The organism is Ornithinimicrobium sediminis, from assembly GCF_021272345.1.
GTDB classification, from domain to species: Bacteria; Actinomycetota; Actinomycetes; order Actinomycetales; family Dermatophilaceae; genus Ornithinicoccus; species Ornithinicoccus sediminis_B.
Window position 1 is genome coordinate 452820 of the sequence record NZ_JAJSDQ010000003.1, and the last position, 51195, is coordinate 504014.

Annotated in this window: 47 protein-coding genes (1 of these 47 cut by a window edge); 27 read left to right on the top strand and 20 right to left on the bottom strand. The window is 73.0% G+C overall.

Annotated features, from left to right (window positions below; all coding sequences use genetic code 11):
* The 5 genes from LVO85_RS09935 to LVO85_RS09955 form a co-directional block, all read right to left on the bottom strand.
* On the bottom strand, positions 1-579 hold the 5' portion of the coding sequence (locus LVO85_RS09935) for a CueP family metal-binding protein (RefSeq protein WP_232747319.1). It extends 12 nt beyond the left edge of the window; 579 of the gene's 591 nt are visible here — the first part of the coding sequence; it begins with the start codon at positions 577-579; the stop codon falls past the left edge of the window.
* 437 nt (positions 580-1016) lie between these two features.
* Positions 1017-2273: a threonine ammonia-lyase IlvA gene (gene ilvA, locus LVO85_RS09940; RefSeq protein WP_232747320.1), complete on the bottom strand. Its 1257-nt coding sequence runs from the start codon at positions 2271-2273 to the stop codon at positions 1017-1019.
* A gap of 30 nt (positions 2274-2303) precedes the next feature.
* The gene (locus LVO85_RS09945) at positions 2304-3617 is read right to left on the bottom strand and encodes a hemolysin family protein (protein ID WP_232747376.1); all 1314 of its coding nucleotides are present in this window, start codon (positions 3615-3617) and stop codon (positions 2304-2306) included.
* Positions 3618-3650: 33 nt separating this feature from the next.
* Entirely contained in the window at positions 3651-4673 is a 1023-nt protein-coding gene (locus tag LVO85_RS09950) for an ATP-dependent 6-phosphofructokinase (RefSeq protein ID WP_232747321.1), read from the bottom strand.
* A 68-nt stretch (positions 4674-4741) separates the two neighbouring features.
* Positions 4742-5155 carry a DUF2177 family protein gene (locus LVO85_RS09955; RefSeq protein WP_232747322.1) on the bottom strand — a complete coding sequence of 138 codons (414 nt, stop codon included), beginning with the start codon at positions 5153-5155 and terminating at the stop codon, positions 4742-4744.
* A 197-nt stretch (positions 5156-5352) separates the two neighbouring features.
* Between LVO85_RS09955 and LVO85_RS09960 the strand changes: the two genes are divergently transcribed.
* Positions 5353-6141 carry a formate/nitrite transporter family protein gene (locus tag LVO85_RS09960; protein WP_232747323.1) on the top strand — a complete coding sequence of 263 codons (789 nt, stop codon included), beginning with the start codon at positions 5353-5355 and terminating at the stop codon, positions 6139-6141.
* 9 nt (positions 6142-6150) lie between these two features.
* Here LVO85_RS09960 and LVO85_RS09965 read toward each other — a convergent pair whose 3' ends face one another.
* Complete coding sequence (locus LVO85_RS09965) at positions 6151-6900, bottom strand: crotonase/enoyl-CoA hydratase family protein (RefSeq protein ID WP_232747324.1); 750 nt, start codon at positions 6898-6900, stop codon at positions 6151-6153.
* A 131-nt stretch (positions 6901-7031) separates the two neighbouring features.
* On the opposite strand from LVO85_RS09965, the gene LVO85_RS09970 reads away from it, so the two are divergent.
* Positions 7032-7634, top strand: a complete 603-nt coding sequence (locus LVO85_RS09970) for a biotin transporter BioY (RefSeq protein ID WP_232747325.1) — start codon at positions 7032-7034, stop codon at positions 7632-7634.
* Positions 7635-7637: 3 nt separating this feature from the next.
* Here LVO85_RS09970 and LVO85_RS09975 read toward each other — a convergent pair whose 3' ends face one another.
* Positions 7638-8552, bottom strand: a complete 915-nt coding sequence (locus tag LVO85_RS09975; protein ID WP_232747326.1) for a hypothetical protein — start codon at positions 8550-8552, stop codon at positions 7638-7640.
* Between the two features lie 26 nt (positions 8553-8578).
* Entirely contained in the window at positions 8579-9547 is a 969-nt protein-coding gene (locus LVO85_RS09980; protein ID WP_232747327.1) for a MauE/DoxX family redox-associated membrane protein, read from the bottom strand.
* 34 nt (positions 9548-9581) lie between these two features.
* Here LVO85_RS09980 and LVO85_RS09985 point away from each other — a divergent pair, with 34 nt between their 5' ends.
* Genes LVO85_RS09985 through LVO85_RS09995 form a run of 3 tightly spaced genes read left to right on the top strand, consistent with a single transcriptional unit; the run spans position 9582 to position 12800 of the window.
* Complete coding sequence (locus LVO85_RS09985; protein WP_232747328.1) at positions 9582-10403, top strand: hypothetical protein; 822 nt, start codon at positions 9582-9584, stop codon at positions 10401-10403.
* Complete coding sequence (locus LVO85_RS09990) at positions 10400-10666, top strand: hypothetical protein (protein ID WP_232747329.1); 267 nt, start codon at positions 10400-10402, stop codon at positions 10664-10666. Before LVO85_RS09985 ends, LVO85_RS09990 begins: the two co-directional genes overlap by 4 nt.
* 46 nt (positions 10667-10712) lie before the next feature.
* Positions 10713-12800, top strand: a complete 2088-nt coding sequence (locus LVO85_RS09995; RefSeq protein WP_232747330.1) for an MMPL family transporter — start codon at positions 10713-10715, stop codon at positions 12798-12800.
* Between the two features lie 23 nt (positions 12801-12823).
* On the opposite strand, the gene LVO85_RS10000 is transcribed toward LVO85_RS09995, so the two are convergent.
* Complete coding sequence (locus LVO85_RS10000) at positions 12824-13630, bottom strand: TspO/MBR family protein (RefSeq protein WP_232747331.1); 807 nt, start codon at positions 13628-13630, stop codon at positions 12824-12826.
* Positions 13631-13728: 98 nt separating this feature from the next.
* Here LVO85_RS10000 and LVO85_RS10005 point away from each other — a divergent pair, with 98 nt between their 5' ends.
* Genes LVO85_RS10005 through LVO85_RS10020 form a run of 4 tightly spaced genes read left to right on the top strand, consistent with a single transcriptional unit; the run spans position 13729 to position 18275 of the window.
* Positions 13729-14691, top strand: a complete 963-nt coding sequence (locus LVO85_RS10005; protein ID WP_232747332.1) for an oxygenase MpaB family protein — start codon at positions 13729-13731, stop codon at positions 14689-14691.
* A gap of 13 nt (positions 14692-14704) precedes the next feature.
* Positions 14705-15967 (top strand): NAD(P)/FAD-dependent oxidoreductase, encoded by a 1263-nt coding sequence (locus LVO85_RS10010; RefSeq protein WP_232747333.1) that lies wholly within the window; start codon positions 14705-14707, stop codon positions 15965-15967.
* Positions 15964-16752 carry a phosphatase PAP2 family protein gene (locus tag LVO85_RS17045; protein ID WP_232747334.1) on the top strand — a complete coding sequence of 263 codons (789 nt, stop codon included), beginning with the start codon at positions 15964-15966 and terminating at the stop codon, positions 16750-16752. The genes LVO85_RS10010 and LVO85_RS17045 overlap by 4 nt, the downstream gene beginning before the upstream one ends.
* Positions 16749-18275 carry a fused MFS/spermidine synthase gene (locus tag LVO85_RS10020; RefSeq protein ID WP_232747335.1) on the top strand — a complete coding sequence of 509 codons (1527 nt, stop codon included), beginning with the start codon at positions 16749-16751 and terminating at the stop codon, positions 18273-18275. The genes LVO85_RS17045 and LVO85_RS10020 overlap by 4 nt, the downstream gene beginning before the upstream one ends.
* 2 nt (positions 18276-18277) lie before the next feature.
* Here the strand turns inward: LVO85_RS10020 and LVO85_RS10025 are convergent, their stop codons facing one another.
* From LVO85_RS10025 to LVO85_RS10035, 3 genes are all read right to left on the bottom strand, one after another.
* Positions 18278-19756: a DUF2867 domain-containing protein gene (locus LVO85_RS10025; protein WP_232747336.1), complete on the bottom strand. Its 1479-nt coding sequence runs from the start codon at positions 19754-19756 to the stop codon at positions 18278-18280.
* Between the two features lie 23 nt (positions 19757-19779).
* Positions 19780-20376, bottom strand: coding sequence for a CPBP family intramembrane glutamic endopeptidase (locus LVO85_RS10030; protein WP_332875425.1), 597 nt, complete (start codon positions 20374-20376; stop codon positions 19780-19782).
* A gap of 118 nt (positions 20377-20494) precedes the next feature.
* Complete coding sequence (locus LVO85_RS10035; RefSeq protein ID WP_232747337.1) at positions 20495-21034, bottom strand: Dps family protein; 540 nt, start codon at positions 21032-21034, stop codon at positions 20495-20497.
* 89 nt (positions 21035-21123) lie between these two features.
* On the opposite strand from LVO85_RS10035, the gene LVO85_RS10040 reads away from it, so the two are divergent.
* The 5 genes from LVO85_RS10040 (at position 21124) to LVO85_RS10060 (ending at position 24634) form a co-directional block, all read left to right on the top strand.
* Positions 21124-21618 carry a DUF427 domain-containing protein gene (locus tag LVO85_RS10040; RefSeq protein ID WP_232747338.1) on the top strand — a complete coding sequence of 165 codons (495 nt, stop codon included), beginning with the start codon at positions 21124-21126 and terminating at the stop codon, positions 21616-21618.
* Between the two features lie 162 nt (positions 21619-21780).
* On the top strand, positions 21781-22125 hold the full coding sequence (locus LVO85_RS10045) for a hypothetical protein (protein WP_232747339.1): 345 nt from the start codon (positions 21781-21783) through the stop codon (positions 22123-22125).
* Positions 22126-22155: 30 nt separating this feature from the next.
* The gene (locus LVO85_RS10050; RefSeq protein WP_232747340.1) at positions 22156-23667 is read left to right on the top strand and encodes a cryptochrome/photolyase family protein; all 1512 of its coding nucleotides are present in this window, start codon (positions 22156-22158) and stop codon (positions 23665-23667) included.
* Entirely contained in the window at positions 23664-24131 is a 468-nt protein-coding gene (locus LVO85_RS10055; protein ID WP_232747341.1) for a hypothetical protein, read from the top strand. Before LVO85_RS10050 ends, LVO85_RS10055 begins: the two co-directional genes overlap by 4 nt.
* Before the next feature lie 32 nt (positions 24132-24163).
* A complete protein-coding gene (locus LVO85_RS10060; protein WP_232747342.1) occupies positions 24164-24634 on the top strand; it encodes a hypothetical protein in 471 nt (156 codons plus the stop codon).
* Positions 24635-24685: 51 nt separating this feature from the next.
* On the opposite strand, the gene LVO85_RS10065 is transcribed toward LVO85_RS10060, so the two are convergent.
* Together LVO85_RS10065 and gndA are read right to left on the bottom strand one after the other, a co-directional pair.
* On the bottom strand, positions 24686-25126 hold the full coding sequence (locus LVO85_RS10065; protein ID WP_232747343.1) for an SRPBCC family protein: 441 nt from the start codon (positions 25124-25126) through the stop codon (positions 24686-24688).
* Positions 25127-25255: 129 nt separating this feature from the next.
* On the bottom strand, positions 25256-26695 hold the full coding sequence (gndA, locus tag LVO85_RS10070) for an NADP-dependent phosphogluconate dehydrogenase (protein WP_232747344.1): 1440 nt from the start codon (positions 26693-26695) through the stop codon (positions 25256-25258).
* A 104-nt stretch (positions 26696-26799) separates the two neighbouring features.
* On the opposite strand from gndA, the gene LVO85_RS10075 reads away from it, so the two are divergent.
* Positions 26800-28170 carry a cryptochrome/photolyase family protein gene (locus LVO85_RS10075; RefSeq protein ID WP_232747345.1) on the top strand — a complete coding sequence of 457 codons (1371 nt, stop codon included), beginning with the start codon at positions 26800-26802 and terminating at the stop codon, positions 28168-28170.
* A gap of 122 nt (positions 28171-28292) precedes the next feature.
* On the opposite strand, the gene LVO85_RS10080 is transcribed toward LVO85_RS10075, so the two are convergent.
* Positions 28293-29501, bottom strand: a complete 1209-nt coding sequence (locus tag LVO85_RS10080; RefSeq protein ID WP_232747346.1) for a M20 metallopeptidase family protein — start codon at positions 29499-29501, stop codon at positions 28293-28295.
* A 21-nt stretch (positions 29502-29522) separates the two neighbouring features.
* On the bottom strand, positions 29523-30806 hold the full coding sequence (locus tag LVO85_RS10085; RefSeq protein ID WP_232747347.1) for a low temperature requirement protein A: 1284 nt from the start codon (positions 30804-30806) through the stop codon (positions 29523-29525).
* Positions 30807-30867: 61 nt separating this feature from the next.
* On the opposite strand from LVO85_RS10085, the gene LVO85_RS10090 reads away from it, so the two are divergent.
* The 6 genes from LVO85_RS10090 (at position 30868) to LVO85_RS10115 (ending at position 38705) form a co-directional block, all read left to right on the top strand.
* The gene (locus tag LVO85_RS10090) at positions 30868-32100 is read left to right on the top strand and encodes an MFS transporter (protein ID WP_232747348.1); all 1233 of its coding nucleotides are present in this window, start codon (positions 30868-30870) and stop codon (positions 32098-32100) included.
* A 46-nt stretch (positions 32101-32146) separates the two neighbouring features.
* Complete coding sequence (locus LVO85_RS10095; protein ID WP_232747349.1) at positions 32147-33316, top strand: winged helix DNA-binding domain-containing protein; 1170 nt, start codon at positions 32147-32149, stop codon at positions 33314-33316.
* Positions 33313-34305, top strand: a complete 993-nt coding sequence (locus tag LVO85_RS10100) for a lactonase family protein (RefSeq protein WP_232747350.1) — start codon at positions 33313-33315, stop codon at positions 34303-34305. The genes LVO85_RS10095 and LVO85_RS10100 overlap by 4 nt, the downstream gene beginning before the upstream one ends.
* Before the next feature lie 63 nt (positions 34306-34368).
* Positions 34369-35079 (top strand): VIT1/CCC1 transporter family protein, encoded by a 711-nt coding sequence (locus LVO85_RS10105; RefSeq protein ID WP_232747351.1) that lies wholly within the window; start codon positions 34369-34371, stop codon positions 35077-35079.
* Between the two features lie 102 nt (positions 35080-35181).
* On the top strand, positions 35182-37899 hold the full coding sequence (locus LVO85_RS10110) for an alpha/beta fold hydrolase (RefSeq protein WP_232747352.1): 2718 nt from the start codon (positions 35182-35184) through the stop codon (positions 37897-37899).
* The gene (locus LVO85_RS10115) at positions 37896-38705 is read left to right on the top strand and encodes an ABC transporter permease subunit (RefSeq protein WP_232747353.1); all 810 of its coding nucleotides are present in this window, start codon (positions 37896-37898) and stop codon (positions 38703-38705) included. Before LVO85_RS10110 ends, LVO85_RS10115 begins: the two co-directional genes overlap by 4 nt.
* On the opposite strand, the gene LVO85_RS10120 is transcribed toward LVO85_RS10115, so the two are convergent.
* Positions 38698-39222, bottom strand: coding sequence for a DedA family protein (locus tag LVO85_RS10120; protein WP_232747354.1), 525 nt, complete (start codon positions 39220-39222; stop codon positions 38698-38700). The genes LVO85_RS10115 and LVO85_RS10120 overlap by 8 nt on opposite strands.
* Before the next feature lie 101 nt (positions 39223-39323).
* Between LVO85_RS10120 and LVO85_RS10125 the strand changes: the two genes are divergently transcribed.
* Complete coding sequence (locus LVO85_RS10125) at positions 39324-40709, top strand: glucose-6-phosphate dehydrogenase (RefSeq protein WP_232747378.1); 1386 nt, start codon at positions 39324-39326, stop codon at positions 40707-40709.
* Between the two features lie 165 nt (positions 40710-40874).
* Here LVO85_RS10125 and LVO85_RS10130 read toward each other — a convergent pair whose 3' ends face one another.
* A complete protein-coding gene (locus tag LVO85_RS10130) occupies positions 40875-44069 on the bottom strand; it encodes an efflux RND transporter permease subunit (protein ID WP_232747355.1) in 3195 nt (1064 codons plus the stop codon).
* Between the two features lie 103 nt (positions 44070-44172).
* Between LVO85_RS10130 and LVO85_RS10135 the strand changes: the two genes are divergently transcribed.
* The gene (locus LVO85_RS10135; protein ID WP_232747356.1) at positions 44173-44649 is read left to right on the top strand and encodes a MarR family winged helix-turn-helix transcriptional regulator; all 477 of its coding nucleotides are present in this window, start codon (positions 44173-44175) and stop codon (positions 44647-44649) included.
* Positions 44650-44729: 80 nt separating this feature from the next.
* Entirely contained in the window at positions 44730-46358 is a 1629-nt protein-coding gene (locus LVO85_RS10140; protein WP_232747357.1) for an SLC13 family permease, read from the top strand.
* A gap of 9 nt (positions 46359-46367) precedes the next feature.
* Here LVO85_RS10140 and LVO85_RS10145 read toward each other — a convergent pair whose 3' ends face one another.
* The gene (locus LVO85_RS10145; protein ID WP_232747358.1) at positions 46368-47633 is read right to left on the bottom strand and encodes a multidrug effflux MFS transporter; all 1266 of its coding nucleotides are present in this window, start codon (positions 47631-47633) and stop codon (positions 46368-46370) included.
* A gap of 98 nt (positions 47634-47731) precedes the next feature.
* Entirely contained in the window at positions 47732-48688 is a 957-nt protein-coding gene (locus tag LVO85_RS10150; RefSeq protein ID WP_232747359.1) for an EamA family transporter, read from the bottom strand.
* A gap of 128 nt (positions 48689-48816) precedes the next feature.
* Between LVO85_RS10150 and LVO85_RS10155 the strand changes: the two genes are divergently transcribed.
* From LVO85_RS10155 to LVO85_RS10165, 3 genes are read left to right on the top strand one after another with little or no spacing between them, the layout of a single operon-like run.
* Entirely contained in the window at positions 48817-49356 is a 540-nt protein-coding gene (locus tag LVO85_RS10155) for a CGNR zinc finger domain-containing protein (protein WP_232747360.1), read from the top strand.
* A gap of 1 nt (position 49357) precedes the next feature.
* Positions 49358-50467: a trans-sulfuration enzyme family protein gene (locus tag LVO85_RS10160; RefSeq protein ID WP_232747361.1), complete on the top strand. Its 1110-nt coding sequence runs from the start codon at positions 49358-49360 to the stop codon at positions 50465-50467.
* Between the two features lie 10 nt (positions 50468-50477).
* A complete protein-coding gene (locus LVO85_RS10165) occupies positions 50478-50762 on the top strand; it encodes a YciI family protein (protein ID WP_232747362.1) in 285 nt (94 codons plus the stop codon).
* Positions 50763-51195 lie beyond the last annotated feature (433 nt).

Genomic DNA, 51195 nt, shown 5'->3' on the forward strand with positions numbered 1-51195 from the left:
CTGCAGGGTGGTCATGCAGGTCGGGTCGCCCACGTCGGTCGAGAAGCCGGCGGTGCCGGACCGTCCCTCGTGGTCCACCTCGACCGTCCCCGAGGTCCCCCGGGGCAGCCAGAACCCGGCGAAGCCGTTGGTGTAGGTGGTGACCTCCTCGTCGACCAGCACCTCACCCGAGTCGTCGGTGATGGTGACCTGGATCTGCTCCTCGGCCAGCTCGCCCTGGCAGGTGGCGAGGCTGTGGTTGTAGCAGTCGTGCGTCGAGGAGACGTAGGGCGCGACGGACAGGTAGAAGACGTCGTCCGGTAGGGCCAGCGTCATCTCGGTGTCCTCGTCCATCAGCAGCAGCTGGTCGGCCTGCACAGAGGCACCCAGGGACAGCGGCCGGGGCTGCGGGGAGCGGTCGAGCTCCTCGACGATCTCCTGTGCGCTCAGCCCCTCCAGCCCGTGCTCGGCGAGCAGCTGCTCCTCCGCCGAGGACGAGACCTCGACCGAGGCCGTCGGGTCCTCCTGCGTGCTGCAGGCCCCGGTGGCGAGGGCCAGCCCCAGGGCGGCGGTGAGGACGAGCAGGCGTGGACGAGGCATGAGATCAGCTCCAGCAGGCGCGAGGGTGTGCAGGTGCGGCCGCGGGGCCGCCGTCCCATCCTGCGTGCTGCGCGCCGATCCTGCACGGGACCAAGGTCCCGACACCTTCCCGGCACGCTGTGGCGTGGGTCACCCCCCGGGTGGCTGCTGCTCGGCCTGCGGACGACCTCGACGCCGTCGAGGCCTGCAGGTGTATGCCGACCCCGCCGGCCACCCGTTCTGCCTCTGCTGGGGCCGGCCTTCAGCGCCCCTCCTCGTCGCGCCGGATGCCCAGCGTGGCGAGGAGGTAGCCCGAGACGCTCGCGCGACGCTAGGCGACTGCCCCCGGCCCCGGGGCAGCTGCCCCGGGGCCGGGGGCAGTGTTGCAGCCCCACCGGACCAGGGGCTGAGGCGGCCTGGCGCCGCAGAGCACGGACCGTCCCTGCGGCATACCTCGCTCAGAGGATGAAGCCGAACAGCGGGCTGTCCGGCGGGATCTGCTCGGCCTGCATCGACGACGCGGCCATCCGGTCGAGCAGGGGCTCGAGGTCCTCGCGCGACCCCAGCTCGATGCCCACCAGTGCCGGCCCGGTCTCGCGGTTGTTGCGCTTGACGTACTCGAACAGCGCGATGTCGTCGTCCGGGCCCAGCACCTCGGAGAGGAAGCGTCGCAGGGCTCCCGGCTCCTGCGGGAAGTTGACCAGGAAGTAGTGCTTGCGGCCCTCGTGCACGAGCGCCCGCTCCATCACCTCCGGGTAGCGCAGCACGTCGTTGTTGCCCCCCGACAGGATCGCCACCACACGCTGGCCCGGCTCGATGCCGATCACGTCGAGCACCGACGTCGACAGGGCGCCGGCGGGCTCGGCCACGATGCCCTCGGTCTGGTAGAGGGCGAGCATCTCGACACACACCCGGCCCTCGTCGACACTGACCACCTCCGCTCCCGAGGCGCGGACCAGCGGGTAGGTCGAGTCGCCCACCCGGCGCACGGCCGCCCCGTCGACGAACGGGTCGACCGCCGGCAGCATCACCGGCCCGCCGGCGGCGAGCGCGGCCTGCATGCTGGCTGCACCGGCAGGTTCGACCCCCACGATCCGGACGTGCGGGTGGCGCTCGGCCAGGTAGGTGGAGGCGCCGGCGAGCAGGCCGCCGCCACCCACCGGCACGACGACCACGTCGGGTGCCTCCGCGAGGTCCTCCATGACCTCGCGCACCACGGTGCCCTGGCCGGCGATGGTGGTCGGGTGGTCGAAGGCGGGCACCAGCGTGCACCCCGTCGTCTGCGCATAGTCCGACGCCGCCGACGCCGCCGCGTCATACGTGTCCCCGCCGACGACGATGTCGACGAACTCGCCACCGATGCGCGCCACGCGCTCGCGCTTCTGCCGCGGGGTGGTCCGAGGCAGGTGGATGCGGGCGCGCACCCCGAGCTGGGCGCACGCGAAGGCCACCCCCTGAGCGTGGTTGCCGGCGCTCGCGCAGACGACGCCGGCGTCCTGCTCCGCCGGTGACAGCTGGGCGATGAAGTTGGTCGCACCCCGGCTCTTGTAGGACCGCACCTCCTGCAGGTCCTCGCGCTTGAGCCACACGTGCGCGCCGGTGGCGACCGAGAGTCGCTCGCTGCGGGTCAGCGGGGTGCGCGTGACGCGTCCGTGCAGCCGCTGGGCCGCCGCGTCGACATCATCCGCCGTGACCGGCGAGCGCAGGGAGGTCATACGGACCAGCGTGTCACACCTGACGCGACGTCAAGTGCGCGGCTCCGCCCCGGTGAGCCCGTCGGGCGGACCGTAGCCCAGGGGTCGCACCATGAGGCGTGCGATCCGCCGGTCCTCGACCTCGGCCACGACGAGCTCGTGGTCGCCGACGACGACCCGGTCCCCGACCTCCGCCAGCTGACCGAGGTGGTTGACGACATACCCCGCCGCCGTCTCGTAGGGCCCGTCGTCGAGCTCGACGCCGGTGTGCTCGGCGAACTCCTCGATGGTCATGCCGGCGTCCACGCTCAGGGCACCGTCACCGCGCAGCACGCCGGCCGGCTCCGGCAGGTCGTACTCGTCGCGGATGTCGCCGACGAGCTCCTCCACCAGGTCCTCCAGGGTCACGATCCCGTCGGTGCCGCCGTACTCGTCCACGACCACGGCGATGTGCGCGCCGTCCCGCCGCATCCGGGACAGGGACGGCAGCAGGGCGGCGGTCGAGGGCAGGTGGAGCATGTCGCGGGCGACCTGGCGCACTCGGGCGGTGTCGTCGGCGTCGAGCAGGTCGCGCACGTGCAGGAAGCCCACGACGTCGTCCACGTCGCGCCCCGTCACCGGGTAGCGGGAGTACGGGCGGTCGCGGATGACCTCACGGGCGTGACGCACGGTCAGCTGGGCCGGCATGAACGTGACCTCACCCCTGGGACGCATCACCTCGCGCAGCGACCGGTCGGCGGCCTGGAAGACGTCGGTGAGGATGCGGCGCTCGTCCTCGGCCAGGCCCTCGTGCGCGATGACGAGGTCCCGCAGCTCCTCGTCGCTCATCTGCTCCGACTTCGCGCCCGGGTCACCGCCCAGGAGCCGCACCACGGTGTTGGTCGAGACGGACAGCAGCCACACCACGGGCCGCATGAGGGTGGCGAAACGGTCGAGTGCCGGAGCGACGAGCAGCGCGACCCCGGCGCTGCGCTGCAGCGCGAACCGCTTGGGCACCAGCTCGCCCAGCACCAGCGAGAGGTAGGCGATGCACAGGGTGAGGCCGACCAGGGACAGGGTCGCGGCCAGCTCCTCGGACAGCCCGAGCCCCACGAGGGTCGGCACGAAGTCGGGGGCGAGCGTGGAGGCGCCGTAGGCGGCGGAGAAGAAGCCCGCGACGGTGACGCCGATCTGGACTGCGGCCAGGAACCGGTTGGGGTCCCGGGCGAGCGAGGCCACCCGGGCGCCGCGCCTGCTGCGCTGCTCGAGACGGTTGATCTGGCTCTCCCGCAGCGAGACCAGCGCGATCTCCGTGCCGGCGAAGACCCCGCCGACCAGGACGAAGGCCACCACGAGGGCGATGTTCCACCACGTGTCCTGGTCGATCGTTGCCACCCCTCCCTCTGGCGCGTCGGTGCGTCAGCCGAAGAGGATCGCGGCTTCGTCGTAGGCGTGTCGCGGCACGACCTTGAGCTGGCTGGTGGCCTGGCGCAGGGGCACCGTGCGGATGTCGATGCCGTCGAGGGCGACCATCGTGCCCCAGGTGCGGTTGCTGACGGTGTCCACGGCGTGGGTGCCGAAGCGGGTCGCCAGCACACGGTCGTAGGCCGTGGGCACGCCGCCGCGCTGCAGGTGTCCCAGCACGGTGCACCGTGCCTCGATGCCGGTGCGCTCCTGGATCTCCGCGGTGATCTGGTCGCCGATGCCCCCGAGGCGCGGACGGCCGAAGGCGTCCAGCCCCTTGATCGACACGGCCTCGTCGGTGCCTTCGGGCTTGAAGCCCTCGGCCACGACGACGACCGGCGCACGGCCGCGGTCACGGGCCTGGTTGACCCACTCGGTGATGCGCTCCATGCTCACCGGCACCTCGGGGATGAGGATGGCGTGGGCACCCGCGGCCAGGCCGGCGTGCAGTGCGATCCAGCCGACGTGGCGACCCATCACCTCGACGACCATGCAGCGGTGGTGCGACTCACCGGTCGTGCGCAGACGGTCGATGGACTCGGTCGCGATGGCCACGGAGGTGTCGAAGCCGAAGGTGTAGTCGGTCGCCGACAGGTCGTTGTCGATCGTCTTGGGCACTCCGATGATGTTGATGCCGTCCTGGTGCAGCATGCCCGCCACCGTCAGGGTGCCCTCGCCGCCGATGGCGATGATCGCGTCCATGCCGTGCTTGGACATCACCTCCTTGACCCGCTCGCTGCCGCCGTGCTCGAAGGGGCTCGTGCGCGAGGTGCCGAGGATGGTGCCGCCCTGCTTGGACAGGCCGCGCACGTCCTGGCGGGGCAGCGGCCGGATGTCGTCCATCACGAGCCCGCGCCACCCGTCCCGGATGCCGAGGAAGGTGTGTCCGTAGATCCGGTCGCCCTTCATGACGGCCCCGCGGATCACCGCGTTGAGGCCCGGGCAGTCTCCACCACTGGTCAGGATGCCGATCTTCACAAGGACAGTCTGGCGGTAGGCAGTGCCTCGGTGCCAACCCGCCCCTCCGACCGGCCTTGCACGACCGGTCAGTGCAGGAAGGGGACCGCCCGGCTCACGGCATACGTCGTGACCGCCGTGGTCGCGGTGAGGAACGTGCCCCAGGCCATGTCGATCGGCACGATCGAGGACGGGAAGTCGGCGAGCACGGCCAGGTTGGTCAGGTCCCAGGTGGCGTAGGCCACGAAGCCGAAGACCGCCCCGGCGATGAGCGCCCTGCTCCAGGAGCCCTGCGTGATCGCGGGGTGCGTCACGAAGTACGTGAGGCCGCCGATGTAGATGGCGTAGAAGATCACCGCGGCGGCCACGTTGGGACGCTCCGCGAGGAGGTGGCCGAGCCGCTCGTCGTAGAGCGGCCTGCCGACGTAGCCCAGCCAGACGAAGTCGAGGATGCCGAACACCACCGCAGCGACGGCGTAGTGACCGATCCAGGTCAGGCTCATGGGTCCTCCAGTCCGTCGCGGCCCGGGCGGCCACGTCCGGTCACAGGGTAGGTCGTGAGCAGGCACGCATTGACGCAGTGTCCGAGGAGGTGGTGGGCAGGCGGCGACATCGACCCGATCGATGCCGCGCTGGCCGCGCGAGACGTCCGGCCGGGGCGGGGTCGCATAGCATCGCTGCCCATGCAGGACGTGCGGTGATGTCGGCCATCAACGACCTCGGTGACGACGAGGTCGAGCCCGAGGTCGAGGAGTCCTTCGGCGAGGGGGTGCTGGAGGGGCGCGAGCGTCTGCACCGCTCCACCCGGGTCATGGTCACCACGGGGCTGCTGGGCGGCGTCGAGATCGCGTTCGCGGTGATGGTCTACCTCACCGTCCTGCAGGCGACCGGCAGCCACCTGCTGGGTGCGCTCGGCTTCTCGATCGGCTTCGTCGCGCTCTACCTCGCGCACTCCGAGCTGTTCACCGAGGGCTTCTTCTACCCGATCGTCGCGATCTTCGCCGGCGAGGGCTCGTTGGCGCAGCTGGTCAGGCTGTGGGCGATCACCCTGGTGACCAACCTGGTGGCCGGGTGGGCCCTGATGTGGGTCGTCGTCACTGCACTCCCTGACCTGCACGGCACGCTCACCGAGGAGGCGCTGCACTACGTGGAGGCGTCCTTCGGCTGGGAGTCGGTCGCCCTGGCCCTGCTGGGCGGCGGGGCCATCACCCTGATGACCCGGATGCAGGCCGGAAGCACCACCGAGGTCGGCACGCTGGTCGCCTCGGTGGCCGGGGCGGTGCTGCTGGTGGGGGTGGGCCTGTTCCACTCCGTCCTCGACTCCTTCATCGTCTTCGGGGCCCTGCACGTCGGCGCCGACGGGGTGACGTATGCCGGCTGGCTGCAGTGGTTCTGGCACGTCGCCCTGTTCAACGTGGTGGGCGGCCTGGTCCTGGTCACCCTGCCCCGGCTGCTGCGGGCCAGCACGCTCGTCGACCTCCGGGGCTGAGCCGAGCGCTCAGCTGCGTCGCCTGCCCGCGCCCCGGGCGAGCAGGCGCAGCTGGGCGGCACGCTCGAGGGCGAAGGTGCGGCGCGGGCCACGGTGCCAGGACCGCTCGAACAGCCGTTTGGCCTCGGCGAGTGCCCGCGGGGAGCGGGACCGCACCCGTTCCGTCCAGGCCAGAGCGGCGGCATACGGGTCCTCGACGCACTCCCCGGCGAGGCCGATCCGCACGGCCTCCTCGCCGCTGACGACCCCTGCCTCGAACGTCAGCCGCTTGGCCCGCTCGATGCCGACGAGCTGGGACAGCGCGTGCACCCCGGCCATGTCCGGCACCAGGCCCCAGCGGCCCTCCATCACCGACCACCGCGCGTCGGGCGTGGTGAGGCGCAGGTCGGCTCCGAGGGCGATCTGCAGGCCGCCGCCGTAGCAGTGCCCCTGCACGGCCGCCACCACCGGCACCGGCACGCGACGCCAGCCCCAGCACGCCTCCTGGAAGACGTTGGTGCCCCGCCACGGGGACGGCACGAACGAACGGGCGATGCCCACGCGGTCGGGCAGCACCGCCGCGATGTCCAGCCCGCTGCTGAAGGACGGTCCCGCGCCGTGCAGCACGACGGCCCGCAGCCCGGGTCGGCGGCGCAGCTGCCGCGACGTGTCGGCCAGGGCGTGCAGCATCGGCAGCGTGAGGGCGTTGAGCCGCTCCGCACGCTCCAGGCGCACCACGGCGACGCCGTCGGTGACGGTGCAGGACACGTGCTCGCTCACCTGCGTCACTCTAGGGACCGCGCCGGCCGGACACCTACCCGTCAGTCACGTGTCCGCGGGGTGTCCGGAGGGCTAGGCTGACGCGCAGACCTCGCCCGACGACCCCACCCGACGCCCCAGGAGACTGCCTCGTGAGCACTGCCGTCATCGCCCGCCAGCCCGTGCTGGCCGACCGCTTCTTCAGCCGGAGCCTGACCACGGACATCACCCTGGTGCTGGTGGGCGCGCTCACGGTGGGCATCCTGGCCCAGGTCAGCATCCCGATGTGGCCGGTGTCGGTCACCGGCCAGACCCTCGGGGTGCTGCTCGTCGGCGGCAGCCTCGGCATGCGCCGAGGGGCTGCCTCGATGGCGACCTACCTCGGGCTCGGCGTGGCAGGCGTGCCGTGGTTCTCCGAGCTCACCGGTGGGCCCGCGATGCTGCTGAAGCCCTCGTTCGGCTACATCATCGGCTTCGTCTTCGCTGCAGCGCTCATCGGCTGGCTGGCCGAGCGGCACTGGGACCGCCGTCCGGTGCTGTCGTTCGCCGGGTTCGCGCTGGCCAGCCTGGTGCCCTTCCTGTTCGGCCTGCCCTACCTCGCCGCCGTGCTCGGGATCAGCGACCTGCAGACCGTGCTGACCTACGGCTTCTACCCCTTCATCATCGGTGGCCTGGTGAAGTGGGCCATCGCTGCCGCGGTCTTCCCGCTCGCCTGGAAGGGTGTCCGCGCGCTCGACGAGCGCACGCAGGACTGAGCACTACCCGCCCTCGGGCTCCAGCTCGGCGAGGTCGGCCAGCGCCGTCTCGTAGGCCGCCTCCGCGGACTGCGCGCGGCGCTGCGCCTGGTCGAGCAGCCGGGTGGCCTGGTCCACCGCGGCCCGGGTGCGCGCCACCTCCTGCTCGGCAGCGGCCACTGCACTGCGGACCAGGGCCAGCACCTCAGGGTCGGGCCCGGGCGGGCCGTGCTCCTCGCCGCGCTCTGCGTCGTCGTGCTCCTCCTCGTCCTGCTCCTCCTGCCGGGGCTCGTCGTCCGGCGCCTCCTCGGAGGCCTTCTCATGAGGTGCGTCGTGGGGCTCGTCCCGCGGTGCCTCGTCGTCGGGCTCGCCACCGTGCCCGGCGTCCTCCTCGTCGTCGCGTCCGCCCTCGATGCGGGTGAGCAGCACCCCCGTGCTGGTGCGAGCCACCGCGTCGGAGACGTCGACCTCCCCGAACCCGCTGTAGCCGAGCGACCGGGTCAGGGCTCCCGAGCACACGACCTCCTCGGCCGCGGCGTCGGCGAGGGCCGCGATGACGGTGTCGCGCACCTCGGCCAGGCCGCCGGCCGAACTCAGCCCCGCGACCTCCTCGGCCGCTCGCACGAAACCGGACACCACCGCGTCGCGAGGGCCCCGCAGTGCGGCCAGGCCCGCGGCGTCGAGAGCGGCCTGCGCGCGCCGTAGACGCCCTGCGACGTCCCGCAGCTCGGTGACGACCGGATGGTCGGCGCGCACGACCTGGTTGACGGCGTCGGCCGGGGCGGTCGGCTTGCGCAGGGCGCCGATCTCCCGGGCCGCGTCGCGGTCACCGACCTCCCGTGCCTGCGCGACGAGGGCCCGGCGCCGGGCGACGAAGCCGGCCGGCACGACGGCATACAGCTCGTCCACCGCGCGGGCCAGCAGGTCGGGGTCGCCCATGGCTCACTGTAGGCAGGCGCAGCGCGTCAGCGCGCCGCGTCGTCGAGCTCGTCCCGGATGTCGTCGACGAACTGCGCGATGGCGCGGTAGCCCTTGACCGGGCCGCCTGCGAGGAGGCCGTCGGCGCCCAGCAGCACGGCCGCCGGGCGCCCCATGAGCCCGAACACCCTGCCCACCGAGGCCTGCGGCTCGTAGAGCACCAGCCCCTCCCACTGCGGCTCGAACTGCACGGTCTGCGCGTGCGGGATGCCGCTGACGACCCGCACGGACAGCCCGGGCAGGGCCTCCACCCACTCCGGCAGACGGGCCGTGACCTGCCTGCACGAGCCGCAGCCGCTGGAGAGCAGGAGGAGCAGCATCGCCTGCCCGGCGGCCACCTCGCGCAGGGAGCGCTGCTCGCCGCCGGGCTCGTCGACCACCGGCACGTCCGGGATGGGCAGACGCAGGTAGTCGTCGAGCTCCTCCTGGTCGACCTCCTCGACGGACGAGGAGGAGCCGCGCACCACCAGCACGGTGACCACCGCTGTCGCGGCGAGTGCCAGCACCCAGCCGGCCTGCTCGCCGAGCCGGGGCGCGACCCAGCCCTGCACGGCGAGGTCCAGCACGGCCAGCCCGGCCACGAGCAGGAGCACGACGTTGCGCGCGACCGTCCCCCGGTCGACCGTGCCGGACCCCAGGGCACCGAAGCAGTGACAGGACACCTGCTCGCCCCTGCGCACCAGGCGCGCCACGAGGACGAGGTAGGCGGCGAACAGCAGGACCACGAGCACGGCCACCCCGGTGGCCCACGGAGCCGGCAGGGCGAGCAGCAGCACCCCGAGTGCGACCTCGGCCCCGGCGTGGGCGCGGGCCAGCTCCGGGCGGCGCAGCCCCTCCGGCACTCCCATGGCCTCCCAGGAGGCCAGCGGCTCACGGTCGAGCACCTTGGCGACCCCGCTGACCAGCAGCACCACGGCCGTGACCAGGGTGGCGGCGAGGGTGGCCTCAGGCAGCATGGCGCCCAGCATAGGCGCGCCTAGACTGGCGCCCATGCCCTCCGAGACCCGGGTGCCCCTGCGGGTCCTGGACACGCCCGTGGACCTGGTCCTGGTCGGGTCGCCCGGACTCCGGGACACCCTGCAGGCGCGGGTGCACTCCGCCTGGCACCTGGCCCTGCGGGCGGGTGAGGTCCCCGAGCCGGAGGCCGTCGTGATCGAGGTCGAGCTCCGTGCGGGCCCACCCGAGCAGGGCGGCTACCAGCGGGCGAGCCTCGAGGTGCGGGACAGCGACCTGGACCGCCTCATGATGAGGCTGACCCACGCGGTGACGGCTGCCGCGATCTCGGCCCAGAGCGGCACCCTGCTCATGCTGCACGCTGCGGGGCTGGCCCATGCCCGCAGCGGTGCGGCCTCGGTCTGGGTGGCCCCGGGCAACACCGGCAAGTCGACCCTGTGCCGCACGCTCGGGCCGCGCTACGCCTACCTGTCCGACGAGACCGTGGGGATCCGCCGCGACGGCACCGTCGCGGCCTACGCGAAGCCGGTGTCGGTGCGGGTGCCCGGTCGCGCGGTCAAGGACGAGCGTGCGCCGAGGGCGTGCGGGCTGCGCCTGCCGGCGGTGCCGGCGCGGGTGGCCGGGCTCGTGCTGCTGGCCCGCGTCGCCGGTCACGAGGGCCCGCCGGTGGTCACGTTGCTGCCCACGCTGGACGCGGTGCAGGCGGTCACCCCCGAGTCCTCCGGCTTCATGAGCACCGACCGGCCGCTCACCTGGCTGGCCGACGTGCTGGAGTCGACCGGGGGTGCGCGGCAGGTGACGTATGCCGAGGTGCGCGACCTCGCGCCGCTCGCGGCCGACATCATGGGCGACCCGTGACGAGCGTCCGCGCGCTGCCCGTGCACGACGTCCTGGAGCGTGACGGCGAGAGTCTGGTGCTGGTCGCCGGCACGGTCTCGCGGCTGTCGGTCCCGGCCACGCTGGTGCGCTCGTGGTGCACCGCCTGGACGTCCCTGGAGGAGGTCACCGCGGCGCTCGTGGCCGAGCTGGGCCCACCTCCCGACGGCGACCCACGGGAGGTCGCGCGGACGTGGGTGTCCGAGCTCGAGAACGCCGGCATCGTGGAGACGAGAGACGTCTGACCTGCACGGATGCGTCTGATAGTTCGACCGTCGTAATATCAGCGTCGTGACCAGGATTCCTCACCTCATCGCCGGGCGGCGCACTGCCTGGATCGTCGCGCTCGTGACCATGCTCATCGGCATCGCCGCCGTCACCGGCTTCCCCGAGGGCGAGCGCAGCCCCTCGCCGCTGGACTCGCTGCCGGCGGGCTACGACTCCACCGAGGGGGTGGCACTGCTCGACGAGCTCCCCGAGGACGACAGCTCCTCCGCGATCGTCCTGTTCACCAGCGACGAGGGGATCGAGGAGCAGCTGCCCGCCCTGCAGGAGCTGACCGAGGGGCTGGTCCCCGAGGACGCCCCGCCAGGGCCTCCGCTGGAGCTCGTCCCCAGCGAGGACGGCACCGCTGCCTTCGGCGTGCTCACCGTGCCGTCGGCCACCGCCACCCAGACGGCGGAGGAGGTGCGCGCGCTCCGGGCCGACCTCACGGCAGAGGTGCCCGACGGTGTCACCGCCCAGGTCACCGGTCCTGCTGCCATCGAGGCCGACCTGGCCGCGGTCTTCGAAGGCGCGGACGTCAACCTGCTCATCGTCACCGCCTCGGTGGTGGCCGTCCTGCTGCTCGTGACCTACCGCAGCCCGTTCCTGTGGGTCATCCCGCTCACCGTGGTCGGCATCGGCGACCGTTTCGCGGGCATCATGGCCACCAACGTGCTCGAGCGTGTCGGCATCCCGTGGGACGAGTCGACCATCGGCATCCTGTCGGTCCTGGTCTTCGGTGCCGGCACCAACTACGCGCTGCTGCTCATCTCGCGCTACCGCGACGAGCTCAAACGGCACGAGAGCCGCAACGAGGCCATGATCCTGGCGCTGCGCCGCACCGCGGAGGCCGTCTTCGCCAGCTCCTCGACCGTCTTCCTGGGTCTGCTCACCCTCCTGCTCTCGGTCTTCCCGAGCACCCGCGGCCTGGGGCTGGCCTGTGCCGTCGGCATCCTCATGGCAGCCGGCTTCGCCCTGGTCGTCCTGCCGGCGGTGCTGGTGCTCTTCGGCCGCTGGGTCTTCTGGCCGCTGGTGCCCCGGGTGGGGCAGCCCGCCCTGGCCGACTCCCGCTCGGTCTGGAAGCGCATCGGCGACGCCGTCGCCAAGCGTCCCCCCGCCTACATCGCCGGCACCCTCGCCGTGCTGGTGCTGCTCGCCCTCAACGTCTTCCGCATCGACCTCGGCCTGTCGACCTCCGACCAGTTCCTGGAGGAGCCGGAGGCGATCACCGCGGCCAACCGCCTGGCCGAGTCCTTCCCCGCCGGCAGCGCGGACCCGACCGTCGTGGTCACCCGCACCACGGACGAGACCCGTCTCGCCGAGATCGAGGATGCCGTGGCCGGTGTCGGCGGCGTCGACACGGTGCGCCAGGCCGACCAGGCGGAGGGCGTCACGACCTTCGAGGCGGTGCTCGGTGCCGACCCCGGCAGCAGCGAGGCCCGCGACACGGTCATCGCCGTCCGCGCCGCGCTCGAGGGCCAGGACGAGACCCACGTGACCGGCACCGAGGCCGAGGCCCTCGACGAGGCGGAGGGCTCGTCCCGCGACCGCACGGTGATCCTCCCGCTGATCCTCGGCCTGGTGCTCGTGGCGCTGTTCGGGCTGCTGCGCTCGTTCGTCGCCCCGGTCATCCTCGTCTCGACGGTGCTGCTCACCTACGTGACCGCCATGGGCATCTCCTGGTGGCTCTTCACCGGTGTCTTCGGCTTCGCCGCCATGGACTCGGGAGTGCCGCTGCTGGCCTTCCTCTTCCTCGTGGCGCTGGGTGTCGACTACAACATCTTCCTCGTCACCCGGGCGCTCGAGGAGGCGCGCAGCGTCGGTCCCCGACGGGGGATCCTGCGAGCCCTGGCGGCGACCGGTGGCGTCATCACCAGCGCCGGCATCCTGCTCGCCGCGGTCTTCGCCGCCCTGGGTGTGCTGCCGCTGGTGGTGCTGGCCCAGCTGGGCATCATCATCTTCGTCGGGGTGCTGATCGACACGCTGGTCGTGCGGACCGTCCTGGTGCCCGCGATCGCGCTCACCATGGGTGAGCGCTTCTACTGGCCGCGCGCGACGCAGCCGACGGAGCCGGAGCGGGCCGAGCGCCCCGACCCGGTCACGGTCGGCGGCTGAGCACGGTCGTGCGCCGTCAGGCGTCAGGCCCGGGCAGGCGCACCAGGGGAGGAGCCCGCCCGGGCTCGCACCCAGGCGGCGGCGGCGACGACCACGAACGCCGTCACCGCCGCTGCCACGCCCGTCACCACCGAGGCCGGCTCGTCGGTCAGGCGCCCCACGGTGATCCAGCCCAGGCCCCAGGCCATCGCGGCCGCCACGGCATACCGTCCGCCCAGGCGGTGCGCGAAGAGCACCCCCAGACCGGCCACGACCGCCAGGACGCCCACGGCCGCCAGGTCCGCCACGAACGGTGCGGGGTCGACGCCGGAGTCGACGAGGGCTGCCGTCACGTTGGCGCAGGTCGCCACGGCGACCCAGCCGAGGTAGAGGCCGAACGTGCCGTCCAGGACGGCCCGCTCGAGCAGGCTCTCCGCGGGGGTCACCGTCAGCCGCCGCACCAGCACCCCCAGGGTGAGGGCGAGCACCACGATGACGCCCACGCTGGCCCAGATCCAGTCCTGCTGGGTCACCAGCAGCCAGGTGGCGTTCAGCACCATCGACGCCGCGGCGAGCCATCCCACCTGCCGCTGCCGGGTGCGGGTGGTCTGCCCCGGGAGCCACTGCCAGATCGTGTAGACCGCGAGGCCGGCATAGATGACCGACCAGATCGAGAACGCCGGGCCCGCCGGCGCGAGCCGGGTCGCGTTGTCGGCCAGCGCACCGCCGGACGACTCCTGCACGCGCTCGCCGATCACCCCCGTGCCCACGAGCGTGCCGAGCACGCAGAACACCTGGGCCACCGTCACCGTGACCTGCCGGACCCGGTCGGCCCGCTGCACCTGGGGCATGAACTGTCCCTCCACAACGTTGTCATCAGCAGTTTCTCAGTCTGTGTCGAGACAGTGTCTCAACACTGCGCTGTGCCCGTGAGCCGAGAGGACGCCCCATGACCGACCTGACACGCCCCGTGGCCGCCGTCAGCGAGACGCTGCGCGACCAGGTCCGGCGGGCCGGTGAGGGCGTGCAGCTGCGCATCGGCCAGGCGCTGCGCGCCAAGGTCGCCGGCGACGACGCCCAGCAGCGTGCGCAGCGCATCTGGGGGGCCGAGGGTGCGCGCTGGTTCACGCCCAGCGACCCGGTGTGGCGCGTGCACGCCGACGCCGCGATGTTCCCTGGCGGGGTCACCGCGCTCCTGCTGCAGATGCTGCACCCGATGGCGATGGCCGGGGTGGCCGGCCACAGCGGCTACAAGGGCGACCCGTGGGGCCGGCTCCAACGGACCAGCACCTACCTGGCGACCACCACCTTCGGCACGGTCGAGCACGCCGAGGAGACCATCGCGATGGTGCGCGGCATCCACGACCGGGTGCGCGGCAAGGACGAGCTGGGCCGCCCCTACCGGGCGAGCGACCCGCACCTGCTCATGTGGGTGCACATCGCCGAGGTCGACTCCTTCCTCCGCGCCTTCCAGACCTACGCCACCACGCCGCTGACCCCCGAGGAGGCGGACACGTATGTCGCGCAGGCGGCGGTCTCCGCCCGGCTGCTCGGCGTCGTCGACCCCCCGACCAGCGTCGCCGGGCTGGAGGCCGAGCTCGCGTCCTACCGCCCCGAGCTGGAGACGACCCCCGCGGCCCGGGAGGCGGCCCGCTTCCTGCTGCTCAGCCCGCCGCTGCCGTGGCCGGCTCGCCCCGGCTACGGCGCGCTGGCCGCGGGCGGCGTGGCGCTCCTGCCCGACTGGGCACGGGACCTGCTGGGGCTGCCGATGCCGGACGTGGTGGCCCGGTGGGTGGCCCAGCCGCTCGGCCAGCTCGGCGCCTCCACCGTGCGCTGGGCGATGGCGGGGCTGGAGGACCGCCGCAGCGCACCCATGGCCCCCCGGGCGGGGGCACCCCGCCGGTCGGCGTAGCAGACTGGGTCGCATGAGCGACACCCTCGACTGCGACGTCCTCGTCATCGGTGCGGGCCTGGCCGGGCTCCAGTGTGCCCGCACCCTCCAGCGTGCCGGGGTGCACACCCAGGTCTGGGAGGCCGGCGACGCGGTCGGTGGACGGATCCGCACCGACCGGGTCGACGGCTTCCTCATGGACCGCGGCTTCCAGGTGCTCAACCCGGCCTACCCCGCCGTCCAGCGGCACATCGACGTCGAGGCGCTGCAGCTGCAGACGTTCGGCTCCGGTGCCCTCGTGCGCCGCGAGGACCGGCTGGCCGTGCTCGCCGACCCGCTGCGCGAGCCGGCCCACCTGCCCGACGTGCTCCGCAGCGGCTACCTGGTGCCGCAGGACCTCCTGGCCCTGGCGCGCTGGGCCGGCCCCGCCGTGGGCCCGAGCTCGGCGATGAAGGCCGGGCCGGACACCCCGCGCTCCGTGTCGCTGGACGCGGCCGGCCTGCACGGTGACCTGCGCCGGGTCGTGGAGGAGTTCCTGGCCGGGGTGCTGCTCGAGGACGACGGCAGCACCTCGACCGCGTTCACCCGGCTGCTGGTGCGCATGTTCGCGTTCGGGTCGCCGGGACTGCCCGCCTCGGGCATGCAGGCGCTGCCGCAGCAGATCGCCGACCGCCTGCACGCCCCGGTGCGGCTGGGCACGCGGGTCCGCAGCGTCGACCAGGGCACGGGCCGGGCGACGGTCCACGCCGACGGGCTCAGCGCCACCGCGCGCCTCGTCGTCGTGGCCACCGGTGCGGGTGCCGCCGAGGAGCTGGTGGGCCTCACGGCGCCGGCGACCAAGGGTGTGGTCACCGACTGGTTCACGATGCCCGAGCCCCCCGCGGCACCACGGATGCTGGTGCTGGACGGCCGCACGCCCAGCGGCGGACCGGTCAGGAACGCCGCTGTCATCACCGACACCGCCCCGTCCTACGCCCCGCCGGGGCAGCACATGGTGCAGGCGTCGTCCCTGGTCCGCGACGGGCGGGTGCCGCCGGTCTCCGACGTGCTGCGACACGTCGGGGAGCTGTATGCCGTGGGCACCGGGCAGTGGGAGCTCGTCCACCGGCACGAGGTGCCTCAGGCGCTGCCGGTGCAGCCTCCGCCACTGCGTCTGCGGCGGCCGATGCAGGTCAGCGAGTCGGTCGTCGTCGCCGGTGACCACATGGACACCGCCTCCATCCAGGGGGCCCTCGTCAGCGGTGAGCGTGCCGCGCAGGGGTGGCTGTCCCGGACGGCGTCCCGGACCGGCCGGTGACAGCACGCGGTGACCGGGCCGGGACGGACTACCCCGACGCGGCCCCTGGCCCCGAGGCACCGGGGCGCTGGGACACCGGGGTGTCCTGGCGCGGCCTGAGCACCGGCACCTGGCTGGGTGCCGTCGCGCTGCTGCTGCTCGTCGTCGCGCTGGGGGTGGCCGCCCTGACCGCCGCGACGGTCGCCGGCTGGGACCGTGCCGGCGTGGAGGCTGTCGGACGGCTGCGCACCGACAGCCTCACCCCGTGGATGAAGGCCGTCACCTTCGGGTCGTCGGCGCCGGTCGTGCTGCCCGCCGTGGTCGCGGCCGGGCTGGTGCTGTGGCTGAGGTCGGGGTGGCTGGCGGACAGTGTGCGGCTCGTCCTCGTGGTCGGCGTGGGCTGGTCGGCGGTGATGGCGCTGAAGCCCGTCTTCGACCGTGGGCGACCCGCGGCCGCGATGGGTGACGTGCTGTCCGTCGAGCCGTTGGTCGCCGAGCCGGTGGGAGCCAGCTATCCCAGCGGCCACACCGCGCTGGCCACCGGGGTGGCGCTGGCGCTCGTCTGGGCGCTGCGCCACGCCACCACCGCCGTCCGGGTGGGTGGCGCGCTGGCCGGGGTGCTGCTCGTCGCGGTGGTGGGCCTCTCCCGGGTCTACCTCGGGGTGCACTACCCGAGCGACCTCCTCGGCTCCGTGCTCACGGTGACCGCCACGACCCTGCTGCTGACCGGCCTCGTGCCCGGGCCGCGGCCACCCCGGGACCGTGGGCCGGAGCATCCCGGTCCGTCTGCCAGGCTCTCCCCGTGACGACCGACCGCGAAGCCCCGGCAGCCTCGGCACCACCGGCGACCCTGGGCCCGCGCGCCGGTGCGGTGCTCGTCTTCGGCTCCTCCGCCGCCGTCCTCGTGGTGGAGCTCGTGGCCCTGCGTCTCCTCGCGCCCTACCTGGGGCTGACCCTGGAGACCAGCACGCTGGTCATCGGGCTGGCACTCACCGCCATCGCGGCCGGCTCCTGGCTGGGCGGGCGGGCCGCCGACCGCGTGCCGCCGCGCCGGGCGCTGGGTCCCCTGCTCGCCGTCTCCGGTGTGGCCGTCGCCCTGACGCCGATGAGCGTGCGCACCGCCGCCGAGGTCGGCACCGGGTCCCTCCTGCTGCCGGTGGCGGCCCTGTCGATCATCGTGCCCGGGGCGCTCCTCTCGGCGGTCACGCCGATGGTGACCAAGCTGCAGCTCACCGACCTGCACGAGACGGGCACGGTCGTCGGCAAGCTCTCCGGCATCGCCACCGCAGGCTCGATCGCCGGCACCGTGCTCACCGGGTTCGTGCTCATCTCCACGGTGCCGGTGAGCGCCATCCTCGTCGGTCTCGGCGTCGTGCTGCTGCTCAGCGCCGTGGTCGTCGACCTGCGGGTGCGGGGCCGGCGAGCAGCGGTCGCGCCGGCCGTCGTCGTCGCCCTGGCCGCGCTCGGGGCCACCGTCGCCCCCGGGGGCTGCGACGTGGAGACGACCTACCACTGCGCCGTCGTGCAGCAGGACCCGGAGCGCGAGAGCGGCCGGGTGCTCGTCCTCGACACGCTGCGTCACTCCTACGTGGACCTCGCCGACCCGACCCACCTGGAGTTCGCCTACATGCAGGCGATCGCCTCCGTCGTCGACACCGCCTGGCCCGAGGACACCCCGCTGTCGGCCTACCACCTCGGCGGTGGGGGCCTGACCTTCCCCCGCTACCTCGCGCAGGTGCGCCCGGGCACGCAGAGCCTGGTCTCCGAGATCGACCCCGGGGTGGTGCGGGTCGACGTCGAGCGTCTGGGGCTGGACACCGGACCGGAGCTGCAGGTGCGGGTGGAGGACGGTCGCCTGGGTCTGCGGGCGCTCACGGACGACAGCCGCGACCTGGTGGTCGGTGACGCCTTCGGCGGGGTCAGCGTGCCGTGGCATCTCACCACCCGGGAGGCCGTCGGCCACGTGCGCCGGGTCCTCGTCGACGACGGGGTCTACGTCGCCAACCTCATCGACAACGGCCCGCTGGCCTTCGCCCGGGCCGAGCTCGCCACCCTCGGCAGCGTCTTCGGCCATGTCGCCGTCGCCGCCGAGAGCGACACCTTCACCGGGGGTCCGCAGGCGGGGGGCAACCTCGTGGCCGTGGCGTCCGACCGGCCGGTCGACCTCGTCGCGGCACAGGCTGCCATGGACGAGCGCGGCCTCGGCTGGGTGGTGCTCGGTGGTGACGAGCTGCGGGCGTGGGTCGGTGACGCCGAGGTGCTCACCGACGACTTCGCCCCGGTCGACCAGCTGCTCACGCCGTATGCGGTGGCCGCACCGTCCCCCTGACCTCAGGCCCGGGCGCCGGCCCCGGACTCGGCGGCGTGGGCCAGGCCCCGGTGCATCGCCAGGAAGGCCGCCGTGTGGGCCGGCCACAGGCCGCCCCAGTACGCCAGCCCGGCCAGGCCGGACGGGGTGAAACGGGCGGTCTGCGTCAGGGTGGCCGTGCCCGGCCGGGGGCCCGGCTCCACGCGCAGGATGAGCAGCGCCTCGCCGGGCACCCGCATCTGTGAGCGCAGGGCCACCTCACCGCCGTCCTCGTCGCGACGCACGTAGGCCACGACCCAGGAGTCCACCTGCATGCCCACCTCGAGCGGGCCGGGGTCGCGGTGCCGGACGTGGCCCTGTCCCCCGACGGCCCGGTCGAGCACCCCCCGTGCCCGCCACACGATGTCGGGCACGTGCCAGCCGTGCTCGCCGCCGACCTGCTCGACGTGCGACCAGACGGCCTCGGGTGGCGCGTCCACCGTGGACCGGTGCCGGTCGTGGAAGACGGTGGCGCCGGCCCACTCCGGGTCGGCTGCGCTGATGTGGCCCGGGTGGTCGATGTCGACCTCCCGTCGCAGGGGCCGGGCCTGCGGGCCCTCCTGCGCCTCGAGGACGGCCGCGTCGAAGCTCACGAACCCGCCCTCGGGGTCGGGCACGTAGTCGGCGATGTCGTGCTCCTTGCAGACGACCTCGTGGATGAGCGAGCCGACCAGGGGCTTCGCGATGCCCGCGGGCACCGGGGTCACCAGACCCACCCAGTGGCTGGCCAGTCCGGGTGTCATCACCGGCACCGTGCGCACGCGACGCTTGACCAGGTGGCTCTGCGCGGCATACCGGCCGATCATCTGGCGGTAGGTGAGCACCTCCTCGCCACCGATGTCGAAGCCCCGGTTCACCTCCGGCGGGAGGTCGGCGACCCCGACGAGGTAGCGCACGACGTCGGCGATCGCGATGGGCTGGATCCGGGTGTCCAGCCACCGCGGCGCGATCATCACCGGCAGCCGCTCGGTGAGGTGGCGCAGCATCTCGAAGGAGGCCGAGCCGGCGCCGAGGATGACCGCCGCCCGGAGCACCACGGTCGGCACCGGTGAGGACAGGAAGATGTCCTCGACCTCCTTGCGCGAGCCCAGGTGGGTCGAGAGCTCCTCGTCCGGCGGGTAGAGCCCGCTGAGGTAGACGATGCGTCCCACGTGCTGCTCCGCGGCGATGCGGGCGAAGTGCTGCGCGAGGTTGCGGTCCCGCTCGACCCAGCCGGGCTTGCCGTCCATCGAGTGGATGAAGTAGTAGGCCACGTCGACGTCGGCCATCGCGGCAGCCAGGTCGTCGGCGTCGTCGGCGTTGCCCTCGGAGACCTCGACCCGGTCGGCCCAGTCACGGTCTGCGAGCTTGGAGCCGTCGCGGGTGAGGACCCGGACGGTCCAGCCCTCACGGAGCAGGGCGGGCACCAGACGGGAGCCGATGTACCCGGTGGCGCCGGTGACCAGTGCGCGTCGTGCGGTCATGGGATCTCCTGGGGAGGTGGGCGTCAGCCGGCGGGCGTGAACGCGGCGATGAGCGGAGGAAGGATGAAGAGCATCGACAGGGACCACGTCAGATGGGTGATGATCGGTCCCAGCACACCACCGGTCACGCGCCGCTGCAGCCCGACGATGGTGCCGAGCACGAGCGCGGCGAAGACGAGCATGATGTTGAGCGTCGCGGCCGTGGCCAAGGCGTAGAGGAGCGTGGAGACCAGCACGGCGTGCGTGCGGCCGATGGCCGCGAACAGCGCACCACGGAAGAACAGCTCCTCCGCCACCCCGTTGATGAGGGTGATGACGGCCACGACCGGCAGGGAGGCGAACCGGGCGTAGTCCAGGACCTCGTTGACCAGGTCACGCAGGAAGGGCACCTGCCCGACCAGCAGCGCGCCCGCGGAGAAGACGGCCACGGCCAGCACGCCGAGCAGGAACGGCTGGAGCACCGGCCGGGCGTGCCGCTCCCCGGCGCGGGTGTGCGCCCATCCCAGGTGCAGCGGCCCGGAGAGGAAGGCCCCGACCGCCCACACACCCGCGAGCAGCACCGTCAGGACGTAGAAGTCGGTGGAGCCGGGCTCGCGGGTCAGGCCGACCCCCAGGACCACCGAGCCGACGAGCAGCGTGATGCCCGCGGCGACGCGACGCCGGAGGAACTCGCGGTCGGTCTGCTGGTGGTCCCGGGGGACCGGCGTGACCAGAGATGCCTGCAGGAAGCGCAGGATCTCAGCGGGAGGCTTCAGCAGCGTCCTCCTCGGTCGTGGCGCCGGCGTTGGCCAGGCTGCCGCCCATGTCCTCCAGGTGGGCGCGGACGAACCACTGGAACTTCTCCAGCTCCGCGGTCTGTCCGATGAGCATGTCCTCGGTGACCGGGTCGATCTCGCCGGCCATCTCGATGGCCTTGCGGTTGTCCTCGACGACCCCGACGTAGACGAGGTCGAGGGCACCGAGGTGGGCCAGCGCGGTGTCGCGGCCGATCGAGTAGTCGTCCCAGGTGCGGTCGGCGGCGATGGCGCCGACGGTGCCCTTGGGAGAGCCGCCCATGGTGGCGATGCGCTCGGCCACCTCGTCGGCGTAGCCGCGCACCACCTCGACCTGTGGGTCGATCATCTCGTGCACGCTGATGAAGCTCGGACCCACGACGTTCCAGTGGACGTGCTTGAGGGTCAGGTGCAGGTCGTTGTAGGCCGAGAGACGCTCCTGCAGCGTGCCGATGACCTGTGTGCTCTGCTCGTCGGACAGGCCTGGGACCGTGTAGGACACCATCGTGCGCTCCTTCGTGTCGGCGTATCGTTGCAGGTCCGACGCTACTCGCAGGTTCCGACACACGCGCCCCCACCCCACAGGAGGACCCGATGGCACCACAGACCGAGCAGGCTCCCGACCGGCCGGAGTCGGTGTGGGACTACCCGCGCCCGCCGGCCGTCCGGCCCACCGGCGAGACCGTGGAGGTGCACCTGGGCGGACGGCTGGTGGCGCGCACGACCGAGGCGCTGCAGGTGCTCGAGACGAGCCACCCACCCACCTACTACCTTCCGCGGGCGTGCTTCGCCGACGGGGTGCTCCACGCGGTGCCGGGCAGCACCGTCTGTGAGTTCAAGGGCCGCGCTGACTACTTCGACATGCGTGCCGGGGACCGCGTGGCCCGGCGCGCCGCCTGGCACTACCCCGAGCCGGTCGCCGGCTACGAGGCGCTGGTCGGCCACGTCGCCCTCATGCCCGGGATGATGGACGCCTGCTACGTCGACGGCGAGCGGGTGGTCCCCCAGGAGGGGTCCTTCTACGGTGGCTGGGTCACCTCCAAGGTCGCCGGCCCCTTCAAGGGCGGTCCCGGCACGTTGGGCTGGTGACCTGGGAGGACCGGGGAGAGGCACGCAGGAGGGCCGGGCGGCAGGAGCCGGTCACCGTTGTCTCTCCAGAGGTTCCCAGCGAACTCACAGCGTTCGAGCACTAGCAATATTTGAAAATTGAACTACTCTGGGAGGTGCTCGGGGACCCACACACGTGGCGTCGTGACCAGCGGCGCCGGGGACGACCAGGAGGACTCCATGAAGAAGATGCTCGCCGTTGTCGCTGCCGCCGGGCTCACGCTCGCCGCAGCTCCCGCCGCCACCGCCGGCGGCCACAGCAAGCCGGACACCGAGTGCATGCAGGCCGGGATCGCCACGCTGAAGGACGCCGGACTGCTCCCGACCGTCGCCAAGAACGGGGTGAGCATCGGCGACGCCGTGGCGCTCGGCGTGGACGTGCGTCCCGGTGCCGACCTCAGTGGCGTCCCGGACCCGATCCCGTTCTCGCTGCTGCTGGCCGATCACCGCGCCGGCGACGACAGCCTCTTCGTCTACCCCTGGTGCTGAGGCAGGCGCCCAGCGCGCGCTGACCTTCCCATGACTCGGCCCCCGTCCGGCGGACAGCTCCCGGACGGGGGCCGAACAGGTGTGCGGCTCGTCTTCCCGCACCAGCTCTTCCTCCGGCACCTCGAGGCGCCCCCGGACACCCGCTTCGTGCTCGTCGAGGACGACCTCTTCTTCCGCCACTACGCCTTCCACGCCCACAAGCTGGTGCTCCACCGTGCCTCGATGCGGCGCTTCGCCGCCCGGCTGCGTGCGGCCGGCTTCGCCGTCGACGTCGTCGAGACCGACGCCCGCGCCTCCAGCGGCGCCCGGCTCACCACCCTCCTGCACGAGCTGGCCCCCGAGCGCGTCACGGTCTACGACCTGGTCGACGACTGGCTCGAGCAGCGCACCCGCCGCCTGCTCGACGACGTCGGGTGCCCGCTGGACGAGGAGGACGTGCTCGAGTCGCCCGGCTTCCTCACCACGCGTGCCCAGGTCGCGCAGTGGTCGCGCACCGGCTCGGCCCGGATGCAGCACTTCTACACCTGGCAGCGCCGACGGCTCGGCATCCTCCTGGACGGTGACGGCCCCCTGGGGGGCCGGTGGTCCTTCGACACGGACAACCGTAGGAAGCTGCCCCGCGGGCACCCGGTGCCGCCGGTCGCGCCGCCGCCCCGGCATACGGAGGTGGAGGCCGCCCTCGCCTGGGTCGGCGAGGAGTTCCCGGACGCTCCGGGCCGGGCGCACACCTTCTGCTGGCCCACCTCGCACGAGGAGGCCGCCGAGGCCTACGAGACCTTCCTCGCCGAGCGCTTCGCCGAGTTCGGCCCCTACGAGGACGCACTCAGCACGGAGCATCCCTACCTCTTCCACTCCCTGCTGACGCCCGGGCTCAACATCGGCCTGGTCGACCCGGCGTATGTCGTGCGCCGGGCTCTGGAGGTCGGCGAGGAGACCGGCGTGGGGCTGGCCTCGGTCGAGGGCTTCGTGCGGCAGGTCATCGGCTGGCGCGAGTACATGCGGGCCACCTACGTGCTGTGGGGACGACAGATGCGCACCGCCAACCACCTGCGGCACACCCGGTCGCTGGACCCGGGCTGGTGGACCGCGCAGACCGGTCTGGATCCGGTCGACCTGGTCCTCGAGCGGGTGCTCGAGCACGGCTACGCCCACCACATCGAGCGGCTCATGGTGCTCGGCAACGCGATGTGCCTGCTGCGCACCGACCCTGTCGAGGTCTACGCGTGGTTCATGGAGATGTTCGTCGACGCCTACGACTGGGTGATGGTGCCCAACGTGCACGCCATGAGCCAGTTCGCCGCGGGTGCGGCGATCACCACCAAGCCCTACGTCTCCGGGAGCAACTACCTTCGGAAGATGTCCGACCTTCCGAAGGGCGACTGGGCCGCCGACTGGGACGGGCTCTACTGGGCCTTCGTGGACGACCACCGTGAGGTCTTCGAGGCGAACCCCCGCTCGCGGATGATGACCCGGATGTGGGACGGCTTCGACGACGCTACGCGGGCGGCGCACCGGGAGCGGGCGGCACCGTGGTTGCGATGAGCGGGTCGGGCGACCCGCCGGCGGGAGGTGCTGCGTGGCTGTGGCACCACTTCAGCACCTTCGCGCTCTACGTCTTCTGGGTCAGCTCGCTGCTGGCGGTGCCCGTCGTGATGGTGCACGTCGGGGAGGGGCGGGTCGCGGCGCCCACGGCCGTGCTCGGGGCGGGTCTGCTCGCGCCCGTGGTGGCCTGGGCCATCGGGGTGCACATCGGCCGCGTCGCCGGGCAGCAGGAGCACCGCTGGTGGTGGCGGCTCACCCAGTGGCCGCGACGGCTGCGCCACGAGCCCCTGGGTGAGCGGGCGTGGGTGCGCTGGCAGCGCGCCTACGGGGTGGGCCTGGCCGTCGGGGTCACGGCGCTGGCGGGGGCGCTGCTCCTGGGGTCGATGGCCGGCGCGCTGCTGGCCCCTCCCGCGCTGTGGACCGCCGTCTTCGCCCGGCTGCGGCGCTCGGCGCCTCCCGCGTGACCCACGGTGGAGGCGTGATGGACCCTGGAGGGGTGGACGACCGGCCGGACGACGCAGGGCTCCCCCGACCGGGGTCGCCCTTCGGCCTGGGCCGGGAGCTGGTCTCCTTCGCCCTGGTCGCGGTGTGGGTGGTCTACCTGCAGGGTGCGGTCCTGGTGCTGCTCATGGGCCTGGCCGGGAGGTTCGGCGAGGTCGAGCAGGTGCTGCTCGTGATGGGCTTCGTGGGCACCGCGCCGCTCGTGGGCGCCGCGCTGCGGGCCCATGTCGAGCGGCACGGCGGCGTGCGGTCGGGCGGGGCGTGGGACCTCGGACGGCGCCGCACTCCGCTGCCCGCGGCGGAGCTGGCGGCTCGCCGCACGCGGGTCACGAACGTGGCCGTCGCCGTCGGCAGCATCGCTGCCTTCCTCGCCTTCTACACCGGCTCGCTCCTCGCGGCGGCCGCGGTGCCGCTCACCCTCTGGTGGCTGCTCTGGGAGCGCCTGCGCTGGCGCGAGCAGCGGTAGCGGACCGCCGGCCGGCACCGAGGTGCCGGCCGGCGGACGACGTGCCCGGGCTCAGGCGCGGGGCAGCCGCTCCAGGGCCCGGGTGAGGTCGCGCACGGTGTCGCGCGCCAGCTTCTGGAAGACCAGGAACAGCAGCGGCTCGGCATACTTCGCCGTGCCCTTGAGGGTGACGTGGGCGTCATACGTCACGCGCACCCCGTCCTCGGCCGGCAGCACGTCGATGGTGTCGACGGACCGCGAGCCCTCGTTGGTGCCGACGAAGACGACCCCGTTGTCCCGCAGCTCGACCAGCTCGTACTCCAGCTCGGCCTTCACGACGACGAGCTTGCTGACGTTGTGCCAGCGCGAGCCGACCTGGACCGGGCCCGAGTCGAGCCGGGTGCACGACACGGTGCCCGGGTCCCACTCGGTCGCGTGCGAGAAGTCCTTGAGATAGTCGACGACGGACGCCTGGTCGGCGCGGACGGTGAACTGACGGGTGACGTGCACCATGGGCGAGCTCTCCTGTGCTGGTCGGTGGCGATGGCGGGCCGTGTGCCCCCACCTCGACGGTCGCACGGGTCAACACCTCGTGCCGCCGGAGTATGCCGTGCCCTCACCCGGTGGGGGTGCCTCGCCCGCTCACGCCTCGACCTCGCTGCGGTCGCCCGACCAGAGGGTGTGGAAGGCGCCGGGGCGGTCGGTGCGGCCGTAGGTGTGCGCACCGAAGAAGTCACGCAGCCCCTGCACCAGGGCAGCCGGCAGGCGCGGCGCGCGCACCGTGTCGTAGTAGGCCAGCGCTGCGCTGAACCCGGGCACCGGCACCCCGGCCGTCGTCGCCAGCGCGACCACGCGGCGCCACGCGTCCTGCGCCTGGCCCAGCTCGGCGGCGATGCTCTCCGCCTCGAGCAGGGTGGTCAGGTCGCCGGCGGCGTACTCGCCGCGGATCCGCTCCAGCAACCGGGCGCGGATGATGCAGCCCGCACGCCAGATCCTGGCCACCTCGGCGATGTCCACACCCCAGTCGTAGGTCTCGCTGGCGGTGCGGATCTGGTCCAGACCCTGCGCGTAGGCGACGACCTTGGCCGACCACAGGGCGGCGCGCACGTCGTCGACCAGGCTCTGGCGGTCCGTCACCTCCAGCGCCCGGTCCGGGCCGCTGAGGGCCGCCTGCCCCGCGGAGCGCAGCGCCGGATGGCCGGAGGTGGACCGGGCGAAGACCGACTCGGCGATCGTGTTGACCGGCACGCCCAGCTCCAGCGCGGACTGCACCGTCCACCGCCCCGTGCCCTTCTGCTCGGCCGCGTCGGTGATGACCTCGACGAGCGGCCGGCCGGTGGCGGCGTCGACCTGGTCGAGCACCTCGGAGGTGATCTCGATGAGGTACGAGTCCAGGTCGCCGGTGTTCCACTCGCGGAAGACGTCGGAGACCTCCGCGGCGGAGAGTCCGGCCGCGCTGAGCACGTCGTAGGCCTCGGCGATGAACTGCATGTCGGCGTACTCGATGCCGTTGTGCACCATCTTGACGAAGTGCCCGGCGCCGTCGGGACCCATGTAGGCGCAGCACGGCTCGCCGTCGACCTTGGCGGAGATGTCCTCCAGCAGCGGGCCGAGCGCCTCGTAGGACTCACGGCTGCCGCCGGGCATGATCGAGGGGCCCTTGAGCGCTCCCTCCTCGCCGCCGGAGATGCCGGTGCCGACGAAGTGCAGCCCCTCGGCGCGCAGCGCCTTCTCCCGGCGGCGGGTGTCCTCGAAGTGCGCGTTGCCCCCGTCGACGATGATGTCGCCCGGCTCCAGGTGCTCCTTGACCTGCTCGATCACCGCATCGGTGCCCATCCCGGCCTTCACCATGATGATGACGCGGCGGGGCCGCTCGAGGCTGTCCACGAACTCCTCGAGCGTGGGCGCCGCGAGGAAGGCCCCCTCGGCCCCGTAGGCGACCATCATCTCGTCGGTGCGCGCGGTCGTGCGGTTGTAGAGCGCGACCGTGTGCCCGTGCGAGGCGAAGTTGCGGGCCAGGTTGCTGCCCATCACGGCCAGGCCGATGACGCCGACCTGGGCCTTGGCGGTGCTGCTGGTCATGGGGACTCCCTCGTCTGGGTGCAGGCGTGTCCCCACGCATCCTGCCGCCTACTCCCCGGTCGGCCAAAGACGCGGGTCCGGGCCACCGCGTCTAGCCTGGGACGATGCCGACCACCGTGCTGTGGCTTCGCCGTGACCTGCGGCTCCACGACCTGCCTGCCCTCGGCGCCGCCCACGAGGCCGCGGACGGCGGGAGGGTGCTGCCGCTCTTCGTGCTCGACCCGGCGCTGCTGGACGCCTCGCCGGTGCGCACGCACTGCCTGCTGTCCGCGCTGGAGGCGCTGCAGGAGGCCTACGACGGGGCCCTGGTGCTGCGCACCGGCCGCCCCGAGGAGGTCGTGCCGGCGGTGGCCCGCGAGGTCGGCGCCACGAGCGTGCACGTCTCCGCCGAGTCCACCCCGTACGGCCGGCGCCGGGACGCACGGGTGCTCGAGGCGCTGCCCGAGGGGGTCCCGCTGGTCGCGACCGGGTGTGCGTATGCCGTGGGCCCGGGGACGGTCCGCAACGGCAGCGGGGACCCCTACAAGGTGTTCACCCCGTTCTCGAAGGCCTGGCGGGCCCATGGGTGGCCCGACCCGGCGCCGGTGCCGGACGGCCTGCGCTGGCACCGGCAGACCGAGTCCGAGGACCTGCCGGGGCGTCCCGAGGTCGACCCCGGCGTGCACCTGCCCCAGGTCGGCGAGGAGGCCGCGCTGCACCGGTGGGAGGAGTTCCTCGACGCCGGCGTCACGGCATACGGCGAGGAGCGTGACCGACCCGACCACGACGGCACCAGCCGGCTGTCGGTCCAGCTGAAGTACGGCACCGTCCACCCCCGCACCCTGCTGGCCGACCTGGCCGGCCGGCGGGAGCAGGGCGTGCACACCTTCGTCACCGAGCTGGCCTGGCGCGAGTTCTACGCCGACGTGCTGTGGCACCACCCCCGCTCGGCGTGGGCGGACCTGCGCCCGGCGCTCGCGGGGCTGGCCTACGACGACCCGGAGGATGACGAGACGGTGGCCGCGGCCGTGCAGGCCTGGCGCGAGGGACGCACCGGCTACCCCTTCGTCGACGCCGGCATGCGCCAGCTGCTGTCCGAGGGGTGGATGCACAACCGGGTGCGCATGGTCACGGCGAGCTTCCTCGTCAAGCACCTGCACGTGTGGTGGCCGGTCGGCGCCCGGCACTTCCTGCAGCACCTGGCCGACGGCGACGTGGCCTCCAACAACCACGGCTGGCAGTGGGTGGCCGGCACCGGCACCGACGCGGCACCCTACTTCCGGGTGTTCAACCCGGTCACCCAGGGGCAGCGCTTCGACCCCGACGGCGACTACGTCCGGCGCTACGTCCCCGAGCTGCGCCACCTGGCCGGCAAGACAGTGCACGAGCCCTGGGCCGCGCTCGACGGCTACACCGAGGGCTACCCTGAGCCGGTGGTGGAGCACAAGGAGGCCCGGGAGGAGGCGCTGCGGCGCTACGAGCAGGCCCGCGCGTAGCCCGCTCGCCGGACGACCGGGACAGCCACCCCTTCGGTGCTGCCGTGTCCGGCAGGTGTCGTCCTGCAGCGCAGCACCTGTCAGACAGCGCAGCACCCGTCGGGCAGCGCAGCACACCGCGGTCAGAGCGAACGGCACCGCTGCAGCGCGACCTCCGCCAGCCAGGCGGCGCCGTCCGGCACGACGGCGTCGTCGAAGGCCGCCCGGGGGGAGTGGTTGTCGGGGGCGTCCTGGGGGTCGACGCCCTCGGGGCAGGCACCGAGGAAGAGGTAGGCACCGGGCACCTCGGCCATCACGAAGGACATGTCCTCCGAGCCCATCTCCGGCCGCTCGCGCTCGCGGTAGCTCTCCGGCCCGAAGAGGTCCAGGACCACCTGCCGGCCGTGCTCCAGCTCGGCGACGTCGTTGACCGTGGCCGGGTAGCCCTCGCTGAAGCCCACGGTGCAGGTCATGCCGTGCGCGGCGCTCACCCCGGCCGCGACGCGCTCGATGCTGCGGTGGGCCAGCTCGCGGTGGGCGGTGGAGAAGGTGCGCAGGGTCGCGGACAGCTCGGCGGTGTCGCCGATGATGTTGTCCTTCGTGCCGGCGCTGACCCTGCCGACGGTGAGCACGACGGGGTCGAAGACGTCGAACGTGCGCGTCACCATCGTCTGCAGCGCGAGCACGACCTCGCACAGCACTGGCACGGGGTCCAGGGCCCGGTGCGGCGCCGACCCGTGGCCTCCCGCGCCGGTGACGGTGATGTCGACCGTGTCCGCTCCGGCCATGAGCTCCCGGGGCCGCGACTCCCAGCGTCCGCGCGGAATCTCTGAGGAGAAGACGTGCAGCGCGTATGCCGCGTCGACGCGCCGCCCGGCCACGTCCAGCAGGCCCTCGGCCAGCATCGGCTCCGCCCCTCCGGGCCCCTCCTCGGCGGGCTGGAACATGAGCACGACGTCGCCGGCCAGCTGCTCGCGCTGGGCGTGCAGGATGCGCGCCGCCCCCACCAGGGCCGCCACGTGGAGGTCGTGACCGCAGGCGTGCATGGCCCCGACGTGCTCGGAGGCGTAGTCGACGTCGACCTCCTCGGTCACCGGGAGGCCGTCCATGTCTCCGCGCAGCAGCACCACGGGCCGTTCGCCCGGCGTGCCGGCCCCGCCGCGCAGCACCGCCACCACCGAGGACAGGCCCCGGCCGGTCGTGACCTCCAGGTCCAGGCCCTCGAGCTCGGCCAGGACGCGCTGCTGGGTCAGCGGCAGGTGCAGGCCGATCTCGGGGATGCGGTGGAGGTCGCGGCGCAGGGCGACGAGGTCTCCGGCCAGCTGCCGGGCAAGGTCGAGGCTCGTGGTCATGGGCCCATCCTTCCCTGTCGCTCAGCGACGCAGGTGGATGCGGCGCATCGCGGAGGTCTTGTGCGCATGCTCCCGGGTCTCGTAGCCCACGATCATCACGACCGGAGCCAGGCACATGACGCCCAGCGCCCAGGTGGGAGGTGCCCCCGCGGCGGCGAGCAGCACCCCGGCGACCAGCACGGCCGCGGTGCCGAGCACCAGCTGCACGTAGAGGGGGCCCACCGACCTGACGAGGTAGGCGTACAGCCCGAACAGCCCGACGTTGTAGACCGCCAGGGGGAGCGCGACGCTCAGCGCCGCACCCAGGCCGCTGATCTCCACCGTGAACTCGGCGTCCTCGGCGTCCAGGTAGTAGGCGAAGACGTGCAGGCCCGCCCCCACCGCGGCGATCGCGGTGAACAGGACGATGTGGCTGTAGGCCCAGACCTTCACGCGGCCCCGGTGCACCCGCAGCACCTCGCCCGAGGGCAGCACGAAGTAGATCCACCACATGCCGAAGGTCACGCCGACGCCGCAGACCAGCAGGAGGGTGGCGTCGGGGCTCCAGCCGGCCGAGTCGATGAGCACGCTGATGGCGCCGATCGTGCCGACGATGCTCTCACCCAGGGCGATGATCGCCAGGAGACCGTAGCGCTCCGCCAGGTGGTGCGCGTGCCACGGCACCCCGCCGCGGCGCGAGACCGCCACCGGGCCCACCAGCTCGACGGTGAAGAGCGCGGCCGCCAGCGCCAGGGCGACCGGGAGCGGCGGGGCGATCAGGATGGCGGCGACCCATCCGACCTGCGCCAGGAGCAGGACGGTGATGTTGGTGCGGATGCCCGTGCGGTGGTCGGCCGTCGCTCGGTAGGCGCGCACCCACTGCGCGATGAGGCCCGAGCGCATCACGACATAGCCGATGACCAGGATGTCGCTGTCCAGGCGGTCGCCCTCCTCGATCGAGGCGAAGACGTCGGAGATGCCCAGCGCCAGCAGGGCCACCCCGAGCATCTGCACCATCGACACCACGCGGTAGAGCCAGTCGTTGGTGTCGAACGCCGAGGCGAACCAGGTGAAGTTCACCCAGGCCCAGATCACCGCGAACATGCACAGCACGAACGCCGTGAGACCGGCAGCAGGGTGCCCGGCGGCCAGGGAGTGAGCAAGCTCGCCCGCCGCCACACCGAAGGCGACGACGAACACCAGGTCGTAGAGCAGCTCGAGGGGGGTGGCGCTGCGGCCCTGCTCGTCGGGGTCACGGCCGGACATGACCCGGCGCCGGTGCGCGTAGGGGGTCGGGTCGTCCAGGGCGCCGGTCGGCTCGCTCATGGCGACGCATCGTCCCACGCGGACACCGGAGGCAACAGGGGCGTGGGACGATGGAGCCGTCATGACGACTCCCACACACCTTTCCCCGGGCACCCCTGTGCCCGCCGGTGCCGACCCGCGGGTCGCGATGTTCGCCGGCTTCGCCCTCATCCTGGGCGGCTTCGGCATCGGCGTCGCCGAGTTCGTGACCATGGGACTGCTGCCGCAGATCGCCGAGGGCACCGGTGTCGACATCCCCACCGCCGGTCACACGATCTCCGCGTATGCCGTGGGCGTGGTGGTCGGCGCTCCGGTGATCGCCGCCTGGGGCGCGCGCTTCCCGCGGCGCACGGTGCTGGTCGGGCTGATGGCGGTCTTCGCCCTCGGCAACCTGCTGGCTGCTCTTGCGCCGGGCTACACCACCCTGCTGGCGGCCCGGTTCCTCTCCGGCCTGCCGCACGGGGCGTTCCTCGGGCTGGCGGCCCTGGTCGCCATCAGCCTCGCCCCTCCCGGGCGCTCCGGCCGGGCCGTGGGCACCGTGATGCTGGGCATCCCGATCGCCACCGTCGTCGGGGTGCCCACGGCGACCTGGGTCGGCCAGGCGCTCGGCTGGCGCACGGCCTACGTCGGGGTGGCTGTGGTCGGCGTGCTGACGGCCGTGCTGGTCCGGCTGTGGGTGCCCGAGACCCCCGGTGACCGCGAGCAGTCGTGGCGGCGTGAGCTGAAGGCCTTCGCGAGCCTGCAGGTGTGGCTGACCATGGCGGTCGGCGCGATCGGCTTCGGCGGCATGTTCGCGATGTACTCCTACATCGCCCCCACCGTCACCGAGGTGACCGGCCTGTCCCAGGGCTGGGTGCCGGTCTTCCTCTTCGCCTTCGGGGTGGGGTCCATCGCCGGCACCGTCATCGGCGGGCGGATGGCCGACTGGTCGGTGCTGCGCTCGCTGGTGCTGAGCGGGTCGGTGATGGCCCTGCTGCTGCTCACCTTCAGCGTCACCTCTCAGTGGACGGTCCCGGCGCTGCTCACCCTCTTCGCGGTGTCCGCGGTGACCGGCACCTTCGTCATCGGGCTGCAGCTGCGGCTCATGTCGGTGGCCGGTCCGGCCAGGACCCTCGGCGCCGCGATGAACCACTCCTCGCTCAACGCCGCCAACGCGCTCGGCGCCTGGCTCGGCGGGCTGGTCATCGCGGCGGGCTACGGCTACACCGCTCCCAGCATCGTCGGGGCGGCGCTCGCCGCCGGTGGGGTGCTGGTGCTCGGCGTCTCGCTGCTGGTGCACGTCCGGCAGACCCGGCCCCGCACCGTCGCCGCCTGAGCGTCCGCGCCGCCCGTCTGTCGGCGGTGGGTGCCAGGCTGGCCCCGTGACCGTCTGGACCGAGGAGGACCGCCGCGCCCGGCTGGCCCGGCGCCACCTGCTCACGTCCGAGGAGCGCACCGACGACGTCGTGGCGGTCGCCGACGCGCTGGTCGCCCTGCACTCCAGCGACCCGGTGACCGTCTACCTGAGCGTGCTCGCCCGGATGCGCACGCCCAGCCTCACCCGGGTGGAGGAGGCGCTCTACGCGCAGCGCTCCCTGGTCCGCCACCACGCGATGCGCCGCACGCTGTGGGTGGCCACCCCCGCGACCGTGCGCCGGATGCACGCCGCCGCGACCCGCAAGGTCGCCGCTGCCGAGCGGCGCAGGACGGAGGGCTACCTGCGCGCCGCGGGCATCGACGACCCCGGCGGCTGGCTCGACCGTGCGCGCGACCACGTCGTCGGGGCCCTGCGGGAGCACGGGCCGCTCACCGCTCGGCAGCTGGGCCTGCTGGTGCCCGAGCTCGCGCACCCGTTGGTCGTCGGCAGCGGCAACTGGACCGCGACCCAGGCGGCGCACACCCGGGTGGTCACCCTGCTCGGCTTCGAGGGCGTGCTGGTGCGCACCCGACCCGCCGGCACCTGGGTCAACGGGCAGTACACGTGGGCGCTCATGGAGGAGTGGGTGCCCGGAGGGGTCGACGTGCTCGGGGAGGGGGAGGCGGCGGCGGCGCTGGCGGACCACTGGCTGCGACGGTTCGGGCCGGCCACGAGCACCGACCTGCAGTGGTGGGCCGGCTGGACCAAGAGCCTGACCTCGCGCGCGCTGGCCGACAGCGGGGCCGAACCGGTGGAGCTGGACGGTCGCGCGGCATGGGTCGCGGCGGGGGACACCGCACGCCAGCCCGCTCCGGCGCCGTGGGTCGCGCTGCTGCCGAGCCTGGACCCCACGGTCATGGGGTGGAAGGAGCGCGGGCACTACCTGCCGGCCGAGGCGGCCCCGGCCTGGGACCGGAACGGCAACGCCGGCAACACGGTGTGGGTGGACGGCCGGGTCGTGGGGGCCTGGGCCCAGGCCCCCGACGGGCGGGTGCGGCTGCACTGGTTCAGCGACGTCCCGACGTCCCGGCGCACGGAGGTCGAGCGCCGTGCGGCCGAGGTGGAGCAGTGGTTGGGTGAGGTGAGGTACACCGTGCGTTTCCCCGGCGAGATCTCCAAGGAGCTGCTCTCATGACCACCCTGCACCTCGGTGGCTACACCACCGACCAGACCCCGCCGTGCGGCCTGGGGGTCACGACGCTCGACGACTCGGGCTTCGGGCCGGTGCGCACGCTGGGTGAGCTCGCCGAGCCGTCCTTCGCGGTGGTCTCCGGTGAGGGCCGCTGGCTGTATGCGGTGAGCGAAGGGCCGCAGGGGCGGGTCGCTGCGGTCGACGCGGCCGACGGGGACGTGGCCGGGTTCGTCGAGGGGGTCGGCGCCGACCCGTGCCACGTCGCGCTCTCGGAGGACGGCAGCCGGCTCGTCGTCAGCGCCTACTCCGGCGGTGGCGTCGCCCTGGTCGGGGTCGACGGCCCGCGGCTGGAGCTGCTCGACACCCTGCAGCTGGTGGGTGACGGCCCGCACGAGCGCCAGGACGCCGCGCACGCGCACCAGGCGACGTTCGTCTCCCTGCACCAGGTGCTCGTCTGCGACCTCGGCAGTGACCGGGTGGTCCTGGTCGACCACGGCCAGGACGTGCTCCGCGAGGTCGGCGAGGTCCGGCTGCCGCCGGCGACCGGCCCCCGGCACCTGGTCATGGCCCCGGACCGCACCCGCTTCTGGGTCGTCGGTGAGCTCGACTGCACGGTGCACCCCGTCCTGCGCACCGACGACGGCTGGCGGCCGGGCACGCCGGCCTCGCTGCTGCCGACCGACGAGGAGCGGGAGGGCAGCCTGGGAGCCGGCATCGTGCTCGACCCCTCGGGCCGGCACCTCTACGTGACCACCCGGGGTGCCGACACCCTGCACCACTTCCTGGTGGGGCCCGGCGACGACCTGGAGCTCCTCGAGGTGCACCAGGTCGGTCACTGGCCGCGCTTCCTGGGGCTGCTCTCGACCGGTGACCTGGTGGTGGCCGCGGAGCGCGCAGACCATGTCGCGCGCTGGCGGCCGGACGCCGACGGGCGCCTGCGGCACGTGGGCACCGACCTGTCCTGGCCTGCGCCGACCTGGGTCAGCGGCTGACGCCGGGGTGAGCCCAGCCACACCTGTCTGGACGAGGCTCCCGGGGCGCGGGACAGTGAGCACATGGACGAAGTCCACATCCACCACGAGCCCCAGCGCGTCATGTCGTCCCGGCTCAACTGGCTCAGGGCCGGCGTGCTCGGGGCCAACGACGGCATCGTCTCCACCGCAGGCCTGGTCATCGGTGTCGCAGCGGCGACCACGTCCACCCAGGCCATCGCGACCGCAGGCATCGCCGGGCTGGTGGCCGGGGCGATGAGCATGGCGGTGGGGGAGTACGTCTCCGTCTCCACCCAGCGCGACAGCGAGCGCACCATGCTGGCCAAGGAGCGGCGCGAGCTCGTGGAGATGCCGGAGGAGGAGCTGGCCGAGCTCACGCTCATCTACCAGGCCAAGGGGCTCGACCCCGACCTGGCCTCGGCCGTCGCCCAGCAGCTCACCGAGCGTGACCCGCTCGCGGCCCACGCCGAGGCCGAGCTGCACATCGACCCCGACGATCTGACCAACCCGTGGCACGCGGCCTGGGCGTCGATGGTCGCGTTCACGGTGGGTGCCCTCCTGCCCCTGGTCGCGATCCTGCTCGCGGAGGCGTCCTGGCGCATCGCGGTCACGGCGGTCTCGGTGCTGGTGGCGCTGGCGCTCACCGGTGCGGTGAGCGCCCGGCTGGGCGCCTCGCCGGTGCCTCGGGCCGTCGGCCGCAACGTCGCCGGCGGCGCCCTGGCCATGGTCGTCACCTACGGCATCGGTGCGCTGGTCGGCGTGCAGCTGGGCTGAGTGCCGGCACCGGGAACGTCAGCGGAGTCCGCGGCGTTGACCCGGTCACCGACCACGTCGGCGCCATGCCCGGTGCCCGGCGACCACTGCGAGAGGACCGGTATGCCGCGTGTCACCCGCCTGCTGTCCGCAGCCGGCGCCGTGCTCGCCGTCGTGGCCGCCTCCTGGTCCCCGCTCGGCCCGGTGTCGTCCGGGGCCGCGTCCACCCAGGCCCAGCGGCCGGGCACCGTCGAGACCCTCGAGGTGCCCGTCGGGCCCGAGGGCGACGGCACCGAGGTCACCCTCGACGTGGACGTCCACCGTCCCGACGGCGAGGGTCCGTGGCCCGCGGTCGTGCTGGCCCACGGGTTCGGGGGGAGCAAGGACGACCTGGCCGACCAGGCGCAGACGCTGGCCGGTGAGGGCTACCTGACGCTGGCCTACTCCGCCCGCGGGTTCGGTGCCTCCGGAGGCGCGATCCATCTCAACGACCCGGACTACGAGGTGGCCGACGCCCGGGCACTGGTCGACCTGCTGGCCGAGGAGCCCGACGTCCGTCAGGACGCGCCGGGGGACCCGAGGGTGGCCCTGGCCGGTGGCAGCTACGGCGGTGCCCTCTCCCTCATGACCGCCGGCGCCGACGACCGGGTCGACTCCGTGGTGGCCCTCATCACCTGGCACGACCTCTCCGAGGCGTTCTTCCCCCAGCACGCGCTCACCTCGGCCGACGGCTCGGCGGAACGGGTGGACCGGCCGGGGCCCTTCTCCTCCTGGTGGGCCTCGACCTTCTACTCCGGCGTCGCCTCCGGCGGGCTGGCCGGGGGCGACCCTGCCATGGGGCCCCTCGCGGGGGCCGGCGAGGCACCTCCGGACACCGGGGCCGCCCCGGACGCCGAGGGGGGTGCGGACCCGCTGTGCGGGCGCTTCGCCCCGGAGGTGTGCGACCTCTTCCTCACCGCAGCCGAGACCGGCGAGCCGGACCCCGAGCTCCTGGAGCTCCTGCGCCGGCACAGCCCCGCGCCGGTGCTGGCCGACGTGCAGGCCCCCGTGCACCTGGTGCAGGGCATGTCCGACTCGCTCTTCGGCACCGAGGACGCCGACGCCAGTGCGCGGGCGCTGCTCGAGGCCGGGGCGCCGGTCGCCGTCACCTGGTTCAACGGGGGCCATGACGGCGCCACGCAGGTCAGCGTCGCGCAGCCGCAGGAGGGGCCGCCCGGTGACGCCGAGGAGGCCGTGGGCTCGGACGCCGACCAGCTCGCCGAGCAGCAGACCGCCGACCTGCTGACCTGGCTCGACGGCACCCTGCGGGCCGGCACGGAGGTGACCCAGGAGACAGTCCCCCTGCCGGCCTTCAGCTACGCCCTGCCGCCGGCGCGGGGTGCCGACGGTGAGCGGGTCGTCACCTCGGACACCTACCCCCCGAGCGGTGCCGACACCGGCACCGTGGACCTGCCGCTGCAGGCGTCCGGGCTGCCGGCGCTGCTCAACCCGCCCGGCGGGGTGCCCCAGGCCACGACGGCGGTCCCCGGCTTCGGGGGGCTGCTCGCCGGTCTGCCGACCTACGCCCTGTCCGCCCTCCCGGGGCAGTCGGTCGCCTTCGACAGCGAGCCGCTGGAGCGCGACGTCACGGTGGTCGGCGAGCCGAGGGTCCGTCTGGAGGTGACCTCCACCGGGCAGACCACGACGCTGTTCGTCTCCCTGTGGGAGGTGCGGGGGGGTGCCCCCGACCTGCCGCGTCGCCTCGTCGCGCCCGTGCAGGTCGACGTCACTCCCGGGGAGCCCACGCCGGTCGAGGTCGCGCTGCCGGGAGGCACCTGGGAGATGGCGGCCGGCTCGACGTGGCGGGTGCTGGTCACCGCCACCGACTCGGCATACCGGGGCCCGACGCAGACGCGCGCCGACCGGGTGAGCCTGGCCGAGCCGGCCCTCCGCGTGCCCACCGGTGCCGGCGCCGAGGCCGTGACGGTGAGCATCTGGGACACGGAGACGCTGACCGTCGCCGGGGTGCTCGGCGCGCTGCTGGTGCTGCTCGGCCTCCTCGCGCTGCGGCGCAGCACCCGCCCGCACCCGGTGCGGGAGGAGCTGGTCGACGTGCCGCTGGTCGTCTCCGGCCTCACCAAGTCCTACCCCGACGGGCACCGCGCCGTCGACGACGTCACCTGGCGGGCCGAGAAGGGCCAGGTGGTCGGTCTGCTCGGCCCCAACGGTGCCGGCAAGACGACCACGCTGCGCATGGTCATGGGTCTCATCCGTGCCGACGAGGGCACGGTGCACGTGCTCGGGCAGCCGGTGTATGCCGGGGCGCCGGTCCTGGGCCGGGTCGGTGCGCTCGTCGAGGGGCCGGGCTTCCTGCCGCACCTGACCGGGCTGCAGAACCTGCACGCCTACTGGGCGGCGACGGGGCGGCGTCCGGAGGAGGCGATGTTCGAGGAGGCGCTGGAGATCGCCGCCCTCGGCGACGCCGTCGACCGGCCGGTCCGCTCCTACAGCCACGGCATGCGGCAGCGCCTCGGCATCGCCCAGGCGATGCTCGGCATGCCGGAGGTGCTCATCCTCGACGAGCCGACCAACGGTCTGGACCCGCCCCAGATCGCCGCGATGCGCCCGATGCTGCGCAGGTATGCCGAGGGCGGGCGGACCGTCGTCGTCTCCAGCCACCTGCTGGCCGAGGTCGAGATGACGTGCTCGCATGTCGTTGTCATGCACGCCGGGCGGGTGCTGGCCGCCGGGTCGGTGGCCGAGGTCGGGGTGGCCGAGGGGCGCACCCTCGAGTCGGTCTTCCTGACCACGATCGCCGGTGCCGGTGACCCCGAGCACCTCAACCAGGTGAGGCCCCGATGAGCCGACCGCTGACCCTGCCCGTCGAGGCCGCTCGCCAGGTGCGCCGGCCGCGCACCCGCTGGACCTTCCTGATCCTGCTCGTGCTGCCGCTGCTGGTGGTGGCTGCCTTCGCCGTCGGCGGGGACGACGAGGGCGGGCAGAGCTTCTCCGACCTGGCGACCGAGGGGTCGGGCAACTTCGCGGTGTTCATGCTGCTGGTGAGCGCCGACCTGCTGATCCTCATCGTCGCGGCGCTCTTCGTCGGTGACTCCATCCCGGCGGAGGCGTCGTGGTCCTCGCTGCGCTACCTCCTCACGGCACCGGTGCCGCGCAGCCGGCTGCTCACGAGCAAGCTGCTCGTGGGCCTGGGGTCGGCGGCCCTCGCGGTGACCGTGCTGCTGGTGTGGGTGCTGCTCGTGGGCGGTCTGTTCTACGGGTGGGACCCGCTCAACCTCCGTGCCGGTGGCGAGCTCGACTGGCCGACGACCCTGGCGCGCCTCGGCGTGGCCGGCGCCTACATCCTGCTGGCGCAGCTGCCCTTCGCGGCGCTCGCCTTCTGGGTGGGGGTGCGCACCGACGCTCCGCTGGGCGCGGTCGGCGCCGCCGTCATCGCCGCGATCGTCTCCTCGATCCTCGACGCGCTCCCGGCCCTGGGGGAGTGGCGCCGCGGCCTGCCCAACCACTACTCGCGCCAGTGGGTCGGCCTGTTCTCCCAGGACGCCGACTGGGCCGGTCTGCTGCCGGGTGTGCTCTGGGCCCTGCTCTACACCGTCGTCTTCCTGGCCTTGGCCTACCGCCACTTCAACCGCAAGGACATCCTCAGCTGAGGGGGGCTGCGCCGACCGCAGAGCGGCGGCGTGCCCGGATGCGCCGGGACATCGACGTCGCGACGAGCACCACGGCCGTCGCCACGATGCCGGCCAGCGCCCACGGCGAGCCGGCGGCAGCGGCCAGGCCGGCCTGCCAGACCGCGAAGCCGATGGTCGCGTAGATCGTGGCCCACGCCGCGGCACCCGGCACCTGCGCGGCGGTGAACCAGGGCCAGGCGATGCGCATCACCCCGGCGGCCGCCAGCACCATGGTCTGGAAGCCCACGGTGAGGTAGCAGAACGGCACCATCGCCAGCCCCCAGCGCTCGATCGCCCGGCGGCCCCGGGCCAGGCCCTCGCCCTGCAGCCAGTGGTGCACGGAAGCCCGCCAGCCCTGCGTCGGGTGCGTGCGGCGCAGCGTCTGCTCGGTGACCGTGCGGGCGAGCCAGTAGGTGCCCTGGCCGCGGCCCATCGCCACCACGAAGAGTGCCGCGAACGTGATCCAGAAGCCCTGGCCTTCCCACCACTGCGGCATGCACCCATGGTCCCATGTCGTCCGGACGGGACGGTGACCTGCTGACACACTGGGCCGCGCACGGCATACGCACGTTCCGCGACGAGAGGAGGGGCCGGCGCATGAGCGACCAGCCCACGACCACCCTGCTCATCCTGGGCGCCTCCGGCGACCTCACCAGCCGGCTGCTGCTGCCGGGGCTCGGCACCCTGCTGGCGGTGGAGCCGGAGCGGCGGGTGCGCGTCGTGGGCGCCGACCGCAGCGAGCTGTCCACCGACACCTGGCACGACAAGATCCGCACCGCGATGGCGGGCGCCGGGGTGCCCGACGACCGGGTCGACCGGCTGCTCACCACCGCACAGTACGTCCGGGCCGACCTGCTGGAGCCGGCCCAGCTGGCCGAGCTCGTGGTGCAGGTGGAGGCACCGCTCGTCGTCTACTTCGCGCTGCCCCCGCAGATCACGGTCAAGGTGTGCGCCCTGCTGGAGACGATGGACCTGCCGGAGGGCACCCGGCTGGCGCTGGAGAAGCCGTTCGGCCACGACAGCGCGTCGGCCGCCGAGCTCAACGAGCAGCTCGTGCGGGTGGTCCCCGAGGAGCGCATCCACCGGGTCGACCACTTCCTCGCGGTCCACACGGTGCTCAACCTGATCGGCGTGCGGTTCGCCAACCGCATCCTGCTGCCGGTGTGGTCCGCCGACCACATCGAGCAGGTCGAGATCGTCTACGACGAGGACCTCGCGCTGGAGGGCAGGGCCGGCTACTACGACCATGCCGGCGCGCTGCGGGACATGATCCAGTCGCATCTGCTGCAGATCCTCGCGCTGTTCGCGATGGAGACGCCGGCCACGCTCGACTCCGTGGAGGTGCAGGCCCTCAAGGCCCAGGCGCTGCGGGCGACCGAGCTGTGGGACGACGACCCGGTGCGGGCCTCACGCAGGGGGCGCTACACCGCCGGGCGCCTCGGTGAGCGCGAGATCCAGGACTACGTGGCCGAGGAGGGCGTCGACCCCGACCGCGGCACCGAGACGCTCGCCCAGCTGGTGGTGGAGGTCCGCAACGCACGGTGGAGCGGCGTGCCCTTCGTGCTGCGCAGCGGCAAGGCCATGGGCGACCAGGAGAAGCGCATCGTCGTGACCTTCCGGCAGCCCGCGCACATCCCCACCGGCATGACCGACTGCCCGCAGCCGGACCGGCTGGTCCTGGAGCTCAAGCCCGGCGCCGTCACGCTCGACCTCTCGGTCAACGCCGAGGGTGACCCGTTCGCCCTCGAGCAGAAGACGCTGCGGGCCGAGCTGGGCAAGGCCCGCATGCTGCCCTACGGCGAGGTCCTCGGCGGCATCTTCGACGGTGACCCGCTGCTGTCCATCCGCGGCGACGTGGCCGAGGAGTGCTGGCGCATCGTCGAGCCGGCCCTGCATGCGTGGGCCGAGGGCAAGGTGCCGCTGGAGGACTACCCGGCCGGGTCCCTGGGCCCCGACGGCTGGGGTCCGAGCCCCGAGGACTGACCCGCCCCCACCGCATACCGTCGGCGCGTGCCGGTGTCCGTGCACCCGGACGGGCACCACGGCCGGTGCTCGGCGCGTTCCCCGAGAGGGTGCCGCGGTGTGCCCGTCCGGCTGCACGCCCGCCCGCGCGGTATGGCGCTCGCCCCGCCCGCCGAGCCGCGCCCCTCAGACCGTCTCGGGGACCACCTCGTCCTCGGGCACGGCCTCGTGCCTGCCGCGCCGGGCGACCCGGCGCTCGTGCAGCCGCTCCTTGCCGCGCTCGGTGAGCTGGTAGAGCACCGGCACCAGGATGAGGGTCAGTGCCGTGGAGCTGATGAGACCGCCGATCACCACCAGCGCGAGCGGCTGGGAGATGAAGGCACCGCCGCCGGTGACGGACAGGGCCAACGGTGACAGCGCACCGATCGTGGCCAGCGCCGTCATGACGATCGGCCGGAAGCGGCGACGGGAGCCCTCCACCACGGCGTCGTGCACCGAGACGCCGCGGGAGCGCCACTGGTTGACCAGGTCGATGAGCACGATGGCGTTGGTCACCACGATGCCGACGAGCAGCAGCAGGCCGAACAACGCCGCGACGTCCAGCGGGGTGTCGGTCAGCAGCAGCATCGCCACCGAGCCGGTCGCGGCGAACGGCACCGACACCATCAGGAGCACGGGCTGGAGCAGGCTGTTGAAGGTGGCGACCATGACGAGGTAGACGATGGCGATCGCCGCCAGCAGGGCCAGGCCCAGGCTGGCGAAGGCCGCCTGCTGGTCGGCGCTGACCCCGCCGATCTCGGCCCGCACGCCCTCGGCCAGGTCCAGGTCCTCGAGGGCCTCCGTGAGGTCGTCGGTGAGCGCGCCGAGGTTGTCGCCGGTCGGGCTGGCCGTCACCACGGCGCTGCGCTGGCCGTCGATGCGGGTGACCTGCACCTGCGACTCCACGGCCTCCAGGGCCGCGATGTCACCGAGCTCGACGGGCCCCTCTGGGCCTGCGCCCACGACGAGGGCCGCCAGCTCCTCCAGGGTCTCCGGCGCCTCCCCCTGCTCCACGACGACCGGGAGGATCTCGGTCCCGAGGTCGGCCTGCCCCACGGTGCTGCCGGTCGAGACCGCGGAGACGAGCTGACCCACCTGGGTCTCGGTGAGGCCCGCGTCGGCGGCCGCCTCCCGGTCGACGGTCACGCTGAGCGAGGGGACCGTCTCGGACAGGTTGTTGGTGACGTCGGCCCCGCCCACCTCCCGGACGGCCTCGACCACCTGCTCCGCGGCAGCGGCGAGGTCCTCGGGGTCGGCGGCCGACACGACGACCTCGAGGTTGGACGCGCCCGGCTGCTGTGTGGAGGCCGCCAGGGTGAGCCGTCCGTCCTCCGGCAGCTCGACGGACTCCTGCATCTGCTCGCCGAAGGCGTCGCCGTCGGTGTCCTCGGCGAGCGTGACCGCGAACGTCGCGGTGCTGCTGCCGCCGCCCAGGAAGACCGCCTCGATGCCCCCCGTGCTGCCGACCACGACCTGGTAGGACTCCACGTCGTCGCGGTCGGCCAGCCAGGCCTCGACGTCCTGCGCAGCCGCGTCGGTGTCGTCCAGGCGCGTGCCGGCCGGCATCTCGAGGGTGGCGGTGAGCGTGTCCTCGCCGGCGCTGCCGATGAAGTCGGTCTTGAGCTGGGTCGCACCGGCCCCGGTGGCCACCAGGACCAGGCCGGCCAGCACCAGGGTGACGACCGGGTGCGCCAGGGACCCCCGGAGCACCGGCAGGTAGGCCCGCTGCAGCCGGTCGGGCTCGTCGGCACGCTCCACGTCGTGCGCGGATGCTCCCCCCGAGCGACCGACGAACCAGTAGCCCAGCACCGGCACGATCGTCAGGGCCACGAGCAGCGAGCCCAGCATGGCGATGGCCACCGTGAAGGCGAACGGGCGGAACAGCTCCCCGACCTGCCCGCCGACCAGCCCCAGCGGCAGGAAGACCGCCACGGTGGCCGCCGTGGCGGACGTGATCGCCCCGGCCACCTCGCGCACGGCGTTGACGATCGAGGTCATCCGGTCCTCACCCAGGGCGAGGTGACGCTTGATGTTCTCGATGACCACGATGGAGTCGTCCACTACGCGTCCGACCGAGATGGTGAGCGCACCGAGGGTGAAGATGTTGAGGCTGTAGCCGAAGACCTGCAGCCCGAGCAGCGCCACCAGCAGCGACAGCGGGATCGACACCGCGGTCACCAGGGTCAGCCGCACCGACAGCAGGAAGACCAGCACGACGAGGATCGCGAAGCCCAGGCCGAGGATGCCCTCGGTGGTGAGGTCCTCGATGGACTGCTCGATGAAGGGCGCCTGGTCGAACACGACGACCAGCTCCCCGCCGACCAGCGACTCCTCCAGCTCGGGGGTCAGCTGCTCCAGGGCGCGTGAGACCTCGACGGCGTTGCCGTCCGGGGTCTTGGTGACCTGCATGCCGACGCTGGGCTCACCGTTGGTGCGGGTGTATGCCGTGGGCTCGCGCTCGGCGAGCTCCACCTCCGCGACGTCCCCGAGGGTGGCAGCGGTGTCCGGCTCGGCGGCGGCGTCGGTGTCCTCGGGCGCGGTAGCGGGGTCGGCGCCCTCCGGTAGCGCGGGGTCGCCCGTGGCACCCGCCCGGCCGGGCGGCGCTGTGGGCGCCAGGGGCAGGGCCGCGATGTCCTCCGCGCTGGTGAGCCGGGAGCCGACCTGCACGGGCAGCTCCGTCGAGCCGTCGAGCACCGTGCCGGCGTCGAGGACGACACCGTTGGCCTGGAGCAGCTGGGCCACGGTGCCGGCGTCGACCCCGGCCGCCAGCGCGGTCTCCTCGTCGAGGTCGATCCGCACGATGCGGTCGGCGACACCGGTGAGCTGCACGCCCCGCACGCCGTCGATGTCCTCGATGTCGGGCACGACCAGCTCCTCGAGCCGGCGCACCAGGTCACCGGCGTCCTCGCCGCCGGTCGCGGAGAGCTGCACGATCGGGAAGTCGTCGATGCTGCCGGCGAACACCTCCGGTTCCGCGCCCTCGGGCAGGCCCTGCACGGACAGCACGGAGCGCTGCAGGTCGGTCTGGGCGTTGCCGACGTCGGTGCCGTAGTCGAGCTCGATGGTGACGGCGGAGAAGCCGTCGCTCGAGGTGGAGGTCACCTCGACCACGCCGCTGAGGCGCTGGGCCGCGAACTCCATCGGCGCACTGACGCGCTCCTCCACCACCGCGGCGCTGGCGCCCGGCACCGGGGTCACGATGGCGAGCACCGGGAACTCCAGCGACGGGAAGAGCTCGCGCGGCAGTGCGGTGGCCGACCAGAGGCCGGCGAACACGGCGAACAGCGTGGTCAGCGCGACCAGTGCGCGGTTGCGCACACTGAAGAGGGTCAGCTTCGTCATCGGGACGTCCTCGAGGCTCGTGCGGTCACGGGTGGGCCATCCCCTAGTGTGCCTCAAACAGTTAGCATCAGACTCATTGCACGATTATCTGAGGAGTATGCAGATGGTCACACCTGAACGGGCTGCGCTCGTGGCGCGCATCGCCGACACCGACACCCGGGTGCGTCACCTGATGCTGCGCTGGGCCGGGCCCCTCCAGGTGCCCAGTGACCTCACGCTGCGCCAGCTGCAGGTGCTGGGGCTGCTGCACGGCCACGACGGCGTCACGGGACATGAGCTGGCCGAGACGCTGGGGGTGTCGACCGCGACGGTCAGCGGGCTGGTCGAGCGGATGGTCGGCAAGCACCTGGTGCGGCGCTCGCCGGACCCGGACGACCGCCGCAAGGTCCTGCTCTCGGTCACCCCCGAGGGACAGCAGGTGCTGCAGGGCCTCGACGCCGCGAGCAGCGCCGGGCGTGACCGGCTCCTGGAGCGTCTCGACCCCGCCGACCTGGCCGAGCTCGCGCGGCTCTTCGACCTGCTCCTGCGTGCGGCGGAGGAGGTCGAGGCCGAGGCGACGGGTGCGCAGGACACCCGCTGACCTCGCGAACGCCGACCGGCGCGAGGGCGTGTCCGCTGCTAGCGTCGGCGCACACACGACGGCGTGGGAGGGCGAGAGGCATGAGCGCAGGAGCCAGTGGGATCGTGCACGAGCAGGGGGAGTTCGACCACGAGCCTGCAGACCGGGAGCCTCCGCGCTCCCCGGCCCGCACCTGGCTCTTCCGGGCCGCGGGGGTCGGGCTGGCCCTGGTCGTGTGGCTCCTGCTGGGCGACGCGGACATGTCGGCCGACGCGCGGGTCGTCGCCGCGGTCGGCGCGCTGATGGCCGTCTGGTGGATGAGCGAGGCCGTGCCCCTCTCGGTCACCTCCCTGCTGCCCATCGTGCTCTTCCCCGTCCTCACCGAGCGCAGCGTGGCCGACACCACGGCGCCCTACGCCAACACCATCGTCTTCCTCTTCCTCGGTGGCTTCCTCATCGCCATCGCCATGCAGAAGTGGGACCTGCACCGTCGCATCGCGCTGCTCACGCTGCGCCGCGTCGGCACCCACCCGCGCCGGATCATCCTCGGGATGATGATCTCGACGGCCTTCCTGTCCATGTGGGTCTCCAACACCGCCACCACGCTGATGATGCTGCCCATCGCGCTGAGCGTGCTCGTGCTCGTGGTCGAGAGCAGCCACCGCGGCTCGGCTGCAGCCGGTGAGGTCGCCGCCGGGTCGGTCGACGAGCAGCTCAAGGCCGGTCGTGCGGTGAGCGACGTGGTCGACGACCGGGACGTGCGCATCTTCGGCGTGGCCCTCGTGCTGGCGATCGCCTGGTCGGCCTCCATCGGGGGGCTCGGCACCCTCCTCGGCTCGCCGCCCAACGCCATCGTCGCCGGCTACATCAGTGACGAGCTGGGCGAGACGGTGGGCTTCGCCCAATGGATGATGCTCGGTCTGCCGATCGTCGTCGTCTTCATCGGGCTGGCCTGGCTGCTCATCACCCGCCTGATGTTCCGCTTCCACCTCTCCGAGATCCCCGGCGGCAAGGAGATGATCGACGACGAGATCGCCGGCCTCGGGCCGATGAGCCAGGGCGAGAGGACCGTGCTCGGGGTCTTCGTCCTCGCGGCCTTCTGCTGGATCGTGCCCGGCCTGCTCTCCGGCGTCGGCGACCTCGCCGAGCAGCTGCCCTGGCTGGAGCTCTTCGACGACACGGTCATCGCCATCGGTGCCGGCGTGCTGCTCTTCCTGCTGCCCGGCGACAAGCACGGGCGGATGGTCCTGGAGTGGGAGGACGCCGAGGAGGGGCTGCCGTGGGGTGTGCTGCTCCTCTTCGGTGGTGGGCTCAGCCTGGCCGCGGCCGTCGCCGGCACCGGGCTGGACGAGTGGTTCGGCCAGCAGGTCAGCGGTCTCGGCACGCTGCCGATCGTGCTGCTCATCGCGGCTGTGGTCACCATCGTGCTCTTCCTCACCGAGATCACGAGCAACACCGCGACCGCGGCGACTTTCATCCCCGTCCTCGGTGGGGTGGCGCTCGGCATCGGGGTCGACCCGATGACCCTGCTCATCCCGGCGGCTCTGGCAGCGACCTGCGCCTTCATGCTGCCGGTGGGCACGCCGCCCAACGCCATCGTGTTCGGCACCGGCGCGGTCAAGATCACCGAGATGGCACGCGGGGGAGCAGTGCTCAACGTCGTCGGCGTGCTGCTGGTGACGATCTTCACCGTGCTGGTCGGGCCGTTCGCCCTCGGCCTGGTGCTCTGAGGCGGCGGTTCAGGGCCGCGAGTCCCAGGGCATGTCGCGCAGGATCTCGCGGGGCCGGGCCAGGGTCCAGAAGAAGACCAGCGAGGCCGAGGTGCAGGCGACCATGATGGCCGCCATGGGCACGGCGCTGTCCGTGCCGAACGCGCCGGAGACGGGTGAGATGAGGGCGCCGAAGAGGAAGTTGGTGGCCCCCAGCACGGCGGCCGCGGAGCCGGCCCGGGCGCCGTGGTCGTTCAGGGCGATGACCGGGTTGTTGGGCATGATGAAGCCCACGACCCCCATCACGCCGACCACGCCTGCGGTGACCGCCCAGACGCCGAGGTCGAGCAGCGACGCCGCGAGCAGGGTGGTGGAGACCACCACACCGGTGGGCAGCGCGACCATGAGGATCCGCGCCGGGTGGATACGCTTGACCAGCGAGCCGTTGACCTGGCTGGCGACCGTGAGCGCACCGGCGCCCCCGGCGAAGACCAGGGCGTACTGCTGGGTGGTCATCCCGTAGAGGTCCTGGAAGATGAAGGTCGCGCTCGAGATGTAGGCGAACAGCGCACCCATCGCGGTCGCGGCCGTCAGCACCAGCCCGACATACCTGCGGTCGCGCAGCAGCACGCCGTAGGAGCGGAAGGCGGGCCCCGGCCCGCGCGCCGAGCGGCGCTCGGCGGGCAGGGTCTCGCGGACGAAGAGCGAGGACAGGACGACCAGCGCGAGACCGAAGGCCGCCAGCCCCCAGAAGATGCTGCGCCACTCCCAGAAGATCAGGAACTGTGCACCCAGCGTCGGGGCGATGATCGGTGCCACGCCGACGATGAGGAAGAGCCGGGAGATGAAGGTGGCCATCTGGGACCCGCTGTAGAGGTCGCGCACCATCGCCTGGCTGAGCACCATGCCGGCAGCGGCGGTGAAGCCCTGCACGAAGCGCAGCAGCAGCACGGCCGTGATGGTGTCGGTGAGGGCGATCGCCACCGACGCGAGCACGTATGCCGTGAGCGCGGCGATGAGCGGGACCCGTCGGCCGACCGTGTCCGAGACCGCGCCGAGGGTGAGCTGGCCGAGCGCCAGACCGACCAGGGTCGCGGTCAGGGTGAGCTGGACCGTGGCCTCGGTGGTGCCGAGGTCGGCGACCACGGTCGGGAAGGCCGCGAGGTACATGTCGATCGTCAGCGGGCCGATGCCGACCAGGGCGCCGAAGAGGAGCAGGCGGGAGAGCATGCTCGGCTCGCGGCGCACACCCGCGACCCCGCCGTCGGTGGTGCTGACAGGCGGGGCCGGGGTCAAGGTCTGGGTAGGTGACACGTCATTCACAAGCCGCGGAGCCCGGCGGGCTATTCCGTGACCTCTCTCACGCGCGAGGCCTGGCCGCCTCGCGGCCCGCCTCAGGATGGGACGGCCTCGGTGACCGGCTCCTGCTCCGGCAGGACCGGGACGGGACGCTCGTCCAGCTTCACGGCGACGACACCGGCCAGGATGAACAGCCCGCCGAGCAGCTGGACGGGTGCCGGCAGCTCGCCGAGCAGCAGCCAGGCGAAGAGGACGGCGAAGAGCACCTCGGACAGCCCGACGAAGGAGGCGAGCTTGGAGCCCAGGCGCCGGGTCGCCGCGACACCGCAGGCGTAGGCGACGGCCGCCGCCACGAGCCCGAGCGCGAGGACGTCGGCCCAGGCCGGCACGCTGACCCCGGCGAGCTGCACCTCGACGCCGAGGTCCCACTCCCAGGCCATGAGGCCGGTGGCGCCTGCCGCGCCGAGGGTCGCGGCACCGACGGCGAGCCCGCCGCTGGCGATCGCGATGGGCGGCACCTCCACGGTGTCGTCACCGGAGATCACGAAGTAGCCGGCGAGACCGGTGGCGGCCAGCAGCCCCCAGAGGACGCCGACGAGGTTGATGTCGAGCGCGCCGAACACGTCGAGCACGAAGGCGAGACCGAGGGCGGCCAGCCCGGCACCCAGGACGGTCAGCGGGCGGGGGCGCTCCCCGTGCCGGAGCCACAGCCAGGCGACGACGAGGATGATGCCGAGGTACTCCAGCAGCAGGGCCACGCTCACCGGGACGTACTGCACGGCCTGGAAGTAGGCGAGCTGTGCGGTGGCGACGCCGAGCAGCCCGAAGAGGAGGATCGTCGACCACCCGGTGCGCAGCGTGTGCCAGCGACCGCGCATCACGAAGACCGCCGGGACGGCGAGCAGCAGCGCGCCCAGCGCCACCCGGGCCGCGACGGCGGCGGCCGGGCTCCAGCCGACCTCGAGCAGAGGCTTGGCGAGCGCTCCCGAGGAGCCGAACGAGAGTCCGGCGAGCAGGGCCAGGGTGAGGCCGATGCGGAGCGTGCGGTCCATGAGGATGGTCCTCCCTTCGGGGGTGCGGGTGCTGGCAGCCGGGTGGGAGGATCCGCGGTGATCCTCGCGTCAGGTGTCATCAGCGAGTACAGTCCTGACGGTACGGCCTACCACCGTCAGGAGTCAACATGACCTTCGCTCATGACACCGAGGAGGCGCTGCGGTCAGCGGCCGCCTTGGTCAACACGGCGGACGACCCCGACACGCTGAGCACTGTGCAGGACCTCGAGACCTTCTACCTGGAGCAGGGCTGGAAGGGGCTGCGCTCGGGGACGCCCCAGGAGCTCGCCGAGGTGCGTGCCCTGCGGCCGCGGCTGCGCCGGATGTGGACCAGCGAGGTCGAGGAGCTCGTGGAGGAGGTCAACGCCATGATGCGAGAGGGGGCCGCGCTGCCCCAGATCGTGCGGCACGACGGGCTGGACTGGCACCTGCACGTGACGACTCACGACCAGCCGCTCGCCACCCGCATGGCGGTCGAGGCCGCAATGGGCCTGGCCGACGCCATCCGCATGGGTGAGACCGACCGGCTGCGCCTCTGCGAGGCCGACGACTGTGACAGGGTCTTCGTGGACCTGTCCCGCAACCGGTCGCGTCGCTACTGCGACGTGACCTGCAGCAACCGTATGGCCGCGGCCGCCTACCGCGCCCGGCAGAGCGAGGAGCCGTGACGTGAGCGCAGCGCACCCGTCAAAGAGCCTGCACCCGGACACCCGCGCGGTGGCCCTGGGGCGGCCGGACCACGAGCCCGGCGCGTCGGTGAACGAGCCGGTGACGTTCACCTCGACCTACCTGGCGGACGGACCGGTGAGCTACGCGCGCGTGCACAACCCCACCTGGGGGGCGCTCGAGGAGGTCGTCGGCGGGCTGGAGGGCGGGCGGGCCCTGGCCTTCGCCTCCGGCCTGGCCGCGATCTCGGCGGTGGTCGCCCAGGTGCCCCACGGTGGCGTGGTCGTCAGCCCGCACCACGCCTACTCGGGGACGACCGCCCTGCTGGCCGACCTCGCCGCCGGCGGCGCGGTGACGGTGCGTCAGGTCGACATCACGGACACCGCAGAGGTCGTGGCCGCGCTGGAGGGGGCCTCCCTGCTCGTCGCCGAGTCGCCGACCAACCCCATGCTGGAGGTCGCCGACCTGCCTGCGCTGGTCCAGGCGGCCCACGAGGCCGGCGCCGTGGTGATGTGTGACAACACGTTCGCGACGCCGATCCACCAGCAGCCGCTGAGGTGGGGCGTGGACGTGGTCGTCCACTCCGTCACCAAGTTCCTCGCCGGCCACTCCGACGTGGTGCTGGGTGCCGTCGTCACCCCCGACACGGCCGGCGGCGCCGAGCTGCACGCCCGCCTGCACGCACACCGCTCCAGCCGCGGCGCGGTCCCTGGGCCGATGGAGGCCTGGCTGGCGCTGCGCGGCATCCGGACCCTCGCCCTCAGGATGGAGCGCTCGGGCCGCACCGCCGCCGAGCTGGCCGAGCGGCTCTCGACGCACCCGGCCGTGGGCCGCGTGCGCTATCCGGGCTTCGGTGCCGTCGTGGCGATCGAGGTGGCAGGTGGAGCGGTCGAGGCCGAGCGGGTGTGCGCGGCCACCAGCCTGTGGACCCACGCCACCAGCCTCGGCGGCGTCGAGTCGCAGATCGAGCGCCGGCGGCGTCACCCCGCCGAGGTGTCGTCGGTGCCGGAGAACCTGCTGCGCCTGTCCGTGGGGATCGAGCATGCGGAGGACCTCTGGCGTGACCTCAGCAGGGCGCTCGACACCCTGGTCGGCGGCAGCGCCGGAGCCTAGGCTGGGCCCCATGCCCCTGTATGCCGTGGAGTACACCTACTCGGACGACACCGCTGCCCGCGACGAGCACCGCCCCGCCCACCGGGAGTTCCTGGCGGGCCTGGCGGCCGAAGGCACCCTGAAGGTGTCGGGTCCGGTGGAGGCCGAGCCGGCGGCCGCGCTCATCGTCCTCGAGGGTGACGGCGTCGAGTCGGTGCGCCAGCTGCTCGCCGAGGACCCCTTCCAGCAGCAGGGACTGGTGACGGGGGTCTCGGTCCGGCCGTGGTCGCCGGTGCTCGGCTCCTGGCTGCAGTGACGTCTGCGCGGGTCCACGCGCCGAGGCTGCCTCCGGTCGCGGAGCGGGCACCTGGGATTTGGACCTTCCGGCCACCCCTGGTAACGTAGATCCTCGCCGCTGGAGCACCCCTCCACGGCAACGTCGAAGCCACCCGAACCGTCTCCCAGCCCCGCGCACAGCGCGAGTTTGGAAGGCGAGCGAGGGTGTGCGTAGACTGAAGAGGTTTCCCCGGTCGGGGTTGCACCGGTTGTGGTGTGGCTTTGGTTGGTGTGTGTCCGATTCTTGAGAACTCAACAGCGTGCCAAAAATTGATGCCAAGTTTGTTTGTCCTGGCGTTGGCTGTGGGCCTGTCTTTGTGGTGGGTTCGTGGTTGGTGTCGGGGTTTTTGAGTGGACTGGCTGCGTGTGCTGGCTGGCCCTGTGTTTGTGGTGGGGTTGGTTGGTGTGTGTGG

Coding starts and splice junctions, on each gene's coding strand:
- LVO85_RS09960 (WP_232747323.1), top strand. CDS start 5,353: ATGTCGGCCATCAACGACCTCGGTGACGACGAGGTCGAGCCCGAGGTC.
- LVO85_RS10165 (WP_232747362.1), top strand. CDS start 50,478: ATGCCCCTGTATGCCGTGGAGTACACCTACTCGGACGACACCGCTGCC.
- LVO85_RS09955 (WP_232747322.1), bottom strand. CDS start 5,155: ATGAGCCTGACCTGGATCGGTCACTACGCCGTCGCTGCGGTGGTGTTC.
- ilvA (WP_232747320.1), bottom strand. CDS start 2,273: ATGACCTCCCTGCGCTCGCCGGTCACGGCGGATGATGTCGACGCGGCG.
- LVO85_RS10050 (WP_232747340.1), top strand. CDS start 22,156: ATGACTCGGCCCCCGTCCGGCGGACAGCTCCCGGACGGGGGCCGAACA.
- LVO85_RS10115 (WP_232747353.1), top strand. CDS start 37,896: ATGAGCCGACCGCTGACCCTGCCCGTCGAGGCCGCTCGCCAGGTGCGC.
- LVO85_RS10090 (WP_232747348.1), top strand. CDS start 30,868: ATGACGACTCCCACACACCTTTCCCCGGGCACCCCTGTGCCCGCCGGT.
- LVO85_RS09985 (WP_232747328.1), top strand. CDS start 9,582: ATGCCCTCCGAGACCCGGGTGCCCCTGCGGGTCCTGGACACGCCCGTG.
- LVO85_RS10085 (WP_232747347.1), bottom strand. CDS start 30,806: ATGAGCGAGCCGACCGGCGCCCTGGACGACCCGACCCCCTACGCGCAC.
- LVO85_RS10135 (WP_232747356.1), top strand. CDS start 44,173: ATGGTCACACCTGAACGGGCTGCGCTCGTGGCGCGCATCGCCGACACC.
- LVO85_RS10055 (WP_232747341.1), top strand. CDS start 23,664: ATGAGCGGGTCGGGCGACCCGCCGGCGGGAGGTGCTGCGTGGCTGTGG.
- gndA (WP_232747344.1), bottom strand. CDS start 26,695: ATGACCAGCAGCACCGCCAAGGCCCAGGTCGGCGTCATCGGCCTGGCC.
- LVO85_RS10040 (WP_232747338.1), top strand. CDS start 21,124: ATGGCACCACAGACCGAGCAGGCTCCCGACCGGCCGGAGTCGGTGTGG.
- LVO85_RS10005 (WP_232747332.1), top strand. CDS start 13,729: ATGACCGACCTGACACGCCCCGTGGCCGCCGTCAGCGAGACGCTGCGC.
- LVO85_RS10150 (WP_232747359.1), bottom strand. CDS start 48,688: ATGGACCGCACGCTCCGCATCGGCCTCACCCTGGCCCTGCTCGCCGGA.
- LVO85_RS10075 (WP_232747345.1), top strand. CDS start 26,800: ATGCCGACCACCGTGCTGTGGCTTCGCCGTGACCTGCGGCTCCACGAC.
- LVO85_RS10080 (WP_232747346.1), bottom strand. CDS start 29,501: ATGACCACGAGCCTCGACCTTGCCCGGCAGCTGGCCGGAGACCTCGTC.
- LVO85_RS10130 (WP_232747355.1), bottom strand. CDS start 44,069: ATGACGAAGCTGACCCTCTTCAGTGTGCGCAACCGCGCACTGGTCGCG.
- LVO85_RS10065 (WP_232747343.1), bottom strand. CDS start 25,126: ATGGTGCACGTCACCCGTCAGTTCACCGTCCGCGCCGACCAGGCGTCC.
- LVO85_RS10025 (WP_232747336.1), bottom strand. CDS start 19,756: ATGACCGCACGACGCGCACTGGTCACCGGCGCCACCGGGTACATCGGC.
- LVO85_RS10035 (WP_232747337.1), bottom strand. CDS start 21,034: ATGGTGTCCTACACGGTCCCAGGCCTGTCCGACGAGCAGAGCACACAG.
- LVO85_RS10000 (WP_232747331.1), bottom strand. CDS start 13,630: ATGCCCCAGGTGCAGCGGGCCGACCGGGTCCGGCAGGTCACGGTGACG.
- LVO85_RS10100 (WP_232747350.1), top strand. CDS start 33,313: ATGACCACCCTGCACCTCGGTGGCTACACCACCGACCAGACCCCGCCG.
- LVO85_RS09975 (WP_232747326.1), bottom strand. CDS start 8,552: ATGGGCGACCCCGACCTGCTGGCCCGCGCGGTGGACGAGCTGTATGCC.
- LVO85_RS10155 (WP_232747360.1), top strand. CDS start 48,817: ATGACCTTCGCTCATGACACCGAGGAGGCGCTGCGGTCAGCGGCCGCC.
- LVO85_RS09980 (WP_232747327.1), bottom strand. CDS start 9,547: ATGCTGCCTGAGGCCACCCTCGCCGCCACCCTGGTCACGGCCGTGGTG.
- LVO85_RS10010 (WP_232747333.1), top strand. CDS start 14,705: ATGAGCGACACCCTCGACTGCGACGTCCTCGTCATCGGTGCGGGCCTG.
- LVO85_RS10105 (WP_232747351.1), top strand. CDS start 34,369: ATGGACGAAGTCCACATCCACCACGAGCCCCAGCGCGTCATGTCGTCC.
- LVO85_RS10120 (WP_232747354.1), bottom strand. CDS start 39,222: ATGCCGCAGTGGTGGGAAGGCCAGGGCTTCTGGATCACGTTCGCGGCA.
- LVO85_RS10140 (WP_232747357.1), top strand. CDS start 44,730: ATGAGCGCAGGAGCCAGTGGGATCGTGCACGAGCAGGGGGAGTTCGAC.
- LVO85_RS10125 (WP_232747378.1), top strand. CDS start 39,324: ATGAGCGACCAGCCCACGACCACCCTGCTCATCCTGGGCGCCTCCGGC.
- LVO85_RS10110 (WP_232747352.1), top strand. CDS start 35,182: ATGCCGCGTGTCACCCGCCTGCTGTCCGCAGCCGGCGCCGTGCTCGCC.